52 protein-coding genes and 2 pseudogenes (1 of these 54 only partly in view) are annotated in these 57,453 nt (G+C 60.2%); 29 read left to right on the top strand and 25 right to left on the bottom strand.

Annotated elements, in window-relative coordinates; translation table 11 throughout:
* Both CLV87_RS24075 and CLV87_RS23090 read right to left on the bottom strand, forming a co-directional pair.
* Positions 1–8: part of a hypothetical protein coding region (locus CLV87_RS24075; protein ID WP_208293364.1), annotated on the bottom strand (this coding region is incomplete at its 3' end). The annotated region extends 219 nt beyond the left edge of the window; the window shows 8 of its 227 annotated nt.
* Positions 9–373: 365 nt separating this feature from the next.
* Positions 374–1,537 (bottom strand): ATP-binding protein, encoded by a 1,164-nt coding sequence (locus tag CLV87_RS23090; RefSeq protein WP_008335662.1) that lies wholly within the window; start codon positions 1,535–1,537, stop codon positions 374–376.
* Positions 1,538–1,666: 129 nt separating this feature from the next.
* Between CLV87_RS23090 and CLV87_RS23085 the strand changes: the two genes are divergently transcribed.
* The gene (locus CLV87_RS23085; protein ID WP_008335665.1) at positions 1,667–1,960 is read left to right on the top strand and encodes a helix-turn-helix domain-containing protein; all 294 of its coding nucleotides are present in this window, start codon (positions 1,667–1,669) and stop codon (positions 1,958–1,960) included.
* Between the two features lie 8 nt (positions 1,961–1,968).
* Here the strand turns inward: CLV87_RS23085 and CLV87_RS23080 are convergent, their stop codons facing one another.
* The 15 genes from CLV87_RS23080 to CLV87_RS23010 all read right to left on the bottom strand — a co-directional run bounded on the left by CLV87_RS23080 (position 1,969) and on the right by CLV87_RS23010 (position 19,864).
* Positions 1,969–2,880 (bottom strand): DUF2493 domain-containing protein, encoded by a 912-nt coding sequence (locus CLV87_RS23080; RefSeq protein WP_009804234.1) that lies wholly within the window; start codon positions 2,878–2,880, stop codon positions 1,969–1,971.
* Between the two features lie 298 nt (positions 2,881–3,178).
* Positions 3,179–4,225: a DUF7146 domain-containing protein gene (locus CLV87_RS23075; RefSeq protein ID WP_008335668.1), complete on the bottom strand. Its 1,047-nt coding sequence runs from the start codon at positions 4,223–4,225 to the stop codon at positions 3,179–3,181.
* A complete protein-coding gene (locus CLV87_RS23070) occupies positions 4,222–8,619 on the bottom strand; it encodes a strawberry notch-like NTP hydrolase domain-containing protein (protein ID WP_040609075.1) in 4,398 nt (1,465 codons plus the stop codon). Before CLV87_RS23070 ends, CLV87_RS23075 begins: the two co-directional genes overlap by 4 nt.
* A 515-nt stretch (positions 8,620–9,134) precedes the next feature.
* Positions 9,135–9,764, bottom strand: coding sequence for a hypothetical protein (locus CLV87_RS23065; RefSeq protein ID WP_037931030.1), 630 nt, complete (start codon positions 9,762–9,764; stop codon positions 9,135–9,137).
* 105 nt (positions 9,765–9,869) lie between these two features.
* Positions 9,870–10,346 carry a DUF6915 family protein gene (locus tag CLV87_RS23060; protein ID WP_037930962.1) on the bottom strand — a complete coding sequence of 159 codons (477 nt, stop codon included), beginning with the start codon at positions 10,344–10,346 and terminating at the stop codon, positions 9,870–9,872.
* Position 10,347: 1 nt separating this feature from the next.
* On the bottom strand, positions 10,348–10,731 hold the full coding sequence (locus CLV87_RS23055) for a DUF6878 family protein (RefSeq protein ID WP_009804230.1): 384 nt from the start codon (positions 10,729–10,731) through the stop codon (positions 10,348–10,350).
* An 80-nt stretch (positions 10,732–10,811) separates the two neighbouring features.
* Positions 10,812–11,108: a hypothetical protein gene (locus tag CLV87_RS23050; protein ID WP_009804229.1), complete on the bottom strand. Its 297-nt coding sequence runs from the start codon at positions 11,106–11,108 to the stop codon at positions 10,812–10,814.
* 116 nt (positions 11,109–11,224) lie between these two features.
* Positions 11,225–11,605, bottom strand: coding sequence for a DUF3768 domain-containing protein (locus tag CLV87_RS23045; protein ID WP_009804228.1), 381 nt, complete (start codon positions 11,603–11,605; stop codon positions 11,225–11,227).
* A 126-nt stretch (positions 11,606–11,731) separates the two neighbouring features.
* A complete protein-coding gene (locus CLV87_RS23040) occupies positions 11,732–13,903 on the bottom strand; it encodes a ParB/RepB/Spo0J family partition protein (RefSeq protein WP_009804227.1) in 2,172 nt (723 codons plus the stop codon).
* Positions 13,904–14,052: 149 nt separating this feature from the next.
* Positions 14,053–14,511: an acyl-CoA thioesterase gene (locus CLV87_RS23035; protein ID WP_007120589.1), complete on the bottom strand. Its 459-nt coding sequence runs from the start codon at positions 14,509–14,511 to the stop codon at positions 14,053–14,055.
* 73 nt (positions 14,512–14,584) lie between these two features.
* Complete coding sequence (locus CLV87_RS23030; protein WP_232272173.1) at positions 14,585–15,466, bottom strand: helix-turn-helix domain-containing protein; 882 nt, start codon at positions 15,464–15,466, stop codon at positions 14,585–14,587.
* 52 nt (positions 15,467–15,518) lie between these two features.
* The gene (locus CLV87_RS23025) at positions 15,519–16,721 is read right to left on the bottom strand and encodes a CaiB/BaiF CoA transferase family protein (protein WP_007120591.1); all 1,203 of its coding nucleotides are present in this window, start codon (positions 16,719–16,721) and stop codon (positions 15,519–15,521) included.
* Positions 16,721–17,875, bottom strand: a complete 1,155-nt coding sequence (locus tag CLV87_RS23020) for an iron-containing alcohol dehydrogenase (protein ID WP_007120592.1) — start codon at positions 17,873–17,875, stop codon at positions 16,721–16,723. Before CLV87_RS23020 ends, CLV87_RS23025 begins: the two co-directional genes overlap by 1 nt.
* A gap of 18 nt (positions 17,876–17,893) precedes the next feature.
* Positions 17,894–19,054: an acyl-CoA dehydrogenase family protein gene (locus CLV87_RS23015; protein ID WP_007120593.1), complete on the bottom strand. Its 1,161-nt coding sequence runs from the start codon at positions 19,052–19,054 to the stop codon at positions 17,894–17,896.
* Between the two features lie 15 nt (positions 19,055–19,069).
* On the bottom strand, positions 19,070–19,864 hold the full coding sequence (locus tag CLV87_RS23010) for an IclR family transcriptional regulator (protein WP_009804224.1): 795 nt from the start codon (positions 19,862–19,864) through the stop codon (positions 19,070–19,072).
* A gap of 180 nt (positions 19,865–20,044) precedes the next feature.
* On the opposite strand from CLV87_RS23010, the gene CLV87_RS23005 reads away from it, so the two are divergent.
* Complete coding sequence (locus tag CLV87_RS23005; RefSeq protein WP_084658595.1) at positions 20,045–21,490, top strand: NAD-dependent succinate-semialdehyde dehydrogenase; 1,446 nt, start codon at positions 20,045–20,047, stop codon at positions 21,488–21,490.
* 8 nt (positions 21,491–21,498) lie between these two features.
* Entirely contained in the window at positions 21,499–23,538 is a 2,040-nt protein-coding gene (locus CLV87_RS23000; protein WP_040609072.1) for an FAD-dependent oxidoreductase, read from the top strand.
* On the opposite strand, the pseudogene CLV87_RS22995 reads toward CLV87_RS23000, so the two are convergent.
* Positions 23,526–24,274 (bottom strand): annotated as a pseudogene (locus CLV87_RS22995) (IS5 family transposase); the annotation flags it as partial. The gene CLV87_RS23000 and the pseudogene CLV87_RS22995 sit on opposite strands and share 13 nt — an antisense overlap.
* Positions 24,275–24,598: 324 nt before the next feature.
* A pseudogene (locus tag CLV87_RS22990) lies at positions 24,599–25,626 on the bottom strand (IS110 family RNA-guided transposase).
* Positions 25,627–25,913: 287 nt separating this feature from the next.
* Between CLV87_RS22990 and CLV87_RS22985 the strand changes: the two are divergent.
* The 8 genes from CLV87_RS22985 to CLV87_RS22950 all read left to right on the top strand — a co-directional run bounded on the left by CLV87_RS22985 (position 25,914) and on the right by CLV87_RS22950 (position 33,182).
* Positions 25,914–26,816, top strand: a complete 903-nt coding sequence (locus tag CLV87_RS22985) for an alpha/beta hydrolase (RefSeq protein WP_017468330.1) — start codon at positions 25,914–25,916, stop codon at positions 26,814–26,816.
* 115 nt (positions 26,817–26,931) lie between these two features.
* Positions 26,932–28,569 carry a flavin-containing monooxygenase gene (locus CLV87_RS22980; protein ID WP_009804217.1) on the top strand — a complete coding sequence of 546 codons (1,638 nt, stop codon included), beginning with the start codon at positions 26,932–26,934 and terminating at the stop codon, positions 28,567–28,569.
* Between the two features lie 72 nt (positions 28,570–28,641).
* Entirely contained in the window at positions 28,642–29,397 is a 756-nt protein-coding gene (locus CLV87_RS22975; protein ID WP_009804216.1) for an SDR family NAD(P)-dependent oxidoreductase, read from the top strand.
* A gap of 76 nt (positions 29,398–29,473) precedes the next feature.
* Positions 29,474–30,232 carry an electron transfer flavoprotein subunit beta/FixA family protein gene (locus CLV87_RS22970; RefSeq protein ID WP_009804215.1) on the top strand — a complete coding sequence of 253 codons (759 nt, stop codon included), beginning with the start codon at positions 29,474–29,476 and terminating at the stop codon, positions 30,230–30,232.
* The gene (locus CLV87_RS22965) at positions 30,232–31,152 is read left to right on the top strand and encodes an electron transfer flavoprotein subunit alpha/FixB family protein (RefSeq protein ID WP_009804214.1); all 921 of its coding nucleotides are present in this window, start codon (positions 30,232–30,234) and stop codon (positions 31,150–31,152) included. The genes CLV87_RS22970 and CLV87_RS22965 overlap by 1 nt, the downstream gene beginning before the upstream one ends.
* A gap of 2 nt (positions 31,153–31,154) precedes the next feature.
* Positions 31,155–32,354 (top strand): 3-oxoadipyl-CoA thiolase, encoded by a 1,200-nt coding sequence (pcaF, locus tag CLV87_RS22960; protein ID WP_009804213.1) that lies wholly within the window; start codon positions 31,155–31,157, stop codon positions 32,352–32,354.
* A gap of 341 nt (positions 32,355–32,695) precedes the next feature.
* On the top strand, positions 32,696–32,905 hold the full coding sequence (locus tag CLV87_RS22955; protein WP_133840905.1) for a helix-turn-helix domain-containing protein: 210 nt from the start codon (positions 32,696–32,698) through the stop codon (positions 32,903–32,905).
* Positions 32,906–32,981: 76 nt separating this feature from the next.
* Positions 32,982–33,182 carry a hypothetical protein gene (locus tag CLV87_RS22950; protein WP_133840904.1) on the top strand — a complete coding sequence of 67 codons (201 nt, stop codon included), beginning with the start codon at positions 32,982–32,984 and terminating at the stop codon, positions 33,180–33,182.
* On the opposite strand, the gene CLV87_RS22945 is transcribed toward CLV87_RS22950, so the two are convergent.
* Positions 33,176–33,754, bottom strand: coding sequence for a hypothetical protein (locus CLV87_RS22945; RefSeq protein WP_133840903.1), 579 nt, complete (start codon positions 33,752–33,754; stop codon positions 33,176–33,178). The genes CLV87_RS22950 and CLV87_RS22945 overlap by 7 nt on opposite strands.
* Before the next feature lie 132 nt (positions 33,755–33,886).
* Between CLV87_RS22945 and CLV87_RS22940 the strand changes: the two genes are divergently transcribed.
* From CLV87_RS22940 to CLV87_RS22860, 17 genes are all read left to right on the top strand, one after another.
* Entirely contained in the window at positions 33,887–34,201 is a 315-nt protein-coding gene (locus CLV87_RS22940; RefSeq protein WP_133840902.1) for a hypothetical protein, read from the top strand.
* 109 nt (positions 34,202–34,310) lie between these two features.
* The gene (locus CLV87_RS22935; protein ID WP_235872046.1) at positions 34,311–34,838 is read left to right on the top strand and encodes a lytic transglycosylase domain-containing protein; all 528 of its coding nucleotides are present in this window, start codon (positions 34,311–34,313) and stop codon (positions 34,836–34,838) included.
* A gap of 16 nt (positions 34,839–34,854) precedes the next feature.
* Positions 34,855–35,136 (top strand): TrbC/VirB2 family protein, encoded by a 282-nt coding sequence (locus CLV87_RS22930; protein ID WP_065335126.1) that lies wholly within the window; start codon positions 34,855–34,857, stop codon positions 35,134–35,136.
* A 15-nt stretch (positions 35,137–35,151) separates the two neighbouring features.
* Positions 35,152–35,430, top strand: a complete 279-nt coding sequence (locus CLV87_RS22925) for a type IV secretion system protein VirB3 (protein ID WP_038070148.1) — start codon at positions 35,152–35,154, stop codon at positions 35,428–35,430.
* Positions 35,369–37,798, top strand: coding sequence for a VirB4 family type IV secretion/conjugal transfer ATPase (locus CLV87_RS22920; RefSeq protein ID WP_235872045.1), 2,430 nt, complete (start codon positions 35,369–35,371; stop codon positions 37,796–37,798). Before CLV87_RS22925 ends, CLV87_RS22920 begins: the two co-directional genes overlap by 62 nt.
* On the top strand, positions 37,795–38,004 hold the full coding sequence (locus CLV87_RS22915; protein WP_133840900.1) for a hypothetical protein: 210 nt from the start codon (positions 37,795–37,797) through the stop codon (positions 38,002–38,004). Before CLV87_RS22920 ends, CLV87_RS22915 begins: the two co-directional genes overlap by 4 nt.
* Positions 38,001–39,113, top strand: a complete 1,113-nt coding sequence (locus CLV87_RS22910; protein ID WP_133840899.1) for a lytic transglycosylase domain-containing protein — start codon at positions 38,001–38,003, stop codon at positions 39,111–39,113. The genes CLV87_RS22915 and CLV87_RS22910 overlap by 4 nt, the downstream gene beginning before the upstream one ends.
* On the top strand, positions 39,110–39,877 hold the full coding sequence (locus CLV87_RS22905) for a type IV secretion system protein (protein ID WP_133840898.1): 768 nt from the start codon (positions 39,110–39,112) through the stop codon (positions 39,875–39,877). The genes CLV87_RS22910 and CLV87_RS22905 overlap by 4 nt, the downstream gene beginning before the upstream one ends.
* Positions 39,878–39,885: 8 nt before the next feature.
* A complete protein-coding gene (locus tag CLV87_RS22900; protein ID WP_133840897.1) occupies positions 39,886–40,311 on the top strand; it encodes a hypothetical protein in 426 nt (141 codons plus the stop codon).
* Positions 40,312–41,325, top strand: a complete 1,014-nt coding sequence (locus tag CLV87_RS22895) for a type IV secretion system protein (protein ID WP_133840896.1) — start codon at positions 40,312–40,314, stop codon at positions 41,323–41,325.
* A 17-nt stretch (positions 41,326–41,342) separates the two neighbouring features.
* A complete protein-coding gene (locus tag CLV87_RS22890) occupies positions 41,343–42,023 on the top strand; it encodes a virB8 family protein (protein WP_133840895.1) in 681 nt (226 codons plus the stop codon).
* A gap of 5 nt (positions 42,024–42,028) precedes the next feature.
* Entirely contained in the window at positions 42,029–42,751 is a 723-nt protein-coding gene (locus CLV87_RS22885) for a TrbG/VirB9 family P-type conjugative transfer protein (RefSeq protein ID WP_133840894.1), read from the top strand.
* 2 nt (positions 42,752–42,753) lie between these two features.
* Positions 42,754–44,196 carry a TrbI/VirB10 family protein gene (locus tag CLV87_RS22880; protein WP_133840893.1) on the top strand — a complete coding sequence of 481 codons (1,443 nt, stop codon included), beginning with the start codon at positions 42,754–42,756 and terminating at the stop codon, positions 44,194–44,196.
* Positions 44,197–44,278: 82 nt separating this feature from the next.
* Positions 44,279–45,274, top strand: a complete 996-nt coding sequence (gene virB11, locus CLV87_RS22875; RefSeq protein WP_007120616.1) for a P-type DNA transfer ATPase VirB11 — start codon at positions 44,279–44,281, stop codon at positions 45,272–45,274.
* 348 nt (positions 45,275–45,622) lie between these two features.
* Positions 45,623–46,480, top strand: a complete 858-nt coding sequence (locus CLV87_RS22870) for a HamA C-terminal domain-containing protein (RefSeq protein WP_235859527.1) — start codon at positions 45,623–45,625, stop codon at positions 46,478–46,480.
* On the top strand, positions 46,477–49,098 hold the full coding sequence (locus CLV87_RS22865; protein WP_084353841.1) for a DEAD/DEAH box helicase: 2,622 nt from the start codon (positions 46,477–46,479) through the stop codon (positions 49,096–49,098). Before CLV87_RS22870 ends, CLV87_RS22865 begins: the two co-directional genes overlap by 4 nt.
* Before the next feature lie 18 nt (positions 49,099–49,116).
* Positions 49,117–49,404: a DCL family protein gene (locus CLV87_RS22860; protein ID WP_007120620.1), complete on the top strand. Its 288-nt coding sequence runs from the start codon at positions 49,117–49,119 to the stop codon at positions 49,402–49,404.
* Positions 49,405–49,635: 231 nt separating this feature from the next.
* On the opposite strand, the gene CLV87_RS22855 is transcribed toward CLV87_RS22860, so the two are convergent.
* Positions 49,636–49,911: a WGR domain-containing protein gene (locus CLV87_RS22855; RefSeq protein WP_007120621.1), complete on the bottom strand. Its 276-nt coding sequence runs from the start codon at positions 49,909–49,911 to the stop codon at positions 49,636–49,638.
* 174 nt (positions 49,912–50,085) lie between these two features.
* Between CLV87_RS22855 and CLV87_RS22850 the strand changes: the two genes are divergently transcribed.
* Positions 50,086–51,507, top strand: a complete 1,422-nt coding sequence (locus CLV87_RS22850; protein WP_040701697.1) for a phospholipase effector Tle1 domain-containing protein — start codon at positions 50,086–50,088, stop codon at positions 51,505–51,507.
* Positions 51,508–51,525: 18 nt separating this feature from the next.
* Here CLV87_RS22850 and CLV87_RS22845 read toward each other — a convergent pair whose 3' ends face one another.
* From CLV87_RS22845 to CLV87_RS24000, 4 genes are all read right to left on the bottom strand, one after another.
* The gene (locus tag CLV87_RS22845) at positions 51,526–53,433 is read right to left on the bottom strand and encodes a type IV secretory system conjugative DNA transfer family protein (RefSeq protein WP_084353827.1); all 1,908 of its coding nucleotides are present in this window, start codon (positions 53,431–53,433) and stop codon (positions 51,526–51,528) included.
* 16 nt (positions 53,434–53,449) lie between these two features.
* Positions 53,450–55,390: a relaxase/mobilization nuclease domain-containing protein gene (locus CLV87_RS22840; protein ID WP_084353828.1), complete on the bottom strand. Its 1,941-nt coding sequence runs from the start codon at positions 55,388–55,390 to the stop codon at positions 53,450–53,452.
* Positions 55,383–56,096 carry a helix-turn-helix domain-containing protein gene (locus CLV87_RS22835; RefSeq protein ID WP_232272178.1) on the bottom strand — a complete coding sequence of 238 codons (714 nt, stop codon included), beginning with the start codon at positions 56,094–56,096 and terminating at the stop codon, positions 55,383–55,385. The genes CLV87_RS22840 and CLV87_RS22835 overlap by 8 nt, the downstream gene beginning before the upstream one ends.
* Positions 56,097–56,528: 432 nt before the next feature.
* A complete protein-coding gene (locus CLV87_RS24000) occupies positions 56,529–56,705 on the bottom strand; it encodes a hypothetical protein (protein ID WP_165198475.1) in 177 nt (58 codons plus the stop codon).
* Between the last annotated feature and the right edge of the window lie 748 nt (positions 56,706–57,453).

Here is a 57,453-nt window from a genome sequence, read left to right as displayed (position 1 = left end):
ACCAGCATGTCATGCAACTCAGACAAAGGGAGAAGTGCGGTGGCCATGAAGGAAAGTAGGGGAACAGACGAGAGAGATGCCGCAAGGAGTAGGGATTGTCTTCTCGTCCATCCAAACTTCAAGACTCTTCGAAGACCAAAGCCGTCAGATCACAAATCGATGGCAACGGCAGAGCATTCGCCCATCCTTCCGTGGCATCACAGGGGCGTTTGCGTTCGCATTCGGAGATGCAGGCGTCCAGATACCATCGAGTTGCCAGACACTCATCCGCTCTGGTGCCCGACTAATGGCCAGACCTGGCTCTGAGATTCTTCGCGTGTCGCTGTTATCCTCAGACCAATGGAAGTGTCCTGAGCCAGAGATAAAAACGAGGTCATAGCGCGCTCAACAACTCGATTGCATGTGCCAGTGGTAACGCTCGAATGTCCTTCGCGACGGGGACCTCATGCTCACCGGCATAGACCAGGAGCTTTCGGTTGGCTCCAATGTCCTCGGCCCCTGTGTGAAATCCTCTCGAAACCTTTGGTGCAGTCGTCCGTTTGATCTCAACAGCCCAGATGTCGCCGCTTGGCAAACGCAAAACCAAGTCGAGTTCAGCACCGGCCGAAGTGCGATAGAAGAAAGGTTCGGTGCCTAAAGGGGCGGCAGCAAGAAGCGCCTCGATACAGAACCCCTCCCAACTGCCACCGACGACCGGGTGCCCGAGCAAGCCTTCTGTCGTGCCGATGCCCAACAGCGCATGCACGATGCCGCTGTCTCTCACATAGACCTTTGGCGATTTCACCAGACGCTTGCCGACATTCTCGTGCCAGGGCTGCAGGCGTCTCACCAGCATGAGATCGACGAGCAGATCGAGGTAGCGCCCAACGGTCTGGCCGGACACGCCCAATCCCTCGGCAAGGGCCGCGGCGTTCAGAAGGCCGCCCTGGACATGCGCAAGCATCGTCCAGAACCGCCGCAAGGTCGCTGCCGGAATCCGAGGTCCGAGGGCAGGGATGTCTCGCTCCAGATAGGTGCGCAGGAAATCCAGACGCCAGTCCATACTTGCCCGATCGCTCGCGGCCTGAAAGCTGTCGGGAAAGCCGCCGCGCAGCCAGAGCAAGTTCAACTGATCGGCCCCCACCTCGTCAGGCTGCAAGGGGGGCATTTCAACATATCGAACACGACCGGCGAGGGATTCCGCCGTTTGGTGCAAGAGGATATTGGAAGCCGATCCCAATAGCAGGAACTGTCCCGTCCGAAACCCGGCCCGCCGACGCTGATCGATCTGGCCGCGCAAGGTTCTGAAGAGGTCAGGCATCTGCTGCACCTCGTCGAGGATGACGAGTTTGCCCGCCTGTTCGTCCAGATAGAGATCTGGTTCAGTCAGGATTTGCCTGTCCGCCTCACGCTCAAGGTCGAGATAGACAGATGGGCGCTCTGATGCGATGTCGAGTGCAAGTGTTGTCTTTCCGACCTGTCGGGGGCCGAGAAGGACCACAGCCGCTTGGCTCTCCAAGGAAGACTGAACGAATTGTTGGGTCTTGCGTTTGTACATACCTTGCAATTACTCCACGATACGGAAGATTTGCAAGGTTAATCTTACCTACGGCCATAGCTAGTTGCTCAAGCCGAAGTATCTTACTGCCCCAGCAAAACAGCCGTGGCCAAGGAGCATCGACGCAAAATGAGTGCATTCAAATCTGTATCCAAGGGCCTCGAAGAGGCTCTGGCCTTCGCGAATGGCGATTTGGCCGACGCCAAAGTGCATGAAGTGTCCGTGGCGGAGGTCGATGTCGCCGAAGTCCGGCAACGGACGGGCCTGTCCCAGGCCGAGTTCGCCAAGAGCATTGGCGTCGCGAAAGGTACGCTCCTGAACTGGGAACACGGGCGCCGGCACCCGACAGGCCCAGCACAGGTTCTGCTGGCATTGATCGCCAAGAAGCCTTCCGTCGTACAGGACCTCTTGCGCGGGGCGTGAACCGGGGCCTAAGCCCCGATCCTCTTGATGCGGATTCCGAGCTTGCGGGCCTTGTCGACGATGTTCTCGGTGATGCCCGAACCGGGCGTGGCAATCAGACCCTGTGGCATGGTTTCGAGCATCTTGTCGTTGCGCTTGAAGGGGGCAGCCTTGCCATGGCTCTTCCAGTCGGGTTTGAACGCCACCTGCGTGACACCACGGGTATCTGCCCAGCGGGCAGCGATCATCTCGGCACCTTTTGGTGTGCCGCCGTGTAAAAGAATCATGTCTGGGTATTTCGCATGGGTGGCATCGAGGACGGACCAGATCAGGTCGTAGGCGTGATAGTCCCCGCCCGAGAAGGCGATCCGCGTGCCTTCGGGGCAGTGAACCTCGGTCTCCTTGCGCCGCTTGGCCGAGAGATAGGCCCGGCTGTCCACCACGGCGGAGGTGAGACCGCGATGCGAGACCTTGGATCCGGTGCGGGGCAGCCAGGGTGAACCGGTGGCGGCCGAGAAGTGGTCCACGGCCAGATCGCGCATCTGCTCGAAAGCGTCGCGATGGTCCCAGAGCTTAAGCCCGATCAACTGGAGGCGTTCCAGTTCAACCGAAGCGACCTCGGAACCGTCCTGGATGGCCAAACTTTCCCGGACCTCGAATTCGTTATCGTCGAGAAGCTTCTGGATATGGGCAAGCCGGCGATGGAAGATCGAGGTGAGGGACCAGAGCATCTCTTCGAGATTGTCTTCCAACTGGCTGCCGGTGAGGAGGCCGATAGTGGTGTCGAAAAGTGTCGCCATGGCGAGCTCGACCTCGTCAGGCTGGGGCAGGGGGCGATGATCGGTCTCGCCGGGTCCTGGTGTTGCGCCATGAAGTGCGAGGTGGTCGAGGATGGCGGAGGTTACGCCGGTTTCCTCGGGGATGTCTGTCTGATGGGGCATTGTCTGGTTCCTCTGATTGATCTGACCCGATTTGGATGGGGCGATAACAGGACCGGCGGCGACCGGGCCGCATCCGTCAGGATCGGAGCGCAGCGGAGAATGCGCCCAGGGCCGGAAAATTGCTCCCGCGAGGAATGAGCCGAAGGCTCAGGGGAATTTTCTGGTGCGGGGCGCATTGCTGTCCGGGCGAGGAGCACTCTGCTCCGACCCGCCGGTCCATCGCTCCTCTTTTCCAAACGGGTTCAGATCGAACCCGCGGAACCTTTGCCCTGTCGGACGTCACTTATGGGGCTGGCGCTCACCCGTCCTCGATCTCCAGACCTTGTACTTTCATGGCCTCAAGCAACGACCGGCGCAGCGCATCTTTGCCAAATGCCCGCAGATCGTCGTTGAAATCGCCCATGTTTGGCACGAGACCACCACAGGCAATACCAAGCGATTCCAGTTGGTTACGCAGTCTCAGTGATGCGGTTCGTCCCGCTTCGTCATTGTCCCGCGCGATCCAGATACGCTTGATCCCCGGCGGCGGGATGAAGAGGCCGAGATGGGTGGCAGTGAGACAGGAGGCGAGGTCAAACTCGGAGAGAGCCGTGCCGACCGAGAGGGTGTTCTCGAGACCTTCACCGACGATGAGATCGCTGCGCGCCTTGCCGGACCAGAAGCGGATGGCATGGCCGTGCAGCTGTCCGAGGATCCGCTTCGGGCTCTCGATCTCGGCCAAACCGCCGGTGGACGGGTCGAGATAGAAGCGTGCGCAGCCGGTGATCTGGCCCCGATTGTCGGTGATCTTCGCGAGCAGGGCAGGGGCCCTTTGCGGCGGATCGGCGTCGTCCTCGCCCTGCCGCAGGAAAACCCGCGGGTGATAACGCAGCGCCGGACCCAGCCGTGTGATCCCGCGCCCCTGCAGATAGGTGGCAGCCAAGGTGCCGAGAACCGGCTTGCCAGCGGCAAAGAGCTTCCGCGCCCGCGCAATGCGTTTGCTAGAGGCAGCATCGGGGCACTCAGCCCTTTGGGTGTCACAAGGTAAGGAAGGGCAGGGGGCCTCGCCGAGAAAGGACCGGGCCTCCCTCAGCGTTTCCTTGAGCGTGACCGAACCAAGCCGTTCATGCATCAGGTCAATCAGATCGCCATACTCACCGGTCGCGAAATCGGTCCAAGATCCGGCTTTGCGCCCACCCTGAGCTTGCAGCCGGATGGCGAGGCTCTGACCCTTTGCGCCCGAAGTGTCGCCAACCTGCCAATAGTTGCCCTGCTTGGACCCCTCGGGGAAATACTGGCGGCAGAAACTCTCGGCGCGGTCTGCAAGATCAGCCGAGAGGTCTGCGATGCTGCGCCGCGCGCTCATGCGGCTGCATCCGCTGCGCTTGCGCCAACCGGATGCGCGGCAAGGACCCGCGCCAGCACCTCGGTGCAATCCACCGGGATGAACACCCGCGTCTTCCACTGGATCACCTCGGTGAAACAGCCCAAGGCCTTCAATGCGGGCAGTGCCGCGCCCGACGCTCCGATCAGCTCGAGCCTCGGCTGTCCCATGACCAGAGAGCGACGCAACTGGTAGCCCCCAAGCAGGCTGAGGGTCGTCTTCGCGTCCATGACCGCGCCGAACACCTCCTGCGGCGTCATCTCAATCTGGCAGTCGAGACCAAGGCGCGCATAGACATTGAGAAGCTGTTCCTGGCTGACCAAGCGGCCGATGGCGCGCTCCCCGTCCTCGGTCTGCAGACGATAGATCCGCATGTTGTCGGCGGGCAGCCGGTCCCAGATCGGCAGGAGGAGGCCGCAGATCAGCGTGATCTTCGATGTAGTGAACTCCGGCACCGCGTCGACCTCGGCCTGCCAGAGCTGCTCGAACATCGCATCATCGATCTCTTCCCAGTGCGACTTCGAGAACTCGGTCAGCGCGAGGATTTCGGTCGCCATGGGCCGCAGGAGCTTCACCCGCAAGATCGGCACGCCATCCTCGTCCATGAAGGCCGGCGCTTTCACCATCAGGGCCGCGCGTTTGGAGGTCTTGTTCCAGCACAGCGTCGCGCCTCTTGTGTCGGCGCAGATGGCTTTGACGCGGGGCAGAGTGAGCGGATCGTTGCGATCGATACGCTCCACGGTCAGCGCAGTTGCCGTCGCGCCCGTCGCCTCATGCTCGAAGATGACCTTGCGATCAACGATCTCAAACTTCTCGGCGCGCAGGGTCTCTAGCCCGACATCGAGGGTGCCTGCCTGACGCGCGTCCTCAATTATCGCCGAAAGAAACCCGCCGAAGGCCTCGAAGATCGCGTCCTGCATGTCGATGCGGAGCGCGAGGCAGCGGTTCAGGAACTGCTGGATCGGCGGCAGGGTTTCCTTCATCGTGCCATCCGCCTCATCGAGCGTCAGCCCGGTCATCTCCTGGAACCTGGAGTAGGAGCAGGCGTCGATCTTGCCCGCGCGCAGCTTGTAGAAGAACTGCCGCAACGCCGCTCGTGCATAAGGGCTCTCGAGGTTGTCCTCGGCGCGGAACATGTTCTGCCCACCCGTCTCGCGTTGCCCCTTGGTGATGGCCCCGAGCGTATCGAGGCGGCGGGCGATGGTGGAGAGGAACCGCTTCTCACCCTTCACGTCTGTGGCAACGGGGCGAAAGAGCGGCGGCTGCGCTTGGTTCGTGCGGTTGGTACGCCCCAGCCCCTGGATCGCATTGTCGGCTTTCCAGCCAGGCTCAAGCAAGTAATGCACCCGGAGGCGCTGGTTCTTTGCACCAAGATCGGCGTGGTAGCTGCGCCCCGTGCCACCGGCGTCAGAAAAGATCAGGATGCGCTTGGCGTCATCCATGAAGGCCTGGGTTTCGCCGAGGTTGGAGGAGGCGGCTCGGTTCTCGACCTTGAGCCGCCCTTCACGCGTCCTCGCGATGCGCCGCTTGCGCCCCGTGACCTCGGCCACCGCATCGCCCCCGAAATGCCACAGGATCTGATCGAGCGCGCCCTGCACCGGGGCAAGGGCACCGAGATGCTCGACAAGCTCATCCCGCCGCCGCTCCGCCTCACGGCAGATAATCGGATTGCCATCACCATCGAGGGCGGGACGCGAGCGTAGGTCGCCGTTCTCGTCGGAGTAGGGCTCGAAGAGCTGCGTCGGGAAGCTGTGCATGAGGTAGTCCATGATGTTCTCGCGCGGCGTAAAATCGACCTGCAGGTCGTCCCACTCCGAGGGCGGGATCTCTTCGAGGCGCCGTTCCATCACCGCCTCGCTGGTCGAGACCACCTGAATCACGGCCGAATGCCCCGCGGCCAGGTCCGCTTCGATCGCATGGATGAGCGAAGGGCATTTCATGGCGGTGATGAGATGATTGAAGAAACGCTGCTTGTTGCTCTCGAAGGCCGAGCGCGCAGCGGATTTCGCCTGGGGGTTCAGCGTACCGGTCTCGGAGGAAATACCCGAGGCCTGAAGGGCGGCCTCCAAGTTGGTGTGGATGATCTGGTAGGCATCGGCATAGCTGTCATAGATCGCGATCTGTGCGGGCGTCAGCTCATGCACCAGCATTTCGTATTCGACCCCGGCATAGGAGAGGGACCGCGCAAGATAGAGCCCGAGCGCCTTCAGATCGCGCGAGATCATCTCCATGGCAGCAATGCCCCCGGCCTCCATCGCGGCAACGAACTCGGCCCGCGTCACGAAAGGGAAATCACCCGTGCCCCAGAGCCCGAGACGGGAGGCATAGGCGAGATTGCCGACCACCGTCGCGCCGGTCGCTGAGACGTAGAGCACCCGGGCATCGGGAACGGCATTTTGCAGCGCGAGGCCAGCAAGGCCTTGTTGGGATGCCTTCTTGTCGCCGCGGTCGGACTTTTCGCCGGCGGCATTCGCCATGGCGTGGCTTTCGTCGAAAGCGATGACCCCGTTGAACCCCTCGCCAAGCCAGGACGTCACCTGATCGAGGCGGGAGGCTTTCCCGTCGCGTTCAGCAGAACGCAGGGTGGCATAGGTGACGAAGAGGATGCCCTCTGGGAGACGGATATCGCTCCCCTGGCGGAATTTCGAGAGCGGCACGATATCGCTTTCACGCCCCCCAAGCGCCATCCAGTCGCGGCGCGCATCCTCGATGAGCTTGTCGCTCTTCGAGACCCAGACCGCGCGGCGTCGTCCTTGCAGCCAATTGTCGAGGATGATGCCCGCGACCTGCCGGCCCTTGCCGCAGCCCGTGCCATCGCCGAGGAACCAGCCCTTGCGCAGGCGAAAGGCACCTTCGTCATCCTCAGACGCTGCCATCAGCTGACCTTCGATCTCGCCGCGCTTGAACCAGCCCTTGAGATGCGTCTCGTGTGCATTGCCCGCGTAGATCACGCTTTCGAGCTGCGGCGCAGAGAGGAGACCGTCTCGAACGAGGGTCTTCGGCAGAACGGGGCGGTAGCTCGGCACGGGCGGCGGCACCGAGGCCATGGCGGCGGATTGCACAAGTGCTGTCGGATGCTCCGCCGCGCCGTCGATCCGGATCGCCTGCAGGTCATAGACCTCGTAGACCGTGTCCTGCAACGTGCCATAGGGTTCGCTCCAGGCTTTTGGCAAGTAGTCGAGCGGGGCCGTCTCGATGTCGTCGAACGGATGCTTCGCGCGTTCCTCGGCGAGCGCACGGGTTTCTTTGCGTGCTGCGTTGCGCAGGGCGTGGAGGTTGGTGCGGGTCGGCTGAGACGGGACCGAAAGGGCCGATGTGGTGGGGCAGGGCGGGGGGCTGCGGCGTTCCGGGCAATGGGCGAGTACTACGGAGAGAAGATCACTCGTGGTCGCGCAGATCGGATGATAGGCGGCGTCAATATCAGCCGGTGCGGTCTCTTCAGCACCAGCCGCGCGCTTATCGATTACCGTCAACCGCGTGTCGATCGTGGTGCCATGCCGTGCGAAGACCTTGCCGTCGATGGGGGCCGAAAACACGACATCGGCGCTCTGGCCGATCCGCTGAAATGTCGACTGGAAGGATTTCAAAGAGGGACGGAAGCTTTCGCCGGTGATGACGACAAGCCGCCCACCAGGCGCGAGGCGTGCCAGGGCGGAAAGCACATGCTGACTGGTCGCTTGCCTAAACCGGCCCTCGACATGGTTGGCAGCGGAAAACGGCGGGTTCATCACCACGACCGAGGGCGTGATCGAGCGATCAAGACGATCGTCGATCGAGGCAGCATCGTGGTCAGATACGGCGGCATCGGGGAACAACTGCCCCAGTAGGGCGCGGCGCGTGTCGGCAAGTTCATTCAGCGCCAACCGTGCACCAGCGATCTTTGCAAAGATGGCCAGCATGCCCGTGCCCGTCGACGGCTCGAGCATCAGGTCGTCGTCCCGAAACCCGGCGGCCTGCGCGACGATGGCCGCGAGGGGCAAAGGCGTGGAAAACTGTTGCAGACGGATACTGTCTTCGGAGCGGCGCGTGTGAGACGGGGCCAGAGCCGTGAAACGTTCGATCATGGTGAGGAAGGCCTGCGGCGACAGTGCCTGACGCTGCATCAGCGCGCCGTAGCGCGAGAGTATAAGGATTTGGGCGACCTCGGCCGCCTCATAGGCGTCTTTCCAGACCCAGGCACCACTTGTGTCACTGGCACCGCAAGCATCTTCCATCGCGGCGCGAAGTGCGGCGGCGTCGATGGACCTGCCTGCCTCGAAAACGGGGACGAGGATTTTCGCAGCCTGCATCAGGTTTTGGGCGAAGCGTGGGGCATCCGGCAGGGCAGGGGCTTCGGGCTCGGTTGCAAGTTGGACGGAATGGGGGTGAGCGTTCATCGGCAATCTCCGGGGTTGAGGGTTGGCCCCGAGCCCCGCGTGCACTCTCTCACCCGGGAGGGGTCACCCCTCCCGCCCTGTCTCTCACTCTTTCATGGCCTCGAAAACTGAAGTCTTGGCAGCGAAAACTTATCCACAAAATCTGGGGATGACGCTGTGGGCGTTGTCGCGCAAACCCATGCCAGGCTGCTGGGACACGGCCGTGCCTGCATTTTGGGCACCTCCAGCGAAACGGACCCGACACACAGCAAGCTCGGGGACCGAATGGTCAACGAGGAGAAATCGCAAGAGCTCAGAATGGGGATCTGCAAATAAAAAGGCGACATCCGGGAGGAGGTGGATGCCGCCGATTATTCCGGATCGGCTCAGGGAGGAGGAGAGAACCGATCACAAGAGCGAACATAGGAGCAATGCTGCAGTCGCACAATGGGCGGGCTATGACTTTTCTGCAATGCAGCAATGCATGTCCGCGATCGGGTGCTGCCCATAGTTCCGGTGTGTGGCGGCGAGTTATTCTATGGATATGCGGTCAATGCACCGGTCGCGGGTGGCGCATGGGGATCGGACCGAGGAACGGCATTCCGCGCCTCCGGCAAACAATGCGTCTCATAGGCGCCAACAAACCCCCAGCAAGCGTCGATCTCCTCGCCACCCTGTTCGACGATGTAACCATAGACACGCCCACCAAGGTAAGAATCGTAGTCGGCGGTCTCACCACGTAAGATGTCTACAGCCTGTTCGCGCAGGGCCTTGGTCACGCGTTTTACACCGAATTCCTTTCGGACCGCTTCGAGCGTCACGTAGACGTAACCGACCTGCCCAGAATCCCACGGGCAGTGGAACCCGACGGTGTTCATCGCGAGACCGGAATGGTCATAGAGAAACACAGGCAGAATGATTGCCTTCCGCTCGGCGCGGTCCCGCAGACGATCCATCGAGAGATCGCTCTGATCCGAGACGCCCGCAAGATCGCGCAGGAACGCCTCAGGGCTGTCGTACTGATGGCTGTCACCCAGCCGATAGCGGCGGTGCCAGCAGATCAGCGTACCGAGGTTGCACCACTCTCGTGGGTCCTCAGCGTCGGGGTCGTGGTAGATCTTGATCGTGTGGCCCTGGTGGACCTCCTCGTAGACGGGATCTTGCATGTCCATGTCCTTTCTCGAAACGCAATCGACCCGCCAAGCCGGTTGTGGCGCAGGCGGGTCGATCTGGATGGGATCAGATGGTTGGTGAGTTTGCCGCCCGGCGGATCAGGCGGCGGCGCGATTCTGGCGATGCTGGACGTGCTCGACAGAGACCTTGAGAAGCCAATCCTCAAAGCCAAGAATGGTCTGGTGACCCGCAACCGCCTGGACCCAGGCCGCACGCGGATCGCTGCCGATCTGCGTCGGGTCGTTGTCGATCCGGCCATTGGCCATCCACGGTTCGGGTTGTATGCGTCCGAGCCAGTCAGCCAGTGACGGGATACGCCCCTGGCAGTCTTCGCGCACATGCTGCTCGCCGATCCAGCGGATCGGAACGACCCGGCCCGCGCTGTTGATCAGGCTGCGACCGAACACCCGCTCGGCATCATAAATCCCGACCGTATGATGTTTTTGGGCTCTGTGAACAAAGAGACCTAGGTGCTCTTTAGATGAGTCAAACCAGTCATGCACATGTTGGTAATCATCTGGAACACCGCCAAATCTACGGGCCGAGCTTTCGGCGTGGTGGAGAGGATGTGCCATGTCAGAGCCCCTCATGTTCTGTGGTGTCGGTCTCGATGAAGCGGTTCGAGTGGCTGACATCGATCTTGTCCGTCTCGAGCGCCCAGGTCAATTCGCCATAGCCGCCCTCGTTGTTTTCGAAGCCAGGGCTCAGCGCATAGGCAAAGTCCCAGCCGAAATCTTCGACCCGTCGCCGCAGCTCTTCTGTCAGGGTAATCGTGTCAGGCGTCACGACGACCTCCTCGACATTGCCGGAATCGCCATAGCCTTCATATTGCACGTCGAGGCCGGTCACGCCGAGGCCGCGCAGTTCGGTGAGAAGCGCCGCGCGGGTCTCGACCCGCTGTTCGGCTGCCCGTCTCTGGGCTTCGAGCATCTGCGCGTAGAAATCATTTGCTTGTGTCATATCTTCGGTCCTTTGGAATTGAGGGAGGGTGAGGGCGACCGTCTTGCAGGCCGCGCCCCGGAGGTTTCCTTTGGGGGGCTTCAGGCCGCAGCGTCGCCGCGTTTCTCAGCCGTCCGGTCAACCAGGTTGAAATACAAATTCTCGGTCGCGCGCTTGAACCCCGGCGGTTTGCGCGGAGCGAGGCAGCGCACCGAGGCGCTGCAGCTCTCGCCGTGCTCCATCGCGAACTGCGTCACTTGGTCGATCAGATCATCCATGCCCGCGGCCTCGATGCGCTTTTCGGGGTAGTTCGCCAGCATCTGGAACTGGGTGACGACGAAGGCGCCATCGCGATGTGCGGGATAGAGGGTGATCTGGTAGTCGAGTGTCTTGGCCATCTCTGGTCTCCTGCGGCAGGCCGGACACGATCATCGCGCCCCTTGGAACCCGCCAGCCCGAAAGGACCGCCCTTTGTGCAAGGGCGATCCGTGGCGATGTCGGTGAAAAAGGGGCGTCAGTATTCCGACGGCAGAAGCAGGGTCAGGACCCGGCGCGTCTGATCAGGATCGGAGGGCTCAGGCGAGCCATAGGTGTAGTCGACGTCGTACAGGTCGATCTTGAACCAGACCTTCGTGCCGTCGAGGTCGATGACGCCCATCTCGTGCCATCCTTGCGGGTCGCTGTCAGCGTTGAACGCGTCAAATGAAGCCACGCTGCGGGTGAGAGCAAGCTGGGCATCGGGCCCAAGCGCTGCAACGCCACGGGTCATCACGAACTGGCCCTGCGGGGCATCGGTGACGAGGATATTGCCAAGGATAGAGCGACGAAAGGCGTCATTCTGCGAAGCGACGAGTGCGGCTTCCTTAACGGGATCGAGGTCAAGTGTGGTGGTCATGGGATATCTCCGGGACGGGCCCGCCGATCCGATATCGGCTGTTGGTAACCCGTCAGCCGGAAAGGGCCGCCCTCGATGTGAGGACGGCCCAAGGCTCATGTCGTGATCAGGTCAGCGTGCGGCTCGTCAAGCCGCATCCTCGCTGAGGAAGGCGGGCAAGGACGACGGTTCATCGCTCTCGGCGTCGCTCAGAGAATCTTCGGCGGACACATCCCCCTCCTCGGTCTCCGGCGCTTCGCCTGCCATGTCGGCAACAGCCTCCGCCGCACCGGCAAACACCATCCCGTCGGGCAGCCAGCGCGTCGTCCTGACAACCGTTGCGGCGTCGAACCCTTCCGTCTCGCCGGCCGTTTCCGCGAAGGCCCGCTCCATCGCGGCCGCGATATCGCCCTTACGCTCGCGATTGCGATCTTCGGCGTAATCGTCGCCAATGAGCTTGCGCGCGGTAGCGACCGCATGCCCCTTGTTGACCCGACCCCAGTAATTCTGAGCAGTCGGGCGCCAGCAGGCCGCCACATCGACGTCAAGACGCGCGCCGATCTCCTCGATGATCGGGGAGGGGCGATTGTCGGAGGAAAGCTGCGGCTTGACTGCCAGACCCGTCGCCCAGGCGAAAAGCGCCTGCTTGGCGGCAATGGGCAGCGCCGACATCGCCCGGAAGTTTTCGGGCTTCTCCAGCGTAATCCAGTCGGTGGCGAGGCCCTGCTCCAGCGCCTCGAGCATCTTCTGGGCAACAGTATCCGAATGCAGCACCTCGCGGTTCTGCGCCTGGAAGGGCCGGATCGAGATATCGAGCGCCTCGTTGTTGTAGGACCGCCCCAGAGCCTGCTCGCAGAGCGCGTAGAGCATCGCATCGAACGCCACCTCGAAATCCGCCGCCAGATGCGCCCGAAGGATATGCTGACGCGTCGCGCGCAGATCGTCGGCGAGGCTCGCCGAAATCCCGTTCGCCTTGCGCAAGGTCGCGGCCGGGTCGGAGGTGGGCACCGGTGTCGAGGAGGTTGGCGGCGTCACGTTCGGGCGGACAGGAGACGGGGCATCACCCGCGTCAGCACTATTTTCGCTCGGGACGACCGCAGCGGGGATATCTTCTGGCCGCACGAGGCCTTTCTCGACACGCAGCGCGCCGTCATGACCGATGGTCAGAACCACGCCCGCGATGGCACGATCTTCGTCCGCGTAAGGCTGCCGTTCGCGTTGCAGGGCCTCGATCTCGCGCAGGCGCGGCTCGATGGCATAATATTCTTCCGTCTCCGCGTCCGTCCAGTCCTCGCCGTCATTCTTCGCCGCCAGTTCTTCCTCGCGCGCAATGAGACGTTCTTCTTCGGTGAGCAGGTCCGGATCGGGGTCGATGTCCTGCGGATAGACCCGCCCGAAGCTGCGAAACGCGCCGTAATCCACCGAGAGATGCACCTCGACCCATTTCCACGTTCCCTCGAAGGTTTTCGCCGCAGCCTGCAGCTTTTCGATGGCGAGACGCTCTAGGAGTTCGGGGTTCTCCATATGGGCGCTGGCGCGGTCGTCGAAGAGATCGCGCAGCAGAACACCACCCGCCGCCTCATAGGCCTCAATGCCGACAAAGCGCCCGATGGCCGAGTTCGCCGAATGGGCGGTCTCGGTAAGATGGCGTTTGATGCTTTGCGGATGGATGTGATAGCCGCCCTTCACTGCGTTCCAGACCGCCAGCTGGCGATCATGGTCGTCGGTCAGTGTGAAAGCCATCACGCATTCAAGGGTCAGATCACCCGCGCGGAACTGCTCGATGATCTCGGGCGCGACACGGGCGAGTTTGAGGCGGCGGCGCACCAGGTCGACGGAGACGCCGAATTTGAGCGCGATCTCGTCTTCGCTGCGGCCCTCGGCGATCATCGCCTCAAAAGCCTCGAACTGGTCGGCGGGGTGCATCGCCGCGCGCTGGAGGTTTTCAGTTGCAGAAGTAAGGATGGCGTTGCGCTTATCATCGACGAGGCAGGGCACGGGGTGATCGGCGGGGATGACGCTGTCCTCAGCGAGCTGCTTCAGCGCCTTGAGGCGACGACCGCCGGCATCGACTGCAAAACGTGTCTCTGACAGCGCATGAACCACCAGATTCTGTTTAATTCCGGTCTCGCGGATACTGACGAGGAGCTCAGCATCGTCGCTGGCGCTGGCCGCAACTTTTCGAACGTTGAGCGGGCTCGGCTCCAACTGGTCGAGCGGGATCATCCGGATGTCGGTCCCGCCGCCAGGCACGGACAACTCAGTGGCTTCGGTTTTCTTCGCAGTGGCGGGTTTCGGGCGGGTTGTGGTCTTGGCCATGGTCAGGGTCCTTGTCACGCCGGACCCGGAAGAGCCTCTCTCTATCCTTTCAAGCCCGGCACCCGGGCTTCCCTTTCTCTGGCTTTTTCTTGTGTTCCCTTACATGAGATCGTTTTGCACAGGCTTTGCTGTCTCCAAAGCCTACAGGCCTAGCTCACTGTTTGATTTTCCGAACCCACTTCCGCGAGCAAAATCTGCCGAATTGAGCTTTCAATTTTGACTTTACCAAATGTTGAAGCATCTCGGAAAACTGACTTCGTTTCGCATTCGAAGCAAATCAAGTCATGCTGACGGCCGACAACTTTTAGACCAACTGAACTTTCCCCGACATGGACCACATAGACCTCGCATGCTAGGTTCGCGCCTGCTTTCACCGGCGCATGGAATTGTAGGTCCATAGAGACAAAAGGCATGGCCGTGTTTCTTTCCGTGAGTAGAAAAAGCCAGCCCCGGCCTGAAAGCAAATCGTCCCAGAAAGTCTCGATCGCTTCCAGCGCGAAATTCGTAATCCGGCCAGTAAAGGCGATTCCCAGCTGGTCACAGTCGCCAAAGAAAATCCTGCGTTCGAAGGCAAATCGTGGTTTAAATTCTGTTTCTGGTACATTCATTGCAGCGTTACGGGCTCAACATTTCTTTGTCTCTGGTGCGTGACAGCGATAGGAAGGAATAGTTTTCCGGTCATTATGCCATGCGCCGGAATTCGGCGGGGGTCGCGCCTGTCATTTTTCGAAAAGTTCGACTAAAATGACTCTGATCTGCAAAACCGCAGTCAAGCGCGACCACTTTCAGGGGGGCATTACCCTTTCTCAGCATCTCCTGGGCCTTCGATATTCGCTTGCGCAAAACATATGCATACGGTGCCAACCCAAACTCCGCCTTGAACTGACGCGAAAAGTGAAACTGGCTGAAACCGATAGATGCGGCCATGTCTTCCAGACTGAGGTTTTCACCTAAGCAGCTTTCAACGAGATCGATGATTCTCTGCCTTTGAGCAGGGCTGAAGTTCGAGTTTGCGTCGCTGGTCAAAGAGACCTTGGCGTACTGACGCAGAAGGTGAACGGCGATCTGGATGCGCAGGGCGTCGATGATCAATCTCTGGCCGATTCCACCGTTCTTTAGCTCATTCTCTAGCAATTGGATGCAGTTCAGGATACAGGGGTCCTTCGCAGACAGACAATCATTGATCTCAATGGACTTCGGGTCACGATCAAAGACCGAAAGGGCCGTGTTTTCGAGTTCACTGTGACTGAGATAGACGTGTCTAACCGTGATAGGCTCGGACCAACTCCAAGTGGATTCCTCTGCACGCGTGAGCAAGGAAATCCTACCTTTCTCTACGCGCGCGCTTTGCCATGGGCCGCCACTCGTGCGGCGCATAGTGGTTGGCGCGCCATCATATGCAACAATCATATAGTCGCGCATGGGGGGAATTGCCGCGTCTTGTCGCTCATAACGATAGCCCTTCAGGGTAATGCCGTTCCAGTTGCACCCGGAACTGTCCAACGTAGTCGTGCCGGGAATCCATTCGGGTATCCGGTCCGGTGATATGAGCAGTCTTTCCATCTTGGCCTCCCTGAACTTTTTCACGATCGTCCGCTTGAGCTGAAATTTCGGCTTAGGTCGTCTCGCGCATCCGCGGTTCTTCTCGAACGATATTCGCTTGAGTCAATCTATCGATTTCAGCTTCTGTCAGTCCAGCCTCGCTAAGCAACTCCCTACTATGCTGCCCGAAGCGAGGCGGTGCCGCGCGAACCGCTCCGGGGGTACGCGACAAGCGTGCTGGCACGCCGGTGCCGCGGTAGGTGCCAACTGATACCACCATGCCGCGATGTCGGGTGTGTGGATGCTCCAACGCTTCATTCACATTCCGAACGACTCCGGCGGGAATCCCAGCTTTCAAAAGCACCGGCTCAAGTTTGAAGGCGTCATGTTGCACCAGGCACTCTGACAAGACCTCTGTCATCTCTGACCGATGCGCAAGACGCGCGGCATTGTCGGCAAATCGTGGATCGCAGGGCACCTCAGGTAGGCCAAGCACGTCACAGAGTTTTGCGAACTGACCATTGTTACCGATAGCCAGATAGAGTTTGCCATTACTTGTTTCGAACATGTCGTATGGTACGATATTTGGATGCCCATTGCCGGTCGCCATTGGTATCTGTCCGGACATGAGGGAATTAGCCGCTTGGGGATGCATCATGCTGATCGCGCAATCATATAGCGGCACTTCGATGGCTTGGCCCAATCCGGACCGGCCCCGTTCCAAAAGTGCGGCGAGAATAGCGTTACAGGCGATCAGACCGGTGCCGATGTCCACGATGGGCGTACCCATGCGTGTCGGGCCTTCGGAGGGATTGCCGTTGATGCTCATGAGGCCCGTCATAGCTTGTACCACGGCGTCATAGCCGGGAAAACCGCCAAGTGGGCCATCGGAACCAAATCCAGTCACATGGCAGAGTACCAGTCTAGGAAAACGTGCCCTGAGAACATCAGCATAACCAAGCCCCCATTTTTCAAGAGTACCAGACTTAAAATTGTGAACTAAAACATCCGCATCCTGAAGAAACCGCAAAATCAGGTCGCGCCCTTCCGGTTGCTGCAGATCGATAGCGATGGACCGCTTGTTGCGGTTGGCGCCAGAGAAATAAGCGCTGAGTTCATCATTGAAAGGCGGGCCCCAACTGCGGGTCTCGTCGCCCAGAGGCGGCTCCACCTTGATGACCTCAGCGCCATGATCCGCAAGCATTTGGGTGCAGTAAGGCCCGCCCAGCACGCGGCTGAGGTCGACCACCTTGATCCCGTCCAATGAGCCAGCCATCAAAGCGCCTCCTGATAGAGGCGCGACACATCTTCGGCTGTCATGTCGCGCGGGTTGGTCTCCAGCAATCGCGTGATACCGGTCACGACCTCATTAGCCATTCCGGGAATGGCTGCCTCGGTCACTCCGACACCAGAAAGTCGAGACTCAAGTCCGCTTTCGACTAGCATCCGTTCCATCTCGTCGATCAGGCCATGGGCCGCAGCCGCATCAGAGTTGAAAGGCCGCGAGGGCAGTAGTAACCGCGATAGACGAGCATATTCAGCTTCTGCAACGGGCATGTTGAACCTCATCACTGGTCCTGCGACCAGAGCGTTTGCGTGCCCGTGAGGAACCTTGAAACCTGTTCCAAGTGGGTATGACAAGGCATGAATCGCCCCCACGCTGGCATTAATGAAGGCCATCCCAGCCAGTGTCGCCCCCAACAGCATGGCCTCTCGCGCTGACAGGTCCGAAGGCGTTTCCATGACGATTGGTAAGTTCTGACCGAGAAGCACCAGCGCTTTGTCCGCCATTCCATCGGAAATGGGATTCTTTCTGGTGCGACTGGTTACTGCCTCAATGGCGTGAACCATTGCGTCTAACGCCGTGGCCGCTGTGATGTGACGAGGCATTCCCAATGTTAGCTTTGCATCTAGCAAGGCAACGTCAGGCAGAAGCTGCGGTGCATATACCGCTTTTTTTTCGTGGCTTTCCGAAGTCAGCACGGACACCCATGTTACCTCTGATCCGGTCCCTGCCGTGGTTGGCACCTGGATCAGTGGCAAGCGTTTATCGGTGACCTGATTAATCCCGATCATGTCCGTAATCGGTTGATCGTTGGCTACCGCCGCTGCGATGACCTTGGCAGTGTCCAGTGAACTGCCGCCGCCAAGTCCGATGATTCCGTCAGCACCAAAGGCCCGCGCGACCTCTACCGCGGCCTCGACGACAGCGATCGGGGGGTCCGCTTCGACTTTATGAAAAATCTCAACCTCGATGCCAGCAGCCCTAAGTGAGGCGGCTGCCTCGTCCGCAAAACCACAGGCCAATATGCCCGGGTCCGTCACGACCAGCGCACGGGTGCAAGACAAATCTTGCATCAGGCTGCCGATCCGGCCAAGCCCACCGCTCTCGCAGACGATCCTCGGGGTGGAAAGGAAATTGAAGTCCATAGTTTGTCTTCGCTCCTGTTAAGCTGCTGCAGTGCGGATCATATTCCGCGCGATCAGTATTTGCTGAATCTGGGTTGTCCCCTCGTAGATGCGGAAGAGACGCACATCGCGATAGAAGCGCTCGACCGCATATTCGGCCATGTATCCTGCACCGCCGTGGATTTGCACTGCGCGATCGGCCACTCGACCTACCATCTCACTGGCAAACATCTTGCAGCAGGCAGCATCAGTCGACACGTTCTGACCAGCGTCCTTGCGGCGTGCTGTTTCTTCGATCATGCAACGCGCTGCGAAGGCCTCGGCGCGACTGTCAGCCAGCATGGCTTGGATCAGTTGCTTTTCAGCGATGGGTTCACCGAATTGTTTGCGTTCCATCGCATAGGATAGGCTGTCACGGATCAGCCGTTCGGCGGCGCCCACACAGACGGCAGAAATATGCAGTCGGCCCCGGTCAAGGACTTTCATTGCTGTCTTAAAGCCCTTGTTCAGACGGTCCGGCCCGCCGATAATGTTCGCGGCAGGCACGCGGACATTGTCAAGGATGACGTCGCATGTGTGCGAGCCCTTCTGCCCCATCTTCCTGTCAGGCTGGCCAAGCGTTATGCCTGGCGTCCCTGCCTCGACGAGAAAGGCGCTTACGCCGGCAGAACCTTCCGCCTCTGGATTGGTCCGGGCAAAAACCGTGAATAGATCGGCACGCGGTGCATTGGTAATGTAGCGTTTCGTGCCGTTCAGAAGGAAATCGTTACCGTCACGCCGCGCCGTAGTGCGCAGACTGCCAGCATCCGACCCAGCATCTGGCTCGGTTAGGGCGAAGGATGCGATCATATCTCCGGACGCGAGAGCTGGTAGATACTGCGCCTTCTGCTCGTCGGTTCCATCGATGATGATTCCCTGAGAGCCGATCCCGTTGTTGGTGCCAACTAGCGACCGGAACGCAGGCGAAGCCTGGCCAAGAACGAAAGCGGCTTGCACTTCCTCTATCATCGACAAGCCGAGCCCGCCGAAATCTTCCGGGATCGACATGCCGAAAAGGCCCATCATGCGGATTTCATCGACCAGCATCGGCGGAATCACATCCTCGTCGGCGACGCGATCCTCGTAAGGGATTAGTCGCTCTTTCACGAAGCGGTCGAGCGCGTCGAGAAACTGGGAAAGGGTATCTTTATCAAGGGCCATGATGCTCTCTATTGTTCAGGGTGCGACCGCCGCAACGCGGCGGACAAGATCGACAAGGCGGTGCGCGACGTCGCTTTCGATCCAGTCGCGCGTAAGGGTTTGCGAAGGGCCACCGCAGTTGAAGGCAATAATGGGTGAGCCGTCCTTCGGCACGAAGGGCACCGCTACAGCGTTCACATCACGTTTCCACTCCGTGAAGGACGTGCAGTAACCGTGCTGTTGGTAGTCTGCGATAGCTGCTTCGATTCCGGGCTGCACATTCGGCCAGTTGTCGCCTTCATGTTCCTCCACAAGGGCCAGAATTCTGGCCCGCTCATCCGGGTCGTGCGCCGCTATGCAGGCGCGACCAACCGCGGTCGTGGCCAGTTTAATATGGGCACCAACCTCGATCGCCAGCGTGACGGCATTAGTGCCCTTGCACCGCTCCAGATAGACCATCGATAGCCGGTCACGACTGGCCATGGCCACCGGCATGCCTGTGTAATCAGCCAGCTCCTGCATAAAGGGCTTCGCCAGTTGCCGCAGCGGAATCCCTGCAAGGCAGGAGAAACCCAACGAAAGCACTGGAGGGGCCAGTCGATAACGTGCTGTATCCGGGTCGTAGCTGAGGTATTCCAGCTTGTTCAGTGTATAGGCCAGCCGGGAGACCGTCGATCTGCTCAGGCCAGTGCGCTCGGCCAACTCACCATTCCCCAGAGCTTCCCCTTCCCGCCGAAAGGCCCGCAACAGCTCCAAGCCGCGCGCCAACGCCGTGACAAAATCGCGGTCCTGTCTCTCGGCGTCCTTGGTGCGGTCTTTCCTTGGTCTCACGACATCCCTCCTCGGGAAGAATTATGCGTCTTGAAACACATCTAAACGATCGATAACGTCCGCGTCAATACTGTGGTAAACTTTTCCGCTATGCGGAAAACTAAAGTCGTCCATCTGGTCCCCTTCGTGCCGGATCCTGCGGATGACACAACTGAGCGAGGGCATAACGCCATGAAAGAAATGAATTATCCGACCATCCAGCACCTCATCGGACGGGACTGGATCGCTTCTCCCACGCCGGAGGATCGTGCAGTCATAAACCCTGCAAACGGGCAAACTATCGGACAGATTCCGCAGGCTAGCGCCGCAGATCTGGACCATGCGGTTCACTCGGCCGAATCAGCTTTTCGCCGATGGAAAAACAGCTCTCCCATGGAACGAAGTGCAATTTTGCGACGGTTTGCCGACCTGCTGCGCCAAAATGACAGACTGATCGCTGGCTGGATCACTCTCGATGAAGGCAAGCCGCTGGCTGAGGCCTTGGCTGAGGTCCGCGCCTCAGCTGACCACGTCGACTGGCACGCCGAGGAATGTCGGCGCATTTATGGGCGCATCATTCCATCGCGCAGCCCGGGGGTACAGCAGCTTGTCGTGCGCGAACCGATAGGCGTCTGCCTTGCCATCACGCCTTGGAATTTTCCGCTGAGCCAAGCGGTACGCAAGGTCGCGGCGGCGCTTGCGTCAGGTTGCACGATGATCTTGAAAGCCCCGGCAGAGGCTCCGGCGGGCTGCATGGCAATTGCGCGCTATCTGCTGGATGCAGGCTTGCCCGAAGGCTGTCTGAACCTTGTCTGGGGTAATGCGGCCTTCATTTCGGAAACTCTTATTGCGCGCCCCGAGGTGCGCAAGATCACCTTCACCGGTTCGGTCGAGGTGGGCAAGCATCTGGCAGAATTGGCTGGCCGCCACATGAAGCGGGCGACGATGGAACTCGGCGGTCACGCGCCCGTATTGGTGTTCGACGACGCCGATGCCACGGCCGCGGCGCGCGCCTTGGCGGGCAACAAGCTGCGCAATGCAGGCCAGGTGTGCATCGCCCCAACCCGGTTTTACGTACAACAAGGCATCTACGACCGATTTCTGTCCGAGCTAGTTTCAGCATTTGAGAGCGTAAAGGTGGGCGATGGTTTAACCGAGGGCACACAGATGGGGCCATTGTGTCATCGCGGACGCGTGAATGCGATGGAAAAGCTCGTCGAGGATGCCCGCGAAAACGGCGCACGGGTGTTGACGGGAGGCAAAAGGCTTGGAAATCATGGTAACTTCTATGCCCCGACAATCGTCGATACGCCCAACGACGACATTGACTTGATGCGCGAAGAACCCTTCGGCCCGATTGCTGTCGTCTCGTCTTTTCGTGACATAGAGGACGGACTGTCGCGGGCCAACGGGCTACCCTTCGGGCTGGCGTCCTATGTCTTTACCAATTCGTTAGAGCGTGCAGATAAAGCAGCTGCGGGTTTGCAGGCAGGTATGGTAAGCATCAACCAGTTCGGCCTCGCTCTGCCCGAGACTCCGTTTGGAGGCGTGAGAGACAGCGGCTATGGGACTGAAGGCGGGACGGAAACCTTCGAAGGCTATCTCATTACCAAATTTATCTCGCGCAATCGCGCGCCAGTGCTGTGAGGATGCCCATGCCTGTTGAATTAAGCTTCTCAAATGACGCAGCAATTCTGACCATAGACAATTCGCCGCTTAACCTAATCAACGCGGAGGTTCGGGCTGGAATACAACACTGTATCTTCAAAGTCCTCGAAACTGGGGCTACCAGGCTGATTATCACCGGCACAGGAACGACCTTCGTCGCGGGCGCGGATGCGAAGGAATTCGGTAAGTTGCCTGTTGATCCACAACTAAATGATGTGCTGATGCAACTTGCACACCTCCCGATTCCTACTATCGCAGCAATCAACGGGGCTGCGCTTGGTGGGGGACTAGAGATTGCTCTGGCTTGCTGCTATCGCATCGCCTCAACTTCTGCCAAACTGGGCTTGCCAGAGGTAAACTTGGGGATCGTGCCTGGCGCAGGGGGAACCCAAAGACTGCCGCGACTTATCGGTATTGAAGCTGCGCTTGACATGATTGTCACCGGGAAGGCTGTTTCCGCCGAGCAGGCACTGAAAATGGGACTGATCCAGCTGCTAGCCGATGACCCGCTTGGCGCGGCCATAGCTCTCGATGACGATGTACTTGAGGCGGCACAGGCACCCGACAATCTTCCTTCACCAAAGCCAAACCACGTCGCAGCGGAAGTCGCCCGAGCGCATGTAGCGCGGCGTATGCCTGGCCAGAATGCCCCGCAGGTTGCGGTGAACCTAGTCGCGACCAGTGCGACGACGCCGCTGCACGACGCACTAGCCAGCGAGCGCTCTGCGTTTTTGGACCTTCGTACCTCGGATCAGGCGCGGGCCCTTAGGCACGTTTTCTTCACCGAGCGTACCGCAACCAACAAGGGGCGCGCCTACCCCCGACCTTCCCGAGATGCTGAAACCGCCATCGTGGTCGGTGGTGGCAATATGGGCGCAGCTATTGCGTACACGCTGGCGACCGCAGGGATCTCGGTGACTGTCGTCGAACGTAGTGCCTCGTCCGCCGAGTGGGCCAGTAAAAACCTGCAAAAGCTGATTGATCAGGGTATCAGTCGCGGTATTCTGTCCGTCGATGCGGCAAAGACGGTTGAAGACCGGCTGGTTACGGTCTCAGGCTATGACGCTCTGCCACCAACCGATCTAGCAATCGAGGCGGCCTTCGAGGATTTTGCGGTTAAGACCGCGATCCTGACCGAACTCGAAGGCGCACTGCCACCCGAGACCATCATTGCCACAAACACATCCTATCTCGATGTAAATCGGCTCTCTGATGGGTTGAAACACCCGGCACGCTTTGTAGGGATGCATTTCTTCAGTCCTGCGCATATTATGAAACTTCTGGAAGTCGTCAGGAGCGACCGAACGTCAGACGGAACATTAGGTGCAGCACTTGTGCTGGCGCACAGGCTTGGTAAAATCCCGGTACTGTCTGGTGTTTGCGATGGCTTCATCGGAAACCGAATTTTGTCGAGCTACCGTCGCGCCGCTAATCGCCTTCTGGTGGAGGGGGCTAATGTCGACGAGATCGACGCGGCTATGCGCGGATTCGGTATGGCGATGGGTCCATATGCTGCACAGGACATGTCGGGGCTGGACATCGCCTACGCGAATATCCGTCGCAAGGCAGTTGCCGAAGGGAACTGCTGTGGTCACGTGCCCTTGGTCGAGCGGCTGGTCGAAAAGCACAAACGCCTAGGACGCAAATCGGGCGCCGGATGGTACGACTATGGGCCAGACGGCAAACCCTCACATTCGGAGCTGGTCGCTAGCGAAATACTCCGTGTCTCAGAAGAAATGAACTTCACTCGCCGCGAGTTCTCAGCTGACGAAATCGTAGAAAGGCTCTTGCTCACAATGGTGGCGGAAGCCTGCGATATCCTTGACGAAGGCGTAGCAGAAAAACCGCAAGACATCGACCTAGTAATGATTCACGGCTACGGATTTCCCCGCTGGCGGGGAGGCCTGATGCACCACGCCAAAAATATCGGCAAGGATCGGTTGACCGCGCTGTTTAGCGCGCTTGTCAAAGAGGACCCTTGCGACTGGAGGGTGCCTCGTTATTTAGAAAGGGTTTTCGCGACCTGACGGTCAAAGTCCCGCGCCATAAGGCGCTGCCCCAGCAACTTAACACAGTGCATCTTCGTCTCGACGCGGCTTAGGCGGTGATGGTCTTCCAAGACTTTGCGTTCTTACCTGGTGGGATAACGGCGTGGACGCCACGGTCCGCAATCGCGTCCTGGCATTTTCGTGTGTCATACGCACCGTCAGCCGTGACACTGCTGGTCTGCCGGGATCTGTTCAAGAAGGTTGGGTAACACTGGAGCGTCACCGATGTGGCTCCCGGTGATCTGAACAGCGCGCACTTCCAACGTTTGCTCGTCGATCCCGAGGTGGATCTTGCGCCAGACCCGTCGCTTGGGGCCGCCATGCTTGCGGGCATGCCACTCACCTTCAAGCTTGATCCCCGTGCTGTCCACCAACAAGTGCAACGGCCCTTTGGAGCCGCGATACGGGATGTTCACGGCCAGGGTCTTCTGGCGCCGGGACAGGGTGCTGAAGTCGAGCACCGTCCAGTCGAGACCGATCAGCCGCAACAGGCTCTCGACGAACCCGGTCGCCTGTCGCAAGGCCATGCCGAACAGGACCTTCATCGAAAGACAGGTCTGGGTCGCGGCGTCGCTGTAACTCTTCTGCCTGTCGGCACGGCCTCCCAGCTCATCTCGGGGTCAAACCAGATCGTCAGCGAGCCACGGCGCTTGAGCGCTTCGTTATAAGCGGGCCAGTTCATGGTCTTGTATGTCGGGGTTGTCGGTCTGCTCATGCACCTCAGCTACCACGCTGGATTCATAAGATGAGTCCGACACGGGATTTGTGCATGCATGCCCCCATTGGTGCAAGTGATTTTTTGAACGGCGCGAGCGTGTGATCGGGTGCGGTCATGTATCAGGCCTCTGTGTGCGGCGCTGATGTAACCGCGGGCCGGTATGGCGATGCGCGGACCAGAGGCATATCAACAAACCGAGCTCGGTGGCTCCTGCACAAATGCTGCTTTCTCTGACCCGGATCTGATCGATCCTTTGCCCTTACTTTTCAGTGACCTCCTCACACTCCCAACTTACCGGGACGTCGTGGCATGCCGTCTTCGCTATGCCATCGCCGCCACCGGATTCCGGTAATCCTCTTGTTTCATTATGATGGCCCAGAGGCCACGCGCCATCTTGTTGGCCAGCGCAATCGCGGCGACCCATGCGCGGCTTGCGGGTTAGTAGGCGTTTCAGCCAGCCATTATTCGGTGTGTCAAACCGCTCGACAGCCTGGAGGACAGCCATAGCGCCAGAGACCAAGAGTGTCCGGAGTCGCGCTGTCGCATCTTCGAGGTCTTCCCGAGCCGGGCTTTGCCGCCCGTCGAGTGCTGCTTCGGCACAAGCCCAAGCCAGGCGGCAAAATCGCACCCGCGCCGGAAGGTGGCCAGGTCACGGGCAAATGTCTCGATCGCAAGCGCCGTGACAGGAACCACGCCCGGCATGGTTTGTGTTCGGCGCACCAAGTCGGCTTTCTTGGCGGCACATCGCATCTTCGCGTCAAGCTCTGCAACACGCGTATTCAGCCCCTCAATCTGCCCCAGATACATCCGGCCGAGGTCACGAACCTCAGCATGCAGCGCGGTGTCATCACCTGCGATTGCGTCCGCGAGTCGCTTGAGATGGGCAGGCCCGCGGGCCGCGACCAATCCGTGTTCGGCGAGGTGGCCGCGTAAAGCGTTGATCATCTGGGGGCGCTGGCCGACAAACATCTGCCGCGTGCGAAACAGCATGGCACGGGCCTGCTGATCTTCCGTCTTCACTGCGAAAAAGCGCATGGTTGGACGCAATGCAGCCTCCAAGATGGCCTCTGCATCGGTCGCATCATTCTTCTGGCGTTTGACGAACGGCTTCACATAGACCGGCGGTATCAACCGCACGTCGCACCCCAGCTTCTCAAATTCGCGGCCCCAGCCATACGCCGTGGCCACGCCTCCATGGCGATCATGCATTTGGGTTGCTGTGCCACGAACGCGAGAAACTGGCCTCGTGAAAGCTTTTTGCGAAACGCGACTGACCCATCATTGTACGCACCATGCAACTGGATAACGCGCTTTGCCAAGTCGACACCGATAATTTTAATTTCGGACATAGATGCTCCTTCCTTCTGTGATGGCTTTTAACGCTCATCATAGTGGCACATTGCGATGCCGTCGGGAGGGGGTATCCACGCCATCAACAGAGCCTAGTAACGGGCATATCTGCCTCACGACAGGCTGAGCACGATCATACTATTTCCAAAGCAGGATTGTTCAATACATGGCGCATTTTTCGCCCTTACTCTGAGATAATTGGCGTATGCCGTTGACCGTTTGACGTCTTCGAGATTGGCGACGTCAGTTGGTGGCTTTGCCAAATGTTATGCTTGGGAGGATAAACATGGAAATCAGTAGAGAAGCGGATACGCTGCGGGCGCTTTATCAGAATTGGACCGATCAGATGGTCGAGAACCCAGACCTGACGATCGCGAACCTGCGCAGCATGTTCGATGAATGGGGGCAGCCCGCACTAGAGCCGGAAAACGTTAGCTACAAAAGCGATCATGTCGGAGGAGTTGAGGCTATCTGGGCCCTACCAGCCGGGGCAGATACCTCGCGTGTAATTGTTTACACTCATGGTGGCGGCTTTGCCGTCGGCTCAGCCGATAGTCATCGAAAAATGGCAGGGCACCTCGCTAAGGTGCTTGGGGTTACGTCGGTGATCCTGCACTATCGGCGCGCACCCGAGCACCCATTTCCGGCGCAGATCGAAGATGCAGTAGCCGCATACAAAGCGCTGCTGGATAAGGGTTTCAAGGCAAGAAATATTCTGACGGCTGGCGACAGTGCTGGCGGCAATCTTGCCATCGCCAGCGTGCTGAAGTTACGCGAACTTGGGTTGCCACTGCCCGGAGCGGTCATCGCCTATTCGCCCTGGCTCGACATGGCGATGCGCGGGGAAACACTGGAAACCAACGCGGAAACCGATGCGCTAGTCGGCAAACCGATCCTCGAAGCGATGGCGGGGATGTTCCTCGGTGAAGGCACGGATCCGCTTAATCCGTTGGCCAACCCGCTGGAGAACGATTTCACCGGTTACCCGCCGCTCTATATCAATGCCGGAGGGGCCGAGACGCTTAAGAGCGATGCCGAACGGTTGCACGAAAAGGCCAAGGCACAGGGCGTAAACGTGACCCTGTCTATCGTCGAAGGCATGCAGCATGTCTTTCCCGCGCTTTCGGGACGCGCGCCCGAGGCAAACGAGGAACTTGGTCGCATCGCCGCATGGTATCGGGCCCTCTGAGACCTGTACTCGCACTGCATTGCGGTGCGGTGCGAGACAAACCCCTACGAAACATTCATCTAGCATCTCACCCGCAATCTGCGGGGCGGAGCGGTCTTACTCTGGGAGGAGTGATATGAACATTCAGACTGAGAATACTAAAACGGTCGGAGCGGATTTTGACGCAGTCGTCATTGGCGCGGGCTTCGGCGGGCTTTACGCTGTCCACAAACTTCGCAACGAGCAGGGACTGAACGTCCGGGGCTATGACAGCGCCAGTGACGTTGGCGGCACCTGGTGGTGGAACCGATATCCCGGTGCGCTGTCAGACACGGAAAGCTATGTCTATCGCTATTCTTTTGACAAAGAGTTGCTTCGAAAAGGCCGCTGGAAAACCCGGTATCTGACCCAGCCCGAGATCCTCGAATACATGAACGAGGTAGCGGATCATCTCGATCTTCGACGCAGCTACAAGTTCGACACCAAAGTGGATGGCGCGCACTATAATGAAAAAACCGGTCTCTGGAACGTGATCACTGATAGTGGTGAGACAGTTACCGCAAAATACCTTGTCACTGGCCTCGGTCTCTTGTCCGCAACGAATGTTCCAAAATTCAAGGGCATCGATGATTTCAAAGGCCGTATCTTACACACAGGTGCCTGGCCCGAGGGAGTGGACTTGAGCAACAAACGCGTGGGCATTATCGGCACCGGCTCGACGGGTGTTCAGGTTATCACTGCAACGGCACCAATTGCAAAACACCTGACTGTTTTTCAGCGCTCTGCACAATATGTCGTGCCGATTGGGAACACCCCGCAAGACGATGCTACCATCGCCGAGCAAAAGGCGAACTACGATAATATCTGGAATCAAGTGAAGAATTCTGTTGTGGCCTTCGGCTTCGAAGAAAGCGCCGAACCCGCCGAAACCGCCTCGCCCGAGGAACGGGAGCGGGTCTTCGAAGCCGCCTGGCAGCGCGGCGGTGGTTTCTATTTCATGTTTGGCACCTTTTGCGATATTGCGACCAGCCAAGTGGCCAATGATGCGGCCGCTGACTTCATCAAGGGCAAGATCAAGCAAATCGTGAAGGACCCCAAGGTCGCAGAGAAACTGACGCCGAAGGACCTTTACGCCAAGCGCCCGCTTTGCGGAAACAACTATTACGAGGTCTACAACCGAGACAACGTGACCCTCGCCGACGTGAAGGCCGATCCGATCGCAGAGTTCACTCCGAACGGCATTCGTCTCGAAAGCGGCGAGGAGCATGAGCTTGACATCGTAATCTTTGCCACTGGTTTCGATGCGGTCGACGGCAATTACGTCAAAATGGACCTCCGCGGACGCGGAGGCGTGACCATGCGCGACACTTGGAAGGAAGGCCCACTCGGTTACCTCGGCATGATGGAGGTAGACTTCCCTAACTTCTTCATGATCCTTGGCCCTAATGGCCCCTTCACTAACCTGCCCCCCAGCATTGAGACGCAAGTTGAATGGATCGCTGACACGATTTGCGCAATGGAAGAAGAGGGGGTTCAAAGTGTGGAGCCAACCGTGGAGGCGCGCGACGCTTGGGTTGGCACCTGCCGTGAAATCGCCGACATGACACTCTTCCCCAAAGCTGAAAGCTGGATCTTCGGCGCAAATATCCCCGGAAAGAAGAATGCGGTGATGTTCTACATGGCCGGGATTGGCAATTATCGCAATGCCATTAGTGCGGTTAAGGAGGAAGGTTATACATCCCTGATCCGCGACCGCACTGCCGAGAAGGTGTAAAGAATTCCGTCGGGCATTAAGAAAACCCGGCGGAAACAATTAAATTTGTTCATGAACACTCAGGAGAGAACTATGGGACGGGTATCCGGAAAAGTCGCACTGGTAACAGGTGGCGCCATGGGCATGGGAAAAGCCCATTGTGAAACGCTGGCACGTGAAGGCGCGCATGTATTTGTAACCGACCGTGATACGGAAGCGGGTGAAAGCGTAGTAAAAGGTATCATTGGAGCCGGAGGGAAGGCGGAATTCATTCAGCATGACGTGACGCTTGAAGAAGATTGGAAGAATGTCATCTCCACGGTGCAATCAAGTGCTGGTCGACTTGATGTGCTAGTGAACAACGCTGGCATTCTCATTCTGAAGCCGCTCCACGAAACCTCGCCTGACGAATTTGACATGACGATCAACGTCAATGTACGCGGTGTTTATCTCGGTATCCGAGCCGCGGTTCCATTGATGAAAGAGACCGAAAAAGCATCAATTATCAATATTTCTTCAATCTATGGGATTGTTGGTGCCGCTTCGGCGGGAGCCTACATTGGATCCAAAGGCGCCGTACGGATGTTGACCAAATCCTGCGCAGTCGACCTGGCCGAAAGTGGCATACGTGTCAATTCGATCCATCCCGGTGTCATCGATACTCCCATGACAAAAGATCTGCTACACGCCGACGAAGAGACCCGGCAGGCAATTCTGGGGGCCACGCTGCTCAAGCGGCCAAGCAAACCTGAAGAGGTTTCGAATGCGGTCCTGTTCCTCGCATCGGATGAGTCATCGTTCGTTCACGGAGCAGAGATTGTAGTAGATGGCGGTTATACTGCGAATTGACAGAGACACATCCCAAGTAACGGCCTGGAACCCGGGCCGTTACTGCCATTGCAAATTTCCAAGACGATAAACGCCAATGAAAATAATTGCACCTATAAAACACCTAATTGATTACAACGTGAAGGTTCGCGTTAAGGCGGACGGTAGCGGAGTTGGTCTCGCGAATGTGAAGATGTCGATGAACCCGTTCGACGAGATTGCGGTTGAAGAGGCGATCCGTCTGAAGGAAGCGGGCAAGGCGGACGAGCTTGTCGTCGTGTCGATCGGCGTGAAACAGGCGCAGGAAACGCTGCGCACGGCGCTGGCGATGGGCGCGGACCGGGCGATCCTCGTCGTGGCCGCCGACGACGTGCACCAAGATATCGAGCCGCTGGCGGTGGCCAAGATCCTAAAGGCCGTGATCGACGCCGAGGCGCCGGGCCTGGTGATCGCGGGCAAACAGGCGATCGACAACGACATGAACGCGACCGGCCAGATGCTGGCGGCGCTGCTGGGCTGGGGTCAGGCGACCTATGCCTCTGAGGTTGCGATCGAGGGCGAGCATGCCGTCGTGACCCGCGAAGTGGACGGCGGTCTGCAGACCATCAAGGTGAAGCTGCCGGCGATCGTCACCGCCGACCTGCGCCTGAACGAGCCGCGCTACGCCTCGCTGCCCAACATCATGAAAGCCAAGAAGAAACCGCTGGACGAAAAGACCGCCGCCGATTTCGGCGTCGATGTCACGCCGCGCCTGACCGTCGTCAAGACGGCAGAGCCCGCCGCGCGTTCGGCCGGGGAAATGGTTGGCTCGGTCGACGAGCTGGTGTCGAAGCTGAAAGAAAAGGGGATCGTGTAATGGCTGTTCTTCTCCTTGCAGAAATCGCCGGTGGTGCACTGGCGCTGGACGCCACCGCCAAGGCGGTGACCGCTGCCAAATCGCTGGGCGATGTGACCGTTCTGGTTGCGGGCCCCGCTGCCGCAGGCGAGGCCGCGTCGAAGATCGACGGCGTGGCAAAGGTTCTGGTGGCGGATGACGCCGCCTATGCCAACGGCCTGGCCGAGCCGGTCGCCGATCTGGTGGTCAGCCTGGCAGGCAATTATGAACATATCGTTGCTCCGTCCACGGCGAGCGCGAAAAACATCCTGCCGCGCGTCGCGGCGCTGCTGGACGTGATGGTTTTGTCGGACGTCACCGCCATCGTGGACGGGTCCACGTTCGAACGCCCGATCTACGCGGGCAACGCGATTCAGACGGTAAAGTCCAACGATTCCAAGAAGGTACTGACCGTCCGCACCACCGCCTTCGACGCGGCTGGCCAGGGTGGTTCGGCCGCCGTCGAGGCCATCGCAGCGGCCGGCAACGCGGGCCTGAGCGCCTGGGTCGAGGACAAGGTCGCGGCGTCGGATCGTCCGGAACTGACCTCGGCCAAGATCGTGGTCTCGGGCGGTCGCGGCGTCGGTTCCGAGGAGAACTTCGCGATCATCGAGGGCCTGGCCGACAAGCTGGGCGCGGCGGTCGGCGCCTCGCGCGCGGCGGTGGATAGCGGGTTCGCACCGAACGACTGGCAGGTCGGCCAGACCGGCAAGGTCGTGGCGCCCGAGCTGTACATCGCGGTCGGGATTTCCGGGGCAATTCAACACCTTGCAGGCATGAAGGACAGCAAGGTCATCGTCGCCATCAACAAGGATGAAGAGGCCCAGATCTTCCAGGTCGCCGACTACGGCCTGGTCGCAGACCTGCTCGACGCCGTCCCGGATATGACAAAGGCACTCTAAGAATGACAAACGTCTACATCTGCGATTACATCCGCACACCAATTGGTCGCTATGGCGGCGCGCTTTCTTCTGTGCGAGCCGACGATCTTGGTGCAATCCCACTCAGGGCCCTGGCCAGCCGAAACCCGAAGCTAGATCTAGCGGCCATTGACGAAGTGATTTTCGGCTGCGCCAACCAGGCGGGCGAGGACAACCGCAACGTCGCACGCATGTCGCTGCTACTCGCGGGATTTCCGGATTGTGTCCCTGGCACGACGATGAACCGGTTGTGCGGATCGGGTATGGACGCCGTAATCACAGCCGCCCGCGCGATCAAAGCTGGAGAAGCCGATCTCATTGTTGCTGGCGGTGTGGAAAGCATGTCTCGTGCTCCGTTTGTGATGCCAAAAGCTACAACTGCATTCTCGCGCGAAAATTCTGCTGAAGACACCACCATCGGCTGGCGCTTCGTCAATAAACAGATGAAGAGTCAATACGGCGTCGACAGCATGCCTGAAACGGCCGAAAACGTAGCGGAAGACTTCAGCATCAACCGCGCCGACCAAGATGCCTTCGCCATGCGTTCGCAGCGAAAGGCGAGAGATGCCATGGCGAACGGTCGTTTGGCCCGTGAAATTGTCCCGGTAGAGATTCCTCAGCGAAAGGGGGAGCCAAAGATCGTCGTACAGGATGAACACCCTCGCGCGGGTACGACTTTGGAAGCGCTCGCCCAACTGAAAACTTTCGTAAAAGCGGACGGCACTGTAACCGCTGGGAATTCTTCGGGCGTGAACGATGGTGCCGCAGCATTGATCCTTGCCACCAGCGACGTCGCAAAAAAATTTGGCCTCACACCGATCGCAAGGGTCTTGGGCGGCGCAACCGCGGGCGTCGCACCGCGCATCATGGGTTTCGGGCCGGCACCGGCGTCGGAAAAGCTGATGGCGCGACTTGGACTGAAACAAGAAGACTTCTCGGTAATCGAACTTAACGAAGCCTTTGCTTCGCAGGGTCTGGCCACACTACGGCACCTGGGGATCGCGGATGATGACGCCCGCGTGAACCCGAACGGCGGCGCTATTGCTCTCGGCCATCCGCTTGGCATGTCAGGTGCCCGCATCACTGGTTCAGCGATGCTGGACCTCAAACCTGGAGAAAAGTCGTTATCGACCATGTGTATTGGCGTGGGACAGGGGATTGCAATCGCGCTCGAAGCTGTCTGAGGTGCCGCGACAACCACAAAACTAACATAAGTTCTCTTATGGGATTTTTGGCCAACCCAAAATTTCCGGTAGAATTAGTCCTCTACAGCCTCCCTGTTGTCGCCTTTCAAATTTTCCCCGGGAGCGACCGACTAGCGGCACCGGTAATGCCGGTGCCGCCCTTTTCCGAAAGAACGATTGAACGGCCCAGAATGTTTGCGAGACGGATCATCCCGTGACCTGCGTATCGGCAGGCATCCCATTTCGGCGACCTCGCGCCGCTACAAGATTTCTTCTCTGCACTTCCGAATGTAACATATATCGCGTGGCGATATTTCGCGCAGCGTGTCCGTTTCGCGGGCATGAACTTGCGGGACCGTGTAGCACTGAACATCCAGGACTTGAGACGCGCCCGCGGCCTCAGCCAAGAGGAGCTTGCTCATCGGGCCGACGTGAGCCGCGGCCATATGGGCAAGGTCGAGAACGCCAAGTTCGCCGCCTCCCTCGACCTTCTCGAACGTATCGCCAAAGCGCTGAACGTAGATCCAAAAGAGCTCTTCACAAAACGCTAGCCATTATTTGCCAGCTCCTGATGCGTCCTGGAGTGGAACGTCTCAAGAGGTAGTCAAATGGAGTGCAGAGAGTTCAATGGGTAAGAAGAAGACAGGCTGGCCCTTCCAAGACGGGTTTCTGAACGATGGTGCGCAGGAGATTCACCTGTTCACCGATTACCGTTGGAATGATGGCTCGGTGAGCCGTCGTTGGCATGTTGATCCAGAACGCTATGACACAGATCTTGCCGACCTTCGCCCGTTCTCCCTGAAGGCATCGGACAGTTCGGATCAGTAGGAAAACCACTCCGAATGACCCATGTTGCCCTCGTAGTCGCCGTATTCGACCATGATGCTGCGGGAGTAGAAGTGCCAGAGGCCACCACCGCTTGGGTAGGCAATCTCCTGACCGCTTTCCGAGATGAATGTCGCGGGCCAGGGCGTGTGGGATCCGTAAACCCGCTGGATGTAGCGGCAGGTCCGGTTTTCGCGATCGCAAGAACGTATCGACCAGTCCCATTGACGCGGCTCGTCACGCGGCTCGTAGGAGCGCCCGGTGAACCAGATCACATGAGTCCGGTTCAGCCATTCGTATTCAGGTAGGTTGGTGTCGAGTTCGCCCTCTCCACCCGGTCCGCCCAGCTCGACCGGCACGTGAGCGAAGGTACAGACCCCGAAGGGCGGCAGGCTGGGCCAGGGCGTGATGCGGCGGATCATGGTGCGATAGGCCCGTGCGCAGACAGCGCTCGGCGGGAAACCTCCCGCCATGCAGAGCATGATAGCGCAGTCGATATCATAGGCCTGCGCCTTCTCAGGGGCTCCGAACACCGCCATCGCCCCCATCGCCGCTGCCATCGCCTGTCGATTCATGTCGCTCTCCCGCAAAAGTTGCGGCAACTATCGTGCAATATGTTTTTTTCCGCAATATGTTGTATTGACTCCATATGACTTTATGGCCTTAGTGTCGTGAAGTAGAAGGGCTCTCGTGGGGAGAGTCCGAACATGCCGATAGCGCGCAACCAGATCCTGATCACCATCGATGGTGTCAAAGACCTTTTTGAAAAGGGCATCGCGTTCCGCTGCCGGTATGAACTCGTGGGGTTCACGGACGATGGCAAGCCGCGCTACCAGTGCATCTACCTGCGCGAGGGCGAGCCGGAAGCCATTCTGGTCTCGACCCGGATCACCCCGCACGGGCCAGAGCCGCGGTATTTCAACATATGGCCGGGCCTCTTCAAACATCATCTCGAGTTCGGTGACGGGCGCGATCTGCGCTTTGGCCCTGACTACAGCATTACCCTCGAGGAGCGCGGCTGACGTCATCGCCTTCGGTCGCGACGGCACAGCCCGGACGTCTGGCTGGACCTTCTACGGAGACCGACCTGCTTGGGCAGGGCTGGATGGTGACGCTGAGGCCGGGGTCGTATTGGCGTCTCGGGATGCCACCCCTCCTTCGGGTCGAGACGACATCCTCGACCTGATCCGCAGGACTGCTGCCCGCCACCAGAGCAACCATGCGCTCCGGAAGGTGGGTCTTGATGCAGGCCACTGGCTCGTCCTGTTCCGCGCCCTTATCGAGGCCGAGAGCAGCTACAACCCGACCGCCGTGAGCCCCAAAGGCGCCTATGGGCTCGGCCAGCTGATGCCAGACACGGCCCGCAGCCTCGGGGTCGATCCGCGCGATCCCTCTCAGAACCTCGATGGCGCCGCACGCTATCTGCTCGCGCAGATCGCCACGTTCAAGGACATCGATCTGGCGCTCGCAGCCTATAACGCCGGCCCGCACCGCGTGGTCGAGCATTCCGGCATTCCACCCTTCACCGAGACCCGCGACTACATCGCGCGCATCCACCGGATCCGGTCCCGACTCGCGGCTACACCTGTTTCCTCGCCGGACATCCGCGTCGCAGCCCGGGTGCCTGCGCGCGCTCCGGTCCTCATCGATCTTCAGTAAAACAAGGGAACTTCGCATGCTCAGACATCGCCTCAGCCGCCTCTTGCCCGTCGCCACAACCCTGGCAGCTTTCGCAACGCCCGCTTTCGCGCAGGACTTGTCACCGATCCAGACCATGCTGGAAACCGTCGAGGCCGCGCTGACCGGTCCGATCGGGATCGCGGTCGCCACGCTCGCGGTCATCGGCACCGGCTTCATGTGCATGATGGGGCGGCTGAACTGGGGCTGGTTCGCCTCGGTCATCATCGGGATCGTGCTGATCTTCTCGGCCGGCACCATCGTCGACGGCTTCTCCTGAGGTTGGAGAATAGAGTTGGCAGAACGATCCCCCCTTTTTCTGGGCCTCGCCCGACCGCCCAAGTATCTGGGCCTCCCTGTCGGATACCTCGTGGTACTGGCGACCGGGGTCGTTCTGCCGTTCATCTGGACCAAGTCGATGGTGTTCTTCCTGATCGGCCTTGTCGCCTATCCGATCCTCTGGTTCGTCGCTGACCGCGAGCCGCATTTCTTCGAAGTGCTGCGCGTCTCCTATGGATCAGTGCGCCCGACGAAGAACCGGGCCCTGCACGGAGGCGACAGCTTTGGCGCTTGATGCGGGCACTCTTTCCACTCACGGAACCGCTCTGCTTCAGGCTGGCGGCGGGGCGTTCGCGCGGGAGAGCTATCTCGCGGAGCATCTGCCGTATTTTGCGCTCGCGGAAGACGATGTCATGGTCCTGCGCGAAGGCGACCTCTTGGCGACCCTGCGCCTTGATGGTCTGAATCCGATGACCTCTGAGGACGCCCGGCTCGACGCGCTCAAACGCGCGGTCGCGGCCATCGTCGCCCAGACTGGCAGTGCCTTCGGCTTCTACATTCACCGGATCTCCGTGCCGCAGGATCTCGGGATGCGCCCCATCGAGGGAGACAGTTTCGCAGCCGCGATCGACGCGCGCTGGCAGGCCCATGTCAAAGACCTCTGCCCCGCCAAGCGCCAGCTCTATCTCAGCGTGATCCGGCGCCCCGACATTTCGGCTCGTATTCCGCTCCTCCGCGCGCTGGCCCGCAAGGCCTGGGTCAAGGACCGCGCGACGCGCCTGCAGGAGCTGAACGAGGTCATGGGCTTCTTCGAGGTGGCGCTTGCCTCGGCCAATCCCGTGAGGCTCACAAAGTCGGGCGGGGAGTGGCTGGGCTACCTCAACACACTGAACGCAGGCAGCTTCTCCCCGATCTCCTTCGGGCAAAGCACCCTGCCCCTCTCGCACACGCTCAGCAACTGCCGCGCGACCTTCGACGGCGACGTGGTCACCCTGACCGACGCCGTGACCGGCCAGGTCAAATACGGCGCTCTCTTCTCGATGAAGACTTATCCGGCGCTTACAGACGTCACGCTGCTCGACGCGCTCGACCTGCCGCTCGACATCGTACTGACGAACTCCTTCAGCCCGATCCCGAACAACATCATGGCTGAGCGCATCCAAAGGATCATCCGCCAGATGCATGCCTCCGACGATGCCGCCGTTTCCCTGCGCGAGCAACTCGGGCAAGCCGCCGACGATCAGGAAGCAGGCCGCATCGCCTTTGGCGACCATCACCTCTCGATCGCCGTCTATGCACCAGACCGCGACACGCTCGAACGGGCCGCCGCCCAGATCAAGCGCGTGGGCCAGGAGATCATGTCGGTGATCGTGCGCGAGAATATGGCATTGAAAGCCACCTACTTCGCGCAGTCCCCCGGCAACTTCGGCTACCGGGCGCGGAAGACGCCGATCTCCTCGATCAACTTCGCGGATTTCGCGGCACTTCACGGCAGCGTCGAAGGGCGCGGGCCGGATCAGTCGCCTTGGGGTCAGACCATTTCGGTCCTGCCGACGGTCGGCACCTCGGGTTATCGCTTCAATTTCCACGAGGCGGGCAGCCCGGGCAAGGAACCGACCGTCGGCCACACCCTCGTTCTGGGACGCACCGGCACCGGCAAGACGCTCACCACCGCCTTCCTCGCGGCGCAGGCGCAACGGGTCGGCGCGCGGCTCTTCTTCTTCGACAAGGATCGCGGCCTCGAGATGGCCGTGCGCGCCCTCGGAGGCCGCTACAACGAAATCCGGGCCGGTGTTCCCACGGGGCTGAACCCGCTTGCGACCGAGACCGATGAGCGTGGCCGCGCCTGGCTCTCGGACTGGCTTGCGACCCTTCTCACGCGCAATGGCACGCTCTCGGGCGAGCAATCCCGCCATATCCAGAGTGCCGTCGGGCAGAACGCCGATGCGGGCGCGGCGCTGCAACGCTTCGTTAGTTTCGAGACGCTGTTTCAATCGCTTGATGATGATGGCGAGTTGCAAAGCCGCGTCGCCGAATGGGCGCCGGGTGGGCGCTACGGTTGGGTCTTTGACGAGCCGGAACAGGGTGCCGGGCTTGAACTGGCCTCCGACATCATCGGCTTCGACATGACCGAAATCCTCGACATGACCACCGAGCGCATGGCGGTGCTCTCCTATATCTTCCGCCAGATTGAACGCGTGGTCGAGGACCGCCGCCCCACCATCATCGTCCTCGACGAAGCCTGGAAGCTCTTGGACGATCCCTACTTTGGGGCGCGACTCGAAAACTGGCTGGTGACGCTGCGCAAGATGAACTGCGTCGTCATCATGATGACGCAATATCCAAGCCAGCTGCGCGACAGCCGCGTCGGCAAGACCATCGTCGAGACAGTACCGACCCAGATCCTCTTCCCGAACGACCGCGCCACAATCTCGGATTACGATTTCCTCCGCGTGAACGCCAAAGAGGCGGCCCTTCTCGTCCAGCCCACCATCGGCCAGCGCATCGCGCTTGTGCGCTCGGCGGGCGACAGCGTCTTCGTCGACGCCGATCTCTCCGCGCTTGGAGACCTCCTTCCCATCCTTGGCGGCGGTGCCACCGGCGAGGCCCGCGTGCCTGCCGATTGGCGCGCCAATCCCGATTTCTGGAGACATGTGATATGAGTTCAAAACCCCTCCTGGCGCTTTGCGCTGCCGCAAGCCTGCTGTCGGCTTGCGAAAAGTACACCGAGAAAACCTCGCCCTGCTTCGGTCGCAATGGCGAGCCGCAGGTGACCCGGTCCGCGCTTTCCTTCTCGACCATGGGCGCAGCGGTTCAGGAGACGGACAAGCCCGACTGCACCTTCGAGCCCCTGCCCCGTCCGGAATGAACCGCGCCGCGATCATATCCGCCGGGCTTTGCCTCGGCCTCGGTACCCTGCCCGCGCATGCCCAAGGGGTTCCGACGCAGGACAATTCCGCGATCGGCCGCGCCATCGCACGGGTGACGGCATTGGCCGAGGATCTGGGCGTGCAGCAGGACAAGGACCGCACCGAGTCCACGCTGGCCGACGTCCAGGCCGACCAACTGCGCGTCCTCGAGGAGATGACCGCCGCGATCACCGGCCCCGGCTTCGATATCCGCGCGCTCGAGGGCAATGCGGATTTCGGGGTGGCGGCGGTCTACCCGAACACCGATGCGAGTCCGATGGTGAGCCGCCTTTTTGGCGAGGGCCGCGAGACCGTCGAGATGATGATCGTCGAGGTCGCGGGCGAGTTCGCAGGCGCGCCGGGTGTGGCCCGCGCCGGCCTCTCCGCCACCCAGTGGCGCTGCCTCTTCCAGGCCCTGATCAAGCAGGAGAGCCGCTTCAACGTCGCCGCCGAAAGCCCGGTCGGCGCCTATGGGCTGACCCAGCTCATGCCTGGAACCGCGTCTGACCTCGGCGTCGATCGCTATGATGTGAAGGACAACCTGCGCGGCGGCGCGCGTTACATCACCACGCAGTTGGGCCGCTTCGGCAACATCCCCCATGCGCTTGCGGCCTATAACGCCGGACCGGGCCGGGTCATCGAATATGGCGGCGTGCCGCCCTTTGCCGAAACCCAGGGCTACGTGCGCAACATCTCGAAGTTCTACAACGAATACCTGGCTGTCGTTGGCGGCGCCGACGCGCTCGGGACGCTCTCGCCCTCGGATTTTGCACTGGCCGAATATGCCAGCATCTCCGAGGCAGGCGTCTATTACGCCGCCGATAGTTCGGCAACGACCGAGCAAGTGATCAACCGCCTCCGCGCGATCATCCTGCAGATCGATGCGCAGCCCAATGCCAAGGCGGCCTGGGAACTCAACACCTACGCCAAGGCCGAGATCGCCCGCATTCTCAATCTTCGTGTCCGGCTGATGGCCGCCAACCAGCAGCGCGAGGCAGCCTACGCGCAGCACCTCGTCGCCGACCGATTGGCCGAGCGCGACTTCATGCAAATGGGAGTTCCCGAATGAGACAGCTTCTCCTGACCGCCGCCGCGGTCACCGCGCTCGGGCTCAGCGGGCCCGCCACGGCTCAGGGCGTGCCGACCTTCGATGGCTCGCAGCTTGGCCAACTCGTCGCCCAGCTCGAACACATGGCTGAGGATCTAAATGTCCAGATGCAGCAACTCGCCACCATGCGGCTGGAACTGGAAACCCAGCTGTCGCAGCTCACAAACCTTGAGGCGCAACTGACCTCGCTGATCGAGGGCAGCGGGTTGGGCGAGCTCTTCGCAACAGTCGAGGAATTCCGCGCGCTGCGCGGCAAGCTCGTGGCTCCTCTCAACACCGCGCAGTCCTTGGCCAGCGGCGATTTCCTCAGCGGCTTCAATCCCGGTGCGGAACTCTCGGCCTCCGTCGAGCGCGTGCTGTCGGACAGCGGCTTCACCTCGGAGCGCCTGAGCACGCTCTCGGGATCGGATCAGCCCGCCGACAACCGCATAGCCGCCTCCGCCGGAGCCAGCGCCATGCTGTCCGTCGCCGCGCAGGAAAGCCACGAGGAGGCAGGCCAAAGCCTCGAGCGGCTCGAGACCATGGTCGGGCTCATCGATGATCAGGACGGTCTAAAGGCCGCTGTCGATCTCAACACCCGCGTCACCGCCGAGCTCGGCATCATCCTGACCCAAATCTGGCGGCTGGAAGCGGCGCAAGGCGTCAGTGCCGGCCAGCTTGGCGTCGTCGATGCCGCGACCCTCGCGGATGAGCGCAAATTCCGCTCGATGGCGGTGGACCCATGAGGCAAACCATGACTCACAGCTTGGCATCAATTCGGTCTCTTTGCTTCGCCGCACTTGTCGTGAGTACCCTGCCCAGTGTTGCGTTGGCCCAGACCCCGAGCACAGATCCCTCCGGCGACACGACCTTCAACTCGATGGCCATCGCGCGGGACCAGGCCGACGCATGCCGGGTCCCGAAACCGCCCATCGATCTGGCCGAGACCGCATACCTTCGCAATGGTTACCGCGCGATTCTGCGTATCCTGATCGCTGAAGAGGCGCTCGCCTCGGAGAGCTGTACCTGCCTGCTGGGCGACTTCACCTGGGACCAAGCGCTTGACGCCATGCCCCGGTTCCAGACCTCGGACAACCCGCGTCTGCCGTTCAAGGTGCTCGATCTCTACGCGCAGGCCGACGCGCTCGAGGCTCAGGTCGTGGAGGTCTGTGCGGAATAGATGGGAGTAATTCGCGACATACTGGGACAGGTCGACGCCGCGGTAGACACTGTGGCGCAGGACGGCTTTGTCTCTTCGGCAGGCGCTGTCGGCGACGTGATCTCGGCCGGGGCCGCGCTCCTCGTCGTGCTCCTCGGGATCAACGCGGTCATGCAACTCCGCCCCCTGCCCTTCGGCACCGGCTTTGCCTTCGGGATGAAGGTGGCGCTCGTGGGCATATTCGCGCAGAGTTGGGATAATTTCAGCGTCATCTATGACATCGTCACGCGCGTGCCCGACTCCGTCGGGGCCTCGATCCTCGCGCTCACCGGCTCGGGCGATGAGGCCGGGGTCTATGAGAGCCTCGACAACATGGTCGCCCGCATCACCGCCTATGGCGACACGATCGGCGACCGGGCGGGCTGGGTCTTCGGGGCGGTCCTGGGCGCGATCTTCTTCGTCCTTTCAGCCGTCTTTGCCGCCGTCACCGCCGGGATCATCGCCTTCGCCCGCATTGTGTTCGCGCTGATGATCGTGATCGCCCCCTTCATGATCGTGACTTCGCTGTTCAAACCAACCCAGTCGCTTTTTGAGGCCTGGACCCGCGCCACCATCGGCTATGCGCTCATGCCGGTCGCCGCCGCCGGGGCCGCAGGCATCATTGTCGCCATCGCCGAGGCCATCGGGGACGCCTCCGCCGATCCGGGTGATGTCGAGACCGTCAGCCTCATCCTGCCCTTCCTCGTCATCCTGATCCTCAGCGCCGGGATCATGGCCTCGGTCCCCTACATCGCCTCCAACCTCACCGGCGTCGTGGGCATTGCCTCCAACGCCGTGGGTCTGACCGGCCTCGCGCGTCAGGGCTTCGTGAACACGCGCCAGTATGGCACCGGCGCGACCTCCCGCCTCGTCACCGGCAAGTCTCCGCACGAGCTGAACCAGATGGCCAATGCGGGCGTGGTCAAAACCGGCGAGATGATCCGGCAAAGCCCCGGCGCGCTTCTCTCCGCCGCCAAGGCCTTCCGCAAACCCTGATGTGAAAGACGATTGACTTGAAGAAGCTTGTGACCAGTTCCCCCGCGCCCGATCGCGATGCTTTTGAGGCGGATTTCATCTACGGGCCAAGACGGCGCGAGCGCTTCGCGTGGTTGGTCGCGGCGGCCGGTGTGCTGGTCGGCGTGGCCGGCATGGTCGCCGGCGCGAGCCTCTTTCCGCTCAAGACGACCGAAACCTTCGTGGTCGTGGTCGACAAGGAAACCGGCGAAATGGACCGGGTCGCCGCCGTCCAGGCGCTGACACTCTCGGAAAGCGATGCCATCATCCAGGCCAATCTCGTGGCCTATGTCGATGATCGGGAAACTTATGACCTGACCGATGGCGAGCAACGCATCAACTCGGTGCTCGACCGTTCGGATGGCGACGCCGCGCGCACGCTGCGCGATCTCTGGTCCTCCACCAACGAAGACTACCCGATTACCGTCTATGGCCGTGACGCCAAGATCGAGGTGGTGATCAAGTCGGTGAACCAGATCGAGCGCGGCGTGGCCCAGGTCCGTTTCACCCGCACGCTGCGCCGTCCCCGCGATACCCGCACCGTCACTCGGTCTTACGTCGCCACTGTCGGTTACGACTTCCAACCCGAAACCCGCCAGCGCCTTCAGGACGTCTGGGCCAACCCCTTGGGCTTCGTGGTGACCTCCTACCGCGTCGACGCCGAGACCCTGGAGAACTGACCTAAATGAGATCTCTACCTGCGCTCCTCCTGGCGCTTGCCATGCCCGTTGCCGCATCCGCCGAAGCCACGCCACAAGGCGGCCCGCTCGATATCCGCATCCGCACTGCCGTCTACAATGAAAACCAGGTCTACCGGATCGAAACTGACTTGCGGCATTCGACCACGATTCATTTCGGGGCCGGGGAGAGGTTCGAGGCGGTCATTGTCGGCGACACCGAGAGCTTCCAGGTCGATCCGATCCCCGAGCTCGGCAATGTTCTCACGATCAAACCGCATGTGGCCAATGCCTCGACCAACATGACGGTGATCACCAACCGCCGCACCTATTCCTTCCACCTGCGCGAGGGTTCGATCCCGAACCGCACTGGTATGTTCTTCGAGGTGCGCTTCCGCTACCCCGACGAGGAACGCCGCGCGGCGGGTGCCACCCAGCCCAAGGGCTATGAGGCTCCGCGGAACTACAACTACCGCGTCTCGGGCGAAGGTGATTTCCGCCCCAGCCATATCTACGACGACGGGCGCTACACGTATTTCGTCTTCCCGGAGAACAGTCGCCAGCCCGCCCTCTTCAAGGCCGATGACCAGGGTCGCGAGCGGACGGTCAACTGGACCCAGCAGGGCAACACGGTCCGGGTGCTCGGGGTGAACACCTACTGGACGCTGCGCATCGGCGACGAGGCGATCTGCGCCTGGCGCGACGAAAGCGCGATCTACGTGAGCAACTGACCATGGCCGATCAAACCCCTCCCGATCTGCAGGACCGCCTCGACCAGTTCAACCAGCGTGGAAAATCCGGACGCCGGGGCAACAGCCTCGGGGTCGGTGCGCTCGCCGCGGCCCTCGCCCTTGGCGGCGCCGGGGTCGCGTATTTCCTGGCCACTGGTCTGCAGGAAGGTGACAGCGCACTTGAGACCTCCGATGTCGAGACCTTCCAGGACCGCCGCCCCGGCACCGGCGGGCGGCTGGAATTTCCGCCTGACGAGACCGAGCAACGGGTCAACGACGCGCTGATCGCCGTCGAGGAAGCGCTCGAGGTGCCTGCGGCGCCAGCACCTGAGCCGAGCGCCGAAGTGTTGGCCGAGATCGCCAAGCTGCGCGAGGCGCTGGCCGCCAGCCAGGCCGCCCGCAACTCGGAAATCCAGTCCGCCGTCTCAGATCTTCGGGAAGCATTCGACGAGCAAAAGGCCGCGCTCGAAGCAACGCTCGCCGCAAAGGAAACCGAGCTGGCCAATCTGCAGCGCCAGACCGAGACCCGCATCGAAGGTTTGCAGGCCATGCTGGATGCCGAACGCGCGCAGCGCGAGGGGCTCGAGGCCGAGCTCGACCGCGAGGGTCTGATTGCCGATCAGCGCCTTCTCGAAGAACGCCGACGCCAGGAAGAGGAGCAGCGCCAGCGCGAGGCCGAACAGGTCGCCAAAGAGCTTCTGACCGCGCAAATCAAATCCCCCGCCGTGGTCTACGCTGACGGTCCCCGTGGTGGCCAAAGTGGCGCGGCGGTCGCCGATCCTGCTGCCGCTGGAACCGGGGGCCCGGTACTCTCGGGCAATGAGGCGTTCCTGCAAAGCGCGCGCCCACTCGAAGTGCAAGAAGCTGCCCGCCTCACCCATCCCGAACGCACGCTGACGCAAGGGTCCGTCATCCAGGCGGCGCTCCAGACCGCTATAAACAGCGACCTGCCGGGCTCCGTGGTCGCGGTCGTCTCCGAGCCGGTCCCGGCGTTTTCCGGGGACCGGATCCTGATCCCCCGGGGCTCCCGCCTTTTTGGCCAATACCGCTCCGGGATCGAAATGCACCAGAAGCGCATCCTGATCCTCTGGACCCGCGTCCTGACCCCGGACGGCACCTCGATGGAAATCGCCGCTGTGGGCGGCGACCAGCTTGGCCGCTCGGGCCTCACTGGTCTCGTCGACACCAAGTTTGCCGAGCGCTTCGGCGGGGCGGCGCTGATTTCCGTGATCGGGGCGGCGCCTGCCGTGGCGGCGGAGAGTGCCAACAACGAGACGACAAGCATTGTCCTGGGCGATGTCAGCAGCGACCTGCAGGACGCTGTCGGGTCGGTCATCGCCGATCAGGTCTCGATCGCGCCGACGATCTATGTCGATCAGGGCGCCTCGGTCACCGTGCTCGTGGACCGGGATGTGGTGATCTACGGGGGTTCCGGTTCACAATGAAAAAGAAGCATCAGGTTTCGCGTTCGAGCCGCAGGCGAGAGGCAGCGAAACCAGGTTCAATATTACCGGAATCACCGAATTGATGGATCAGGCCTCGCCAGCCTCATACCTCGAGCGTTATCTCGACCCGTTCCGCGATCTCCTGCGGCGTGACGACGTGGTCGAGATCGCGATCAACCCCGACGGCAAGGTCTGGCTCGAGGTCGCGGGGGATGCCAGCATGCGCCACGAAGGTCAGACCGTGGATCGGACCACAGCCCTCAACATGGCCCAGACCATCGTCGGCGATGCCAAGGCCCGCGTCTCTGAAAAGAACCCCCTCGTCTCCGGCAAGGTGGAATATGCGGGCCGCCCGCTTCGGGTCCAGGTCGCCGTGCCGCCCGCCATCGATCGCGGTGCCTCGATCACCATTCGCCTCTTCGCCTCTGGCAGCATTAGGGACTACGCCCCGGCTTATCTCTTCGGCAAGGCCGTCTCGCTCGACGCCCTCCGCGCGGAGAAGATGAAAAACATCGCCAGTCTAGCGGAGGAGAACCTTGAGGCCGCGCTGCAGACTCTGGTCGAGGCGCGGCTCAACGTCCTGATCAGCGGCGGCACCTCGACCGGGAAGACCACGTTCGCCCGCCACCTCCTGACCCATGTGAGCGAGCACGAGCGGCTGATCACCATCGAAGACGCTTTTGAGCTCTTCCCCGGCCAGCCCAACACCGTCGCCCTCCTTGCCGACCGCGGTGCCGGTTCGCAACGCAGCGCCAACGCTCTCCTTCAAGCCTCCCTCCGTATGCGACCTGACCGGATCATCGTCGGCGAGCTGCGCGGTGCCGAGGCCCTGACCTACCTCGAGGCCATCAACACCGGCCATGGCGGGTCGGTTTCCACCATCCACGCGGAAACCGCAGAACTCGCAATCGATCGACTGGCGATCATGGTGCTGCAGGCCGGCACACCACTGACCTTTGCCGAGGTTCGGGAATACATCCGGAAATCCATCGATGTGATCGTCCAGCTCGGGCGGGCCGAGGGGAAGCGGGGGATTACGGAGTTCTATCTGCCGGGGTCGAGAAAACTACCGACATAGACGGCGCGATGCAGCCGTTTGCAACGCTGAACTGAACTTCCGCAAGGCGAAGTGTAGCGTTCACGCCAAAAGGAGACAGCTGACGTATTATCAACGGGCAGCGGTGACACTCCGGACCTTGGGGCGTTGAAGGAGTATCGCACAATTTCTTTGACCGCAGCGCGAAGAAAAACCTAACTATTTGAATTACGTATGATACTCTCTATGCGAGCAGCAGCGGGGTCGGCACAACCACCCTAAAACGAAAGGAGGCGACCACTGACTCAAGTACTTCCAGAAGATTTGGTTAATATAGTTTCGGGCGATCCAGAAGAGTTGGGTGTTCATCTCCAGCTTGTTAAACGGGACGTGCTCTTGAAAGATTGCGTGGCCCGTCTCCACTGTCATTGCCTGACTGTGGATGGGAACGGACGCGTCAAGCCGGAGCGTCTTGCGGAATTTATGCGCAACTCAATTATCGATTATGCCGTCCCGAAATCGCGGTTGGATGATGCGCGGGCGCGGGACGCCAGATTCAAGTCCGGAAGCGCGGTTGCAGCCCTGCACCACGAGGCAATCGGCACTTTTACGGACCTTGCCAATACTGGCGAAGGCGGCGAGATGCTGCTCTTCCTACTCGCAGAGCGCTTTCTCAAGGTTCCTCAGGTGCTCTGTAAGATGGACCTTAAGACCGACTCTCACATGCACTATCATGGTGCGGACGGCGTCTATGCTTCCGTAAACGAAAACGGCCTTCTCAAACTTTTCTGGGGCGAGTCAAAGGTGTATGGCGACCCTACAGCGGCCATAAGAGATTGCCTTTCATCACTTGCCCCTTTCCTCGTGGAGACGGACCACGAAGGCGCTGATCGCGAGCGGGATCTCGTGCTCCTCAGCGACAAAGCCGATCTCAGTGATCCGGAACTTACGGCCGCATTCCGGAAATATTTCGACCGAACCTCACCGCTATCGAACAGGGTCGAATATTGCGGGATCGCGCTTATCGCCTTCGATGCGGATTTCTATCCGAAAGATGATGCAAAAGGCATCGGGGAGGACATCCTGAAGGCGGCGAATGACGAAATGGAAAAATGGGTGAAGAATGTAAAGAACAGACTATCGGTGGAGAAACTCGACAAATTCGACATTCAGTTTTTCTGTGTGCCAGTGCCTTCGGCGGATGGGTTTCGCGCATCGTTCCTTAAGGCGCTGGGTATTAAGAAATGAAAGATACCGAACTCTTTGATTGGCTGTCGGGTGAGGCGCTTCGTGATGATATTATCAGGTTGACTCAGATCACAGTGGCGACTGAGATAACAAATCTGGACGCAATCCATGAATCCGCTGACCCAAAGAAGAGCTTTGACTGGCAGCAGCTTCTTTTGGCCGGAAGCCTTTTGGCCAGATCAACCGAACGAACGCATCAGGAGGCGGCGCTGCGGATCGCAACCGCTGCCGTCACACTCGAAACTTCGCCGGAAGTGCGGGATGCGGGGGCTGTCCTCCTCGAAAAGCTGTCCAATCGCAGGTCCGTCGAGCTGGCAATACTGCGAAACCGGATCGCTCCCGATCTTGAGGGCAGACTGGGCGTGTCGATGCGCCTTGAAGCCAACAGAAGACGTTTCGAGGACTCGATACTCCTTGAATCGAGCGGAAAATGGATAGGCGTCAACGATTTTCAGAAAGAACTATGGGCGGGCGCCTCTTCCGGCGCCGGCTGGCTTTCAGCGTCCGCGCCAACCGCGTCCGGAAAAACTTACCTCGTTTTGCAGTGGCTGCTCGATCACGTTCGCACGAGCAAGACAAAGATCGCCGTTTACCTTGCCCCAACCCGGGCTTTGGTGAGTGAGATTGAACTCAGTCTGAAGGAGCTATGTCAGTCGGACACCGGCATCGAGATCACGTCGCTACCGCTGACGGAAGTTTATTTCTCATCTACGACGGGAGACAAGAAAGCCGTCTTCGTATTCACGCAGGAGCGTTTGCACCTGCTTGTCAATCTTCTCGGGGAGGACTTCAGTGTAGACCTTCTCATTGTTGATGAAGCGCACAAGATCGGAGACAATCAGCGTGGTGTAATACTGCAGGATGCAATCGAGCGGGTGTCTCGGCAGAACCCGATGATGAAGGTCGTGTTTGTAAGTCCTTCGACACAAAATCCCGGAGAACTGCTTGAGGATGCGCCGAACGATATGCCGAAAACGTCGGTCAATACCGATATGCCAACCGTTCTGCAGAACGTGATCCTAGCCGAGCAAGTGCCTCGGAAGCCCAAGGAGTGGTCGCTGGACCTTGTCTGGGGCGATTCACCCATACCACTGGGCACGCTTAAACTGTCAAACAAGCCTGCGGGCCTGAAAAAAAGGCTGGCGTTTATCGCAGCGGCGGCAGGCGGTCGCGGCGGCACACTGGTTTACTGCAACGGCGCGGCTGAAGCGGAGGACGTCGCGCTCCTTATCAGCCAGTTGGAAGGCTCGGAGAAGACAGATGATCAGGAATTGCTGGACCTGGCTGATCTGGCCCGCAAAGGGGTCCACCGTAATTATCAGCTCGCGCCGCTGGTCGAACGTGGTGTCGCTTTTCACTATGGAAACATGCCCTCTCTCATCCGCACCGAGGTTGAGAGGCTGTTCCGCGACGGCAAGATAAGATTTCTTGCCTGCACCTCGACGCTGATTGAAGGAGTAAATCTCTCTTGCAGGACCATCGTTGTGCGCGGTCCCCGGAAGGGCCGTGGGAACCCGATGGAGCCGCACGACTTCTGGAACCTCGCGGGACGGGCCGGTCGCTGGGGAAACGAATTCCAAGGCAATATTATCTGTATCGATCCAAAGGATGAAAAAGCATGGCCCGTCGGCGTGCCGAAGCGCTCACGCTACCCGATCAAGAGAGAAACTGACGTCGTTATATCTTCCACCGATGAACTGGCTGCGTATCTTGAGAACAGAAACATCGACTCTTTGGCCGATCTTGCGCAAGGCGAAGAATTCGAACAGGTCGGGGCTTACCTCCTCAATACATATATTCGTCTTGGTACGCTTTCCGATGCCGCATTTGCGAAACGGCATTCTCCAGATGCGCTCCGGAAACTCGATAGAAGCCTCGAAGGTATTTCGGCGCTGATCAATATTACGCAGGATGTTCTAGTAAGACATCCAGGCGTCAGCGCGGTGGGCCTGCAGCGTTTGCTGGAAGCTTTTCGAAAGTACGAAGGCAATATCGAAAATCTGCTGCTCGCGCCTTCGGAAAGCGTCGATGCGTACGACAGGTACGTCACCGTCATGCGACGGATTAACGCAAATTTGTATCCTGTCTTCCTGCCAGACAGTCTCATTCCCCTGCACGCGCTCGTGGTTGTCGAGTGGCTGAAAGGATTGTCTTTGGCTGCAATTATCAGGAAGCGTATAGAGTATCAGCAACGAAACAACAGATCGTTCAAGCTTCCAGTGCTCATTCGCGAAACGATGAGCATGGTGGAAGAGACAGCAAGATTCAAGGCACCGAAGTATATTTCCGCCTATATGGATGTCCTCCGCCTGTTCTTGACTGAAGCCGAGCGCGAGGACCTGATTGATGAAGACTTTGACATCGGGATAGCGCTTGAGTTTGGCGTCTCCAGCATCACGCTTCTCTCATTAATGGAACTAGGGCTTTCCCGCATGTCTGCGGTGGCCTTGTATGAGAAGATTGCGCGCGACGATCTGGACAAGGAAGGTTGCCTGGCCTGGATTAATCAGCATGGCCCGAATTTCGCCGGGATGGACCTGCCTAACCTTATCGTCAGGGAAACGCTGCAGGTATCGGGCCTTGATGATCCGGAAGCGGGCCACGAATTCAGCGAATAGAGTAGAGAGGAAGCGATTATGCCCGCAAAGCCAGTAGAGATCGGATCGCTCTCATTCGCGAGGAAAGGAGACGCAAACGACTTTTTTAGGGATATGCTGTACAAATATGAACTGGGTGACAAGGTAACCAATGAAGACGCCGAAATACTAACGCATCTCATGCATATGCATCCCGAAGCCGCCGAAAAGATCGGCCCGGGAATTGAAAGCTTCAGTGTAAGAACGGCGGATTACGGAACGCGCTGCTTCTGGGTCAACCGCGTCGATGGAACGACAGAAAAATTCTCCTTTCGAGCGTGTTACTGATCATCAACACAGAGCTGCCATCGGCTATCGCTCATTAATTGGCTCGTATTCGAGTTTATGCTCTTCCTGGTGTGCGGTGACCTGCCACTGGGCTCTGATCCAGCCATGACTGGTGCCCGGTTGGTCTTAAGCTGCCTACGGATTCTGGACCGCCGAAAGGTGGAGGATCCGGTTGCCGAAAACAAACGCGAAATACATGCTATGCGAAATCTTCTTCTCTAAAATTCAATCTTAGTTCTGCGCCACGGCTGCCCTATACCCTCGCTGCTTTTTGCTAGCATGGAGCTTCATGAGCGCCGTGACAGCCTTGCCCTCGTCATCATGAAATTCGATCATCATCTGCCCTCGAAACCCGATACGGCCCCATTCCCGCACGAGGCATGCGCCGCCAAACAGGTCTGGTTGAACACTCATTCTATAGAAGCGCCGCATGTTGATAGACAGGTCGACCCGCTTGAGATCGACTGTCGTCGGGAACACTTCCATTTGCTGCATCGTATCCAACATATTGGGCAATCCCTTCTCATGTGTCACAATATCAGGTAGACATATGTGTTTCCACTATGTTCTAATTTTTCCCGACTCGGGCGAAACATTTCCGCTGCACTCTCTCCTAGCTTGGCAGAACTGCTGCAGGTTTAGGATTTTGACTGTACTTCGTGTTCTTGAATAGGGCGACAAATGGTAAAGAACATCTGCATATTCTCGGACGGAACCGGCCAGATGGGTGGCGCCAGGCCAGACCAACGGCTGTCGAATGTTTACAAGATGTATCGAGCCATGCGTCCCGGCCCAGATTCACCAATTAGCCCTAAGGACCAAGTGGCTTTTTACGACCCGGGCTTGGGAACAGGAGAACGCGGTGGGTTTTTCGGTCGGATCAAGCCCATCCTGGAAAGCGCCGTCGGAACTGGCATCGACCACAACATAATCGATTGCTACGAGCAGATCATCGCCCATTACGAGCCCGGCGACCGTGTGTTGCTGTTTGGGTTCTCGCGCGGGGCCTACACAGTAAGAGCACTTGCAAACGTTATGAACCTCTGCGGTGTCCCGACGCAGATGCCAGATGGTTCGCCGGTCCCGCGTTACGGCCCCGGATTGCGCAAGATCGCCAAGGACGCTGTAAAATTCGTGTATAATCACGGTGCTGGAAAACCGCGCGGACAAGATCCTTACTTCAAGAACCGTGAAGAACTCGGCAAGCGATTTCGCAAGAAGTATTCGAGCTTTCCGCTCGTAGGCGAAGAAAATCAGGGAAACGTTCAGCCAACATTCATCGGGGTCTTCGACACGGTGGCATCACTGCGAACGGCAGTTGTCCGCACCTTGGTCTGGGGCGTCACGTTCGGGGTCGGGGCGGCTTTGGCCGCAGGCGTTGCACTCGGATGGTCTTGGCTTTTGGTTGTTCCGCTTGGCGTACTTCTAGTCGCGCTTCTTTGGCAGCTAGGTTCCCTGTTGCTCGACAACTTCAAGTATTTCTCGGACGATCCCGAGCGCAAACTGAAGCTCTGGCGCCCAACCGATTGGCCGCAGATTCTCAAGACGGGTCATTTCGCGGCTTGGAACAAGCGCAACTACGACAAGTGGCTGGATCCCGATGTCCAACACGCCCGTCACGCCATGGCGATCGACGAAGACCGTGCTGACTTTCCAAGGGTTGGATGGGCATCGAAGGCGGCCGCGATTGAGACCAAAGATCGAGAGCCGAAGTGGTTGAAGCAGGTCTGGTTCCCGGGCTGTCATAGCGACATCGGTGGAAGCTATCCTGAGGCAGAGTCCCGCCTGAGCGATATCGCCCTCGATTGGATGGTCGACGAATTGAAAGACTGCGTGCCGTCGATCCAGATCAACGAGAACGTCTTGAACCGCGCCCCTGACCCTCTGGGTTTGCAGCACCGCGAAGACGCGATGGTAGCATTTGGCCCCCTCCGCATCCGCTGGAAGAAGGGAATTCGCGCAGTTGGCGACGACTTCCCGCTCCATCCTTCAGTCGAAGAGCGCATGCGAGCCAAGGCCGTCGCCCAGTGTGGCGAGGTCAAACCCTACCGACCTGCCCAATTGAAAGAGCGACGCGACTTGAAATTCTACTACGACGAATAGGGGACTAGTCGACGGCGCTCACCCTCCCAACAATTCCTCGATGAAGTCCTCCTGCCGGTCGAGCGCCGCCTTCCAATCCTTCGGCACGGCGGCTTCCCTTTCGAGCGTCTCGGGCTCGGGCTGCCCGCGTCCGGCCTCAATCGGCATCACGCTCATCGCGCGCGCTTCGCGCCGCTGCGATCGATCCCGGACAGGCGCACGTTCGGCTAGTTTCGCCTGGTCGTCTGCGCCGACCTCAAAGTCACCGCCCCAGGGCCCCACGCCCTGCACACTCGGCGGATAGGGGAACGGCTTGCCGTCCTGGCGGGCCAGCATGTCCTTGAAGAACGGATCGTCGTAATACTTGATCCGGCTAGCCTTGATAGGGTGCTGGGGCGAAGCGAGGATTATGACCTCGTCGGGATCCATGAGGCGCGCTTCCGTCTCGGAAAGTAGCGGCCGCTCTTCCAGACGCGCCGAGGTCGAGGTCGCGCCAAGGAAGCCCTTGTTGCGACCGTACATCCGGGTCACCGCCTCGCGGGTGGTGCTGCCGACCGCGGCGGAGACCTCTTTCACCGTGCGCTGGTCCCGCGGGGTGATGTAGAGCTTCAGCCCTGCCCCGTTCTCGAGACTTTCACGGCCCTCGGGCCCGTAAATCCGATCAAGCGAAGCCAGCGACTGCGCGATCATCGCGACGCGGCCGCCATAGCTTGCCAGCGAATGGATCGCCCGCTCGAGATAGGGCATCGCCCCCATCTGCTGGAATTCGTCGATCATCATCATGACCGGCCAGGGCTCGTCCGGACCGGGCTCGTTCAGCCGGATCGAGGCGATGAGATCGGCGAACATCAGGCGCAAGAGCGGCGCCAGCGTCGCGATGTGATCCTCGGACACCGCGATGTAAAGCGACTGAGGGGTCTTCCGGAAGGTCGAGAAATCGAAGTCGCTCGCCTCGGTGGCCGAGCGCACCGCCGGGTTGTCCCATTGCTTGAGACCGGCCGTCATCAGCGCCTGAATGTTCGAGGTCAGCAGCCGCGACGAGGCTGAGGCCGCATTGGTCCAGAGCTCGCGCAGGATGTCTTCCTCGGCCTCGTCGGCATAGGTCTTGTACTGGGCGTTCTTGTATTCGCCCCCGGCGACGATCTTGTTCACCTCGCCGAGGTTCGGCGTGCCGCGTTGGATCGCCAGCAGACAGGCCGCAACGAAGATCGACTTGCCGGCCTCGGAAAAGGTGTCGAGCGTCTTGTTGTCCTTGTCGAGGAAGAGGTCTGCCAGGATCGAGACCTCGGTGAAGCGCTGCGCGAATGTCGGGGCCTTGGCAATCCGCGCAAGCGGGTTGTACCGATGCGTGGCATTGGCCCAATCAAACGGGCTGAACCGATAGACCTCGTCGCCGTTGAGCGCCCGGAGCCGCGCGGTCTTCTCGAAGTTCTCGCCCTTCACGTCCAGCACCACAACCGAGCCCGCAAAGCTCAGAAGATTCGGGATCACGAAGCCAACCCCCTTACCGGCCCGGGTCGGCGCGACCATCATCACATGCGGGATGGTGGTCGAGGAGATGAACTCAGCTTTGGACGTCGGGGCTCCGAGCTTGCCACAGACAAAGCCCTTGCCAGGCGCTTGAAGCATGTCGTTCTTCTTCAGCTCCGCCTTGGTCTGCCAGTGGGCCGAGCCATAGTCGTCCCGCTCCTTCTTCCAGGTCCAGGCAAGCGCCAGGGCGCCGAGGCCAATCGCCCCGAAGCCTACGGCGCCAAACCCCACCTTGAACGCTTCGGGATGCGCCGCTCGGGTGCCCGCGCTGGCTTTCCAGAGCGCCAGCATGTCAAAACTACCAAACCCGGTTTTCAGGGCCAGGGTCAGGTAGAAGGCGGCGACGATGGTGCCGATGACGGCGCCGCAGATCACCCCGAAGAGGAGCGCGGCCCAAAGGGGGAGTGTCTTGGTCATGGTTGTCATCTCCCCCTTAGAATTCCATCTCGTCATCGAGACCACGATCTAGTGTTTTGTTTCGGGCAAGTTCACGCCCCATTTCCTGCGCCTCTTGCTGGCCGCGCATCCGCGCCACCTCCGTCGCCTTGTCCTGCTGCAACCCGGCGGCGCGGTCGGTGAAGACTTGGTCGCCGGTCTCCTCAAACGTCATCTCGAGGAATTCCTGCGTGACGGTGATCTGGTCGAGCTTGCTCGGAAGGGCCGCGTCCAGCACCTCGTAGTTGCCGCGGCGAAGTGCAGCCAAACCCTCCTCACCCAACTCCTTGAAGAGCTCGGATTGCAGGGTCCGCTCAACCACCTCTTCCTGTTCCTCGGTGAGCTTGCCGTCCCGAAGCATGTCGGCCAGGTCCTGCAGGTAGGGATTGGGCGTCCGGTCGTCTTCGTCGATGAGGGGCAGTGTCGCCTCCTCTTCGTCCGCGAGGGTTCGGCCGATCTCGACGCCCAGTTCCTTCGCCCGCTCCATCAGTGCGTCCATCACGCCGTCGACCTTTTCGAGCGCGGCATCGAGCTGGTCGTCACTCGCGGTCTCCACGCTGAGACCGTCCTTGGCCAGCACCGCGTTCATGTCGCGCTCGACCCAGTCTTGCGCCATGCCGTAGTTGCGCGTGCCGCCGGCAGTGATCCGGGCTACCAGCTCCTCGCTGTCCATGCCCACCTCCTCGGCGCGCTCGAGCACGTAGCGCAGCCCCTCGTCATTGCCGGATTGCAGCGCCGCAATCAGCACTTCGCTGCCCGCCCCCGGCGGATAGGGTTCTTCGAGCTGCTTTCCAAACCGTGCGCGCAGCTCCGGGTCAGGCACCATCTGCGAGAGGTCCGCGATGATCGGCGCGGCCTTGGCCTCGAAGGCGGCGCGCTCGGCCGGGTCCAATTCCTCGGCCTTGAGCCTCAGCGCCTCGATCGTGCGCTCGGAATAGTCGATCGCATCACCGACGGTCTTGATGTCCTTCATGTCTATCTCTCCTTCGGTGAAGTTCCAGGGCGTGCCGGAGCCGAGACCGTCTGCCATGCCGCGCACGGCGCGCGCCATGTGACGCTGGTCCATCCGGTCCAGCAGGTCGGCGAGGTACTTGTAGTCCTTGGCGAAGCCCACCACCTGCGCCTGCGCCATGGCGGATTCCTGGGCCGTCATGACGATCTCGCGCGGAAGGCGGGCCTCTTCCTTGGCGCGGTAGATCTCCTCAATCCCGGCGGGCTTCTCGAAAATGCCGCGCTCGAGCCGGGTGGTGGCGTCGAGCGTCACGCCGTAGCCTTCAGCGATCTCGGCCTGCTTCTCGCGCATCAGCTGCGGCGACATCACGCCCTCGGCCCAGCAAGAGAACCAGGTGCCGTTTTCGACGCCGCGATTGTTCAGGATGATATGGGCATGCTTGTGCGCCCGGTCGTCATGGACCGCGAGGACATAGTCCCACTGATCGCCATATTCCCCGCTCTCGAAGAAATGCTCCGTCCAGTCCATGGCGATGTCGCACACCTGATCGACCGTCACGTCGGTCGGGAACGAGAGCAGCATGTGCGAGGTGAACCCGAGCTTGGTCGAGCCGCGCCAGGTCCCGGCCCAATCCTCGATGATGTCTTCTTTCTGCTCCTCAGAAAGCACCGCCGCATCGGTCAGCGCGTTGGTCATCGTCGAATAGGTGTATACCGCCTTGTCGTTGATGTAGGAAATCTGCGCCCCGAGGCTACACCTCGTCTTGCAGCCTCCTGCCCGGATCCGTTTGAACACCGCAGCCCGGCTCTGCCCTGAAGCCACTTTCAGCGCGTTGCGCGCCGACATGGATCCGACGCGCGAGAAACTTCGCCCCTGCCGACGCCCCGCCAGCCGCGCGTCGATCCGCGCCGCGGCCTGACCCCGGATACGCTCATCCTCCCAGAGCCGGCCCATGACCGAGGCATAGAGGGCGAGCGGATCAGCCATTCCTGACGAGCCTCAAACCTGTCACGGTCTCGCGCGGGGTGCCCTCCAGAACCGCGCCATCCGCCCCCTGCCCTTCTTCCCTTTGCGGCCACTCCTGATGACGCAGCGCTTGCGCCGCATCCTTCATCCGGCCCATCTCACGGCTCATCGACTGCGCAAGATCGAGCAGTTCGATCAGCACTGCGCGATCCGCCGCCGAGACCTCCAGCCGACCGCGATGGACCGCCTTGGCGAGCACCATGCCAGCGTCGCTCACATCCTTCGCCTGTCGCCATGCGGCGCAAAATTCGGCGACCAGATCACGGGGCACATCGAGGAAACCGCACCGTCCGCGCAGCACCGCATTGAGCGCCTGTGACCGGTTGGAAAAACCCCGTTCGCGCCACTCGGCATCGAACGCTGCAAGCTCAGACTGACTAGCCCGGAAAGCCACTGTCTCGCTCGGATCGCGCGCTGCGATCCCCTCGCCCGCCTCCTCTTTCGCGAGCCGGTTCACGTGGCGCGGAGAGATACCGAACGCCGCCGCCAGCTCCTTCGCGCTCTCGCCCGCCGTGAAGCGCCGCGCCACTTCGATGCGCTCTTCAAGCTTCAGGTTTTTCGCTGGCCTCGGCACTAGGGCGTTCTCCCGCTGCCAGAAAAAGATTGCATGCGCAGACGCGCGCGAGGCAGCGATTGCTCGCAATCGCTTTCGCGTGCGGCGGAGCATTCAGCTTTGCGGGAAACGCCCATGACAGACCCCTCGGACAAAATGTGCAAACATTGGCCATATCCTGCCAACGTCTTCCTTCTCTCCTTTGCTTATACTTCAATACATCACATTGCGCAATATAACGTTTTGCATGCTGTGTCTTTTTGCTGGCAATAGGGTGCAGTCAAGACTGCTCCGCAGCGCGACATGGAACGCCGCCGTCCTCATCGATGCGCGGCAATCTGGTCGAATTAATCTGCCTAAACTTGCGCTGGAGCAGCACGCGATGTCAGGCAAACCGAGCGCCCGAGCCGGTAACGGATCGGGCGCGAAGAACACGAAAACGGCCCGCGCGAGATAGCGCGGGTCCCACCATTCGAGGGCGTCACGAAGCTTCTGAGAGACGGTGTCAAACCCCTGCGGATCAGTAGACCCGCAGGGGTGTCTGGGTCAGTGACCCAGTCCCTGAGAGCGCAGGTCGTCGTAGCGGCTGCGGGCGATCAGCGCCTCGGTCTCGAGGCTGTCGAGTGTCTCGGGATGGGCGTCTTCATCAAACGCGGCGAGGTAGGCATCAAAGGCCATGTCGGCTTGCAGTTCGGCGAGGTCGATGGATTGTTCGAGTGTCATGGTGTGATCCTTTCCGTTGATCGTCGTTGGACGGATCGTGGAAAAGACCGGGGGCATGAGAGCGGGCTGCACCCGGCACGGGGCGGAATGAAATGGAGCACGCCGGGGGCAGGTTTGTTGTGAGCGGTGCACCGCAGCGCTCAAGGCGCAGCCGTCCAGAAACCTGCCCCCAGCGTTGCCGGCCGCTCGACCCCGGGCTAGCGATCTGAGAGGCCAACAGGTCGACGGAAAGGCGCGCGACGGTGGCCCTGACGTGAGACGTCGCCCCCCGGACGCATGACGTTGATCTGCGGTTTACACCCTCGCGGCAAAGGGTGAGTTCGGCACCCTGGCAGCCTCGCCAACACGACCCAAGCGCGGGTTGCTCGACTGAGAGAAGGGGTGCGCTTACCTCGCACAGTGGGCTCCCATTTTTCCCCTGCTGACTTTCGGCTCACCCTCGGGTTCGCGCGATCCACTCTGTCCCTCAACAGAACGATCAAAGCTGCTTCTGCGATCGATCCAGTCAGACTATCCGCCTCGGTGTCAGCGTCCGAAATATGCCGCATCCTTCTGACACGGGTTTCGGACCCGAACCGCTGCCATTCCTCATAACGAGAAATAGCCAGACCGCCGGAGCGGTCTGGCCCTTGGCTTAGGCGGCGTCTTTCGGGCCCCAGGGGATGACGGCCTGCAGGGACAGATCGTCCTGGTTCGCGGCCTTGCCGAGGTTGGCGTTGAAGCCGTGGTCGCGGATGGTCAGCGTGTA

It is taken from the genome of Pelagimonas phthalicica (assembly GCF_004364805.1).
GTDB lineage: Bacteria > Pseudomonadota > Alphaproteobacteria > Rhodobacterales > Rhodobacteraceae > Pelagimonas > Pelagimonas phthalicica.
This window is presented reverse-complemented; position numbering and strand designations above follow the sequence as displayed.

Excerpts from the sequence above, each read along its gene's own strand:
- CLV87_RS22975 (WP_009804216.1), top strand. The coding sequence starts at position 28,642 with ATGGGACGGGTATCCGGAAAAGTCGCACTGGTAACAGGTGGCGCCATG.
- CLV87_RS23020 (WP_007120592.1), bottom strand. The coding sequence starts at position 17,875 with ATGGACTTCAATTTCCTTTCCACCCCGAGGATCGTCTGCGAGAGCGGT.
- CLV87_RS22955 (WP_133840905.1), top strand. The coding sequence starts at position 32,696 with ATGAACTTGCGGGACCGTGTAGCACTGAACATCCAGGACTTGAGACGC.
- CLV87_RS22965 (WP_009804214.1), top strand. The coding sequence starts at position 30,232 with ATGGCTGTTCTTCTCCTTGCAGAAATCGCCGGTGGTGCACTGGCGCTG.
- CLV87_RS22855 (WP_007120621.1), bottom strand. The coding sequence starts at position 49,911 with ATGTTGGATACGATGCAGCAAATGGAAGTGTTCCCGACGACAGTCGAT.
- CLV87_RS23080 (WP_009804234.1), bottom strand. The coding sequence starts at position 2,880 with ATGCCCCATCAGACAGACATCCCCGAGGAAACCGGCGTAACCTCCGCC.
- CLV87_RS22880 (WP_133840893.1), top strand. The coding sequence starts at position 42,754 with ATGGCCGATCAAACCCCTCCCGATCTGCAGGACCGCCTCGACCAGTTC.
- virB11 (WP_007120616.1), top strand. The coding sequence starts at position 44,279 with ATGGATCAGGCCTCGCCAGCCTCATACCTCGAGCGTTATCTCGACCCG.
- CLV87_RS22905 (WP_133840898.1), top strand. The coding sequence starts at position 39,110 with ATGAGACAGCTTCTCCTGACCGCCGCCGCGGTCACCGCGCTCGGGCTC.
- CLV87_RS23000 (WP_040609072.1), top strand. The coding sequence starts at position 21,499 with ATGCCTGTTGAATTAAGCTTCTCAAATGACGCAGCAATTCTGACCATA.
- CLV87_RS24000 (WP_165198475.1), bottom strand. The coding sequence starts at position 56,705 with ATGACACTCGAACAATCCATCGACCTCGCCGAACTGCAAGCCGACATG.
- pcaF (WP_009804213.1), top strand. The coding sequence starts at position 31,155 with ATGACAAACGTCTACATCTGCGATTACATCCGCACACCAATTGGTCGC.
- CLV87_RS23060 (WP_037930962.1), bottom strand. The coding sequence starts at position 10,346 with ATGGCACATCCTCTCCACCACGCCGAAAGCTCGGCCCGTAGATTTGGC.
- CLV87_RS22945 (WP_133840903.1), bottom strand. The coding sequence starts at position 33,754 with ATGAATCGACAGGCGATGGCAGCGGCGATGGGGGCGATGGCGGTGTTC.
- CLV87_RS23055 (WP_009804230.1), bottom strand. The coding sequence starts at position 10,731 with ATGACACAAGCAAATGATTTCTACGCGCAGATGCTCGAAGCCCAGAGA.
- CLV87_RS22895 (WP_133840896.1), top strand. The coding sequence starts at position 40,312 with ATGGGAGTAATTCGCGACATACTGGGACAGGTCGACGCCGCGGTAGAC.
- CLV87_RS23070 (WP_040609075.1), bottom strand. The coding sequence starts at position 8,619 with ATGAACGCTCACCCCCATTCCGTCCAACTTGCAACCGAGCCCGAAGCC.
- CLV87_RS23085 (WP_008335665.1), top strand. The coding sequence starts at position 1,667 with ATGAGTGCATTCAAATCTGTATCCAAGGGCCTCGAAGAGGCTCTGGCC.
- CLV87_RS22910 (WP_133840899.1), top strand. The coding sequence starts at position 38,001 with ATGAACCGCGCCGCGATCATATCCGCCGGGCTTTGCCTCGGCCTCGGT.
- CLV87_RS23015 (WP_007120593.1), bottom strand. The coding sequence starts at position 19,054 with ATGGCCCTTGATAAAGATACCCTTTCCCAGTTTCTCGACGCGCTCGAC.
- CLV87_RS22860 (WP_007120620.1), top strand. The coding sequence starts at position 49,117 with ATGCCCGCAAAGCCAGTAGAGATCGGATCGCTCTCATTCGCGAGGAAA.
- CLV87_RS23035 (WP_007120589.1), bottom strand. The coding sequence starts at position 14,511 with ATGAATGTACCAGAAACAGAATTTAAACCACGATTTGCCTTCGAACGC.
- CLV87_RS23040 (WP_009804227.1), bottom strand. The coding sequence starts at position 13,903 with ATGGCCAAGACCACAACCCGCCCGAAACCCGCCACTGCGAAGAAAACC.
- CLV87_RS22950 (WP_133840904.1), top strand. The coding sequence starts at position 32,982 with ATGGGTAAGAAGAAGACAGGCTGGCCCTTCCAAGACGGGTTTCTGAAC.
- CLV87_RS23050 (WP_009804229.1), bottom strand. The coding sequence starts at position 11,108 with ATGGCCAAGACACTCGACTACCAGATCACCCTCTATCCCGCACATCGC.
- CLV87_RS22915 (WP_133840900.1), top strand. The coding sequence starts at position 37,795 with ATGAGTTCAAAACCCCTCCTGGCGCTTTGCGCTGCCGCAAGCCTGCTG.
- CLV87_RS23075 (WP_008335668.1), bottom strand. The coding sequence starts at position 4,225 with ATGAGCGCGCGGCGCAGCATCGCAGACCTCTCGGCTGATCTTGCAGAC.
- CLV87_RS22920 (WP_235872045.1), top strand. The coding sequence starts at position 35,369 with ATGGATCAGTGCGCCCGACGAAGAACCGGGCCCTGCACGGAGGCGACA.
- CLV87_RS23005 (WP_084658595.1), top strand. The coding sequence starts at position 20,045 with ATGAATTATCCGACCATCCAGCACCTCATCGGACGGGACTGGATCGCT.
- CLV87_RS22850 (WP_040701697.1), top strand. The coding sequence starts at position 50,086 with ATGGTAAAGAACATCTGCATATTCTCGGACGGAACCGGCCAGATGGGT.
- CLV87_RS22985 (WP_017468330.1), top strand. The coding sequence starts at position 25,914 with ATGGAAATCAGTAGAGAAGCGGATACGCTGCGGGCGCTTTATCAGAAT.
- CLV87_RS22835 (WP_232272178.1), bottom strand. The coding sequence starts at position 56,096 with ATGCTCCGCCGCACGCGAAAGCGATTGCGAGCAATCGCTGCCTCGCGC.
- CLV87_RS23045 (WP_009804228.1), bottom strand. The coding sequence starts at position 11,605 with ATGACCACCACACTTGACCTCGATCCCGTTAAGGAAGCCGCACTCGTC.
- CLV87_RS22980 (WP_009804217.1), top strand. The coding sequence starts at position 26,932 with ATGAACATTCAGACTGAGAATACTAAAACGGTCGGAGCGGATTTTGAC.
- CLV87_RS22940 (WP_133840902.1), top strand. The coding sequence starts at position 33,887 with ATGCCGATAGCGCGCAACCAGATCCTGATCACCATCGATGGTGTCAAA.
- CLV87_RS22840 (WP_084353828.1), bottom strand. The coding sequence starts at position 55,390 with ATGGCTGATCCGCTCGCCCTCTATGCCTCGGTCATGGGCCGGCTCTGG.
- CLV87_RS22865 (WP_084353841.1), top strand. The coding sequence starts at position 46,477 with ATGAAAGATACCGAACTCTTTGATTGGCTGTCGGGTGAGGCGCTTCGT.
- CLV87_RS22930 (WP_065335126.1), top strand. The coding sequence starts at position 34,855 with ATGCTCAGACATCGCCTCAGCCGCCTCTTGCCCGTCGCCACAACCCTG.
- CLV87_RS23090 (WP_008335662.1), bottom strand. The coding sequence starts at position 1,537 with ATGTACAAACGCAAGACCCAACAATTCGTTCAGTCTTCCTTGGAGAGC.
- CLV87_RS22885 (WP_133840894.1), top strand. The coding sequence starts at position 42,029 with ATGAGATCTCTACCTGCGCTCCTCCTGGCGCTTGCCATGCCCGTTGCC.
- CLV87_RS22970 (WP_009804215.1), top strand. The coding sequence starts at position 29,474 with ATGAAAATAATTGCACCTATAAAACACCTAATTGATTACAACGTGAAG.
- CLV87_RS23030 (WP_232272173.1), bottom strand. The coding sequence starts at position 15,466 with ATGGAAAGACTGCTCATATCACCGGACCGGATACCCGAATGGATTCCC.
- CLV87_RS23025 (WP_007120591.1), bottom strand. The coding sequence starts at position 16,721 with ATGGCTGGCTCATTGGACGGGATCAAGGTGGTCGACCTCAGCCGCGTG.
- CLV87_RS23065 (WP_037931030.1), bottom strand. The coding sequence starts at position 9,764 with ATGCAAGATCCCGTCTACGAGGAGGTCCACCAGGGCCACACGATCAAG.
- CLV87_RS22845 (WP_084353827.1), bottom strand. The coding sequence starts at position 53,433 with ATGACCAAGACACTCCCCCTTTGGGCCGCGCTCCTCTTCGGGGTGATC.
- CLV87_RS22900 (WP_133840897.1), top strand. The coding sequence starts at position 39,886 with ATGACTCACAGCTTGGCATCAATTCGGTCTCTTTGCTTCGCCGCACTT.